The sequence below is a fragment of the Brevundimonas sp. NPDC058933 genome (genome assembly GCF_049315965.1).
Classification (GTDB): Bacteria; Pseudomonadota; Alphaproteobacteria; order Caulobacterales; family Caulobacteraceae; genus Brevundimonas.
Genome location: NZ_JBMOSL010000001.1, coordinates 620,633 through 675,820, shown reverse-complemented (window position 1 = coordinate 675,820; position 55,188 = coordinate 620,633). Strand labels below are relative to the sequence as shown.

Sequence of the window (55,188 nt, the reverse complement as noted above, 5' to 3'; positions counted from 1 at the left end):
ATGGCCAGGGTCTCGCCCGCCTTCCACATCGGGCTGTCCTTGAGCCAGCCGGGCGTCAGGGCCTTGGACCAGATGGCGCTGTCGCCGAAGACGTTGCGGCCGCCGGATTGATTGACCTCGCGCCACAACTTGTCGAGGGCTGCGCGGCCGCCCCTGGCGCCGTCCTGTTCCAGTCCGGTGATCAGGGCCGCGGCGTTCATCGCGCCCGCAGAGGCGGCGGTGACAGCGCGGATGTCGAGGATGTCGGCCTCCAGCAGCCGATCCAGCACGCCCCACTGAAAAGCGCCGTGCGAGCCGCCGCCTTGCAGCGCCAGGCAGATGGGGTGACGTTTCAATCCAGGCACTCAAAACCCTCCGTCATCCCGGCCGAAGCGTAGCGAAGAGCCGGGACCGCAAGAAGCGCCGCCGCCGGAATAGTCGTGTCTTGAGCGGTCCCGGACAACGGCTCCGCTGTTTCCGGGATGACACATGAAAAGCCTTGGCGGCCTACTGCGCGGTCCAGCCGCCATCGACCGAGAAGTGCGCGCCGTTGGCTGAGGCGCCCAGGTCGGACACCAGATAGAGGAAGATGCCCGCCAGTTCGTCGGTCGTGACGAAGCGCTTGGTTGGTTGCGAGCCGAGGATGACGTTCTTCATCACGTCGTCCGGCGTCATGCCGCGGGTACGAGCCTGATCCTCGATCTGTTTGGTGACGATGGGGGTCTCGACGAAGCCGGGGCAGATGGCGTTGCAGGTGATGTTCTGCTGGGCCAGTTCCAGAGCCACCGTCTTGGTGAAGCCGATCACCCCGTGCTTGGCGGCGACATAGGCCGACTTGAACGGGCTGGCGACCAGGCCGTGGGCTGAGGCGATGTTGACGATGCGGCCGCGTCCTTGCGCCTTCATGATCGGGATCGCCGCCTTGGTGGCGTAGAAGGTCGAGGACAGGTTGATGGAAATGATCGTTTCCCACTGGTCGGCGGGGAAGCTCTCGACAGCCTCGACGTGCTGGATGCCTGCGTTGTTGACCAGGATGTCGAGGCGACCCAGCTCGCGATGGGCCGTGGCGACCATATCGGCGATCTGATCCGGCTGGGTCATGTCGGCCGGATGGTATAGGACGCGCACGCCGGTCTCGGCCGCCAGATCAGCGCGGGTCTGTTCGATGACAGCCGGATCACCCAGGCCGTTCAGCACCACGTCGCCGCCGCATTGCGCGACTGCGCGGGCCAGCGCCAGGCCTATGCCGGAGGTCGAGCCGGAGACGACGGCGACCTGGCCCTGGAGATCGTTCATGGCGAACATGCGGTGACAACCTGTGGAATAGCTATGCTGCAACGCACCCTAACCGCAGTCGTTCAATCTGGCGATCAGGAATTTCCTTCTCTGATGAATATCCAGTCGGCCTCGGTCGAAAGCGCCTTGTCGAAGCGGTAGCCGTCGCGGTCGAAGGCCTTGAGATCAGCAGCCTTTTCAATGCGGTTCTCAATGGCGTAGCGGGCCATGGCGCCGCGCGCCTTCTTGGCGAAGAAGGAGATGATGCGGGCCTCGCCGTCCTTGCGCTCCTTGAAGTGGGGCGTGACGACCGGCAGCTTCAGCGCCTTGGCGTCGACGGCGCCGAAGTATTCCTGGCTGGCCAGGTTGACCAGGGTGCGGTCGGACAGCGGCTCGGCGTCCGCGTTCAGGCGCTGCGAAATGCGCTCGCCCCAGAAGTCATAGAGGGTAGCGCCGCGCTTGGTCTTCAGTCGCGTGCCCATCTCCAGCCGGTAGGGCTGGATGGCGTCCAGCGGCCGCAGCAGGCCGTAGAAGCCCGACAGGATGCGCAGGTGATCCTGCGCCCAGGCCAGATCGGCCGGGGCCAGCGAGCGGGCTTCCAGCCCGTCATAGACGTCGCCGGCGAAGGCGAAGACGGCCTGAAGCGCGCCCTCGGTCGCCTCGTTGTCGAAGGATTGGAAGCGTTCGTAGTTGAGGTCGGCCAGAGCGTCCGAGATCGACATCAGGCGGCGGAGATCGGCGCGGCTCAGCTTCTTTGTGACCTTGGCCAGTTCGGCGGTCTCGTCGGCGCAGCGGCGCGGCGTCGTGGCTACGTCGAGGGCAGGGGGCGTGAAGTCCAGCCGTTTGGCCGGGGACAGGACGATCAGCAAGGCGACATAGACTCCGAAACATCGGGAAGCGGGCCTCATAGGCCCCTTCCGTGACGATTTGAACCGTCGGCGGCGTCACATGCGGTCGTGAGGCCTAGAAGAGGACCGCCGGGTTCATGATCCGCTGTGGGTCTATGGCCCGCCGAACGGCCTGCATGGTGGCGATCTCCAGCGGCGACTTGTAGCGACGGGCTTCATCGGTTTTCAGCCGTCCGAGGCCATGTTCCGCCGAGATGGAGCCGTTGTAGCGGGCGACGACGTCATGGACGATTTCGGACCCTTCCATCCAGCGGGCGATGAAGGCGGGGACGTCCTCGCCGACGCCGGGGATCACGTCATAGTGAAGGTTGCCGTCACCGACGTGGCCGAAGACCGAGACGCGGCAGCCGGGATGGAACCTCTCGACGGCCGCCGTGGCCTCGTCGATGAAGTCGGCGATCTGGGACACCGGGACCGAGACGTCGTGCTTCCAACCGCCGCCCTCGGGCTTGAGGCCCGCCGAGTGTTCTTCGCGCAGACGCCAGAAGGCGGCCTTCTGGGCGTCGTTCTGGGCGATGGCGGCGTCGATGATCAGGCCCTCCTCGAAGGCGCCGGTCAGCAGTCGCTCCATGGCCGAATCGGCGCCGTCGGGCTCGCCCGAGGTCAGCTCGATCAGGACGTACCAGGGCGGGGTCGATTCCAGCGGCTCGCGCGTGTCGGGAATGTTCTTGAGCACCAGGGCCATGCCGAGGCGCTTCATCAGCTCGAAGGCCTCGACCCCGCCGCCGGTCTCGGCCTTGGCGCGGGCCAGAAGGGCGACGGCGGCGTGGTGGCTTTCCAGCCCGACGATGGCCGTCGCGCGGCTGCGCATGATGGGGAAGAGCTTGAGCGTCGCCGCCGTGACCACGCCAAGCGTGCCCTCGGCGCCGATGAACAGCTGCTTCAGGTCATAGCCGGTGTTGTCCTTGCGCAGGCGCTTCAGGCCATCGAACACCTGACCGTCGGGCATGACGGCCTCGATGCCCAGCACCAGGTCGCGCATCATGCCGTAGCGCAGGACGGCGGTGCCGCCGGCGTTGGTCGAGATGACGCCGCCGATGGTGGCCGAGCCCTCGGCCGCAAGGCTGAGCGGGAAGAAGCGGTCCTTTTCCTTGGCCAGCTGCTGGGCCTCCAGCAGGGTGACGCCGGCCTCCAGCGTCATGGCGTCGTCGAGCGGCGTCACGTCGCGAACGGCGCGCAGCTTGCGGGTGGACAAAAGGACTTCGCCGAACGGGATCTGGCCGCCGACCAGGCCCGTGCCGCCGCCCTGGGTGACGACGGCGACGCCGTGGCGGGCGCAAATTTCGATGGCCCTGGCGACTTCCTCGGTCGTGCGCGGTTGCAGCAGGATCGGCGTTTCGCCCGTCCAGCGCCCGCGCCATTCGGTCAGCCAGGGCGCCATGTCGTCGGCGTCCGTGGTCCAGGCGCCGGGCAGGGCGGCTTTCAACTCTTCGAGGGCGGCGGGCGTGGGGAGGGTCATATCCGCCTTGTGGCAAAAGGCGTGGCGTGGTGGAAGCGCAAAACCCTGCCTCCAGGCGGTCAATTTGCGGAGAAAACATGATTCCGGTCCCGGCCGTCGGCGTGGTCTGCCTGAAAGGCGACGAGGTCCTACTGATCCGGCGCGGCACGCCGCCGCGTCAGGGCGAATGGAGCCTGCCGGGCGGTCGGATCGAGCCGGGCGAACGGCTGGCCGCCGCCGCTCTGCGCGAACTGCGCGAGGAGACGGGCGTGGAGGCCGAACTGATCGGCCTCATCGACGTGGTCGATGGCCTGTTTCCCGAGGCGGGGCGGCACTACGTCCTGATCGACTACGCCGCGCTCTGGACCGGCGGCGAAGCGGTGGCGGGCGACGACGCGGCCGAGGCGGTCTTTGTGCCGTTCGAGGAAGCGTTGCGGCGAGTGGACTGGTCCGAGACGCGCCGGGTCATCCGGCAAGCTCGCGCCATGGCGGCGGATCGCCGCGCTGACGGCCTTGTCATCGTCGGTGAACCGGATTCGGTGGCGCAGGAGCAGGGCGACCGTTAAGCTGCGCCTCAACCGGAGGGGCTTATGGATTTTTCGATTATCTTTGTGGTGATGTTCGCGGCCTTCGCGATCATCTTCCTGTTCAGCGTCATCAAGATCGTGCCGCAAGGCCGTGAGTTCACGGTGGAACGGTTCGGCAAATACACCAAGACGCTGAAGCCGGGCATCAGCATTCTGACCCCCTTCGTCGAGCGGGTGGGTCACCGCATGAACATGATGGAGCAGGTCCTGGACGTGCCCCAGCAGGAGGTCATCACCAAGGACAACGCCATGGTGAAGGTCGACGCCATCGTCTTTATCCAGGTGATGGAGGCTTCGGCAGCCGCCTATCGGATCGAGAACCTGCCCTATGCCATCACCCAGCTGTGCTCGACCAATCTGCGCACCGTGGTCGGCTCGATGGAGCTGGACGAGGTCCTGTTCCAGCGCGACAGCATCAACTCGCGCCTGCTGACCGTCATCGACGCCGCGACCGAGCCGTGGGGCGTCAAGGTCAACCGGATCGAGATCAAGGACCTGACCCCGCCGGCCGACATCACCAACGCCATGGCGCGTCAGATGAAGGCCGAGCGCGAACGCCGCGCCGTCATCACCGAGGCGGACGGCGAGAAGCAGGCCGCCATAGCCCGCGCCGAGGGCGCCAAGCAGGCCGCGATTCTGGAAGCCGAGGGCCGCCGCGAGGCCGCCTTCCGCGACGCCGAAGCGCGCGAGCGTGAAGCCGAGGCCGAGGCTAAAGCTACGGCCATGGTGTCGGAAGCCATCGCCCGCGGCGACGTCAACGCCATCAACTACTTCGTGGCTCAGAAATACGTCGAAGCCTTCGCCGAACTGGCGCGCAACCCGACGGCCAAGACGGTTATCGTCCCGGCCGAGATGAGCGGTCTGGTCGGCACCATCGCCGGTCTGGGCGAACTGGTTGGTCTGGCCAGGGAACAGCAGCAAGGGCGCACCGACACGCGGGCTGTGGCTCGGCCGGCATCGGCTTCCGCGCCGCCCGCCCGCGCCGCCACGCCGCGTCGCCCCGGCGGCGCTGTGCCTACCACGGAGTAAACCATGGACTGGATCCTGAACCTCTATGCCGCCCAGCCCTTCTGGCTGTGGTTGGCGGTGGGCGTGGTGCTGCTGGGAATAGAGGCGGCGGCCTCGACGGAGTGGTTGCTGTGGCCCGCCGTTTCGGCGGGGTTGGTTGCGCTGATCTCGGCGCTGGCGCCCAATCTGGGATTGCCGGTCGAGATCGGCGTCTTCGCCGCCCTTACGGTGGCCGCTACGGTTCTGTCGCGCCGCCTGATCAAGCGGGTCAATCCGCAGGATGAGCCGGACATCAACGATCGCGACCTGCGTCTGGTCGGCGAACGGGCGCGGGTGGTCGAGGCCTTTGTGGACGGTCGCGGCCGGGTCTTCGTCTCGGGGGCCGAATGGCCGGCCGAGATCGAGGGCGCTGCGCCTCTGGCCGGAGAAAGCGTGGTGGTCGAATCGGTCAACGGGCCTCGCCTGCGGGTCCGTCCCGTCTGAGGCTAGCGGCGTCGCATCTCGTCGACGCCGCGATTCGCCAGGCCGTCGGCCCGCTCGTTCAGCACGTGGCCGGCATGACCCTTGACCCAGTGCCATTTGACCTCATGGCGGCTGCGGGCCTCGTCCAGGCGGCGCCAGAGGTCATCGTTCTTGACCGGCTTCTTGTCGGCGGTCTTCCAGCCACGGGCCTTCCAGCCCCTGATCCACTCGGTGATGCCCTGCATGACGTATTTGCTGTCGGTGTGCAGATCGACGCGGCAAGGACGTTTCAGGGCCTCCAGCGCGGCGATGGCGCCCATCAACTCCATGCGGTTGTTGGTCGTGCTGGGTTCTCCGCCCCACAATTCCTTCTCGTGACCGCCGCCGGTCTGAAGAACAGCACCCCAGCCGCCCGGGCCGGGATTGCCCTTGCAGGCGCCGTCGGTATGGATGATGACGTGATCAACGAGACTCATGGCCGCGTCCCTACAGCGTCCCTTGGCGCGCCGCCATCAGTCAGCCTATATGACGCACAACAATCAGTCGGACGGGACCGCTTTCGTGGTCCCCTTGAGGAGGTAACGCCATGGGCTCCATGAGCATCTGGCACTGGGCCATCGTCATCGTCGTGATCGCGCTTCTGTTCGGCGGACGCGGCAAGCTCTCCGGCATCATGGGAGACGCCGCCAAGGGCATCCGCGCCTTCAAGGACGGCCTGAAAGACGACAGCGACTCCAAAGGGCCGAAGGAAGGCGTCAGTTCGCTGCCGCGCACCGAGGCCGAAAAAGAAGACCTGAACCGCTGATCGCGTTCGCGGAAAGACGCTGAATCATGGGTGGTCTTGGCCCCGGAATCGGCGGGTTCGAAATCCTTGTCATCGGTCTGGTGGCCCTGCTGGTCGTGGGGCCCAAGGATTTGCCGATGCTGATGCGCAGGGTTGGGCAGTTCGTCGCCAAGGCGCGCGGCATGGCCAACGAATTCCGCGCGAGTTTTGACGAAATGGCGCGGCAGTCCGAGCTGGACGACCTGCGCAAGGAGGTCGAGGCGCTGCGGACGGGGCAGGGCATGCACCCGCTCGGCGCCGACGCCGAAGCAGCCTTCAAGGACATCCGCAAGGATCTTGAGGCCCCGCTGGACGCCCCTGCTCTGGCTGCACCTGCCGTGGCTGCTCCCGCGACGGTCGCCACCGGCGTCGACGAATGGCCGGACGAGTTCCAGCCCGTGGCTGAACCGATCGTCGAGATGGTCGTCGCCGAACCCAAGGCCAAGGCGGCTGCAAAGCCCAAGACGGCGCGTGCTCCAGCCAAAAAGGCCGCCAAGCCGACCGCGAAAGCGGCCAAGGCCGTCGCTGAAACTGCAGCGCCCAAACCCAAAGCCGTGCGTAAGAAGAAGGTCGATCAATGACGTCGCTCGACCGGGATGAGGACGAGATCGAGGCCTCGCGGGCCCCGCTGATGGATCACCTGATCGAGCTGCGCGGGCGGCTGCTGATCTGCGTCGTGGCCTTCATCGTCGCCTTCATCGGCTGTTTCGCCTTTTCCGAAAAACTCTACCTGTTCCTGGTCCAGCCCTATGTGGTGTCGGCCGCCTTCCACCAGACGGTGGGGGCGCACGGCCATGTGTCGCCCTTTGACCTGATCCTGGGCACGGCGCGCCTGATCCCGGTGCCCGATGTGGACCACCAGAGCGTCAAGCTGATCTATACGGCGCCGCTGGAGATCCTGTTCACCAAGATGAAGCTGGCCGGTCTGGGCGCGGTGATCGTCGCCTTCCCGGTTCTGGCCTGGCAGCTGTATCGCTTCGTCGCGCCGGGTCTCTATCGCAATGAGAAGGGCGCCTTCCTGCCCTTCCTGGTGGCGGCGCCTTTGCTGTTCCTGCTGGGTGCAGCCCTCGTCTATTTCGTCATGCTGCCCTTCGTCATGTGGTTCTCCTTGAGCCAGCAGATCATCGGGCAGGGGGTCTCAGCCGAACTGCTGCCCAAGGTGTCCGACTATCTGAACCTGGTGACAGCCCTGATCCTGGCCTTTGGCCTGTGCTTCCAGCTTCCGGTCGTCATGACCCTTCTGGGCCTGGCGGGCATGATCAGCTCGCAGGTCATGGCCAAGGGGCGTCGCTACGCCATTGTCGCCGTGGTCGTGATCGCCGCCGTAGTGACGCCGCCGGACCCGATCAGCCAGCTGATGCTCGCCGTGCCCATGGTGCTGCTCTACGAGGTCTCGATCTGGTGCGTCCGCATCATCGAACTGCGCCGCAAGAAGGCCGATGCGGCTGACGGGTTGGCGGACTGAAACCCAGCTCGGGTTTACCCGTCATGTTCTGTGCCCCGACGCCCGTGAAATCCTCATGTGGCGGGCGTAAGGCCTGTCCGCGCCATCGGCCTGTCTGATATTCGGCGCCAGTTTATGGGCGGCCCAGAGGCCGCGCGTCTGTATGCCGGGCCGCGGATGTTCATGCGCAGCATCGAGCATGAAAAAGGCGCCGGACGTTTCCGCCCGGCGCCTTGATCGTCAGGCTGATCCGGGGATCAGCAGCTGTAGTACATGTCGAACTCGACCGGGTGCGGGTGCAGTTGCAGGCGCGCGACCTCTTCCGATTTCAGCGTGATGTAGCTGTCGATGAAGTCGTCATCCATGACGCCGCCCTTCTTGAGGAAGGCGCGATCGGCGTCCAGGGCGTCGAGGGCTTCCTTCAGCGAGCCGGCGACCTCGGGGATCGAGCCGCGCTCTTCCGGCGGCAGGTCGTAAAGGTTCTTGTCGGCGGCCGCGCCCGGATCGATGCGGTTCTCGATGCCGTCCAGACCCGCCATCAGCAGGGCCACGAAGGTCAGGTAGGGGTTGCCCATGGGGTCGGGGAAGCGGGCTTCCAGACGCTTGGCCTTGGGCGATGAGACGTGCGGGATGCGGATCGAGGCCGAACGGTTGCTGGCCGAGTAGGCCAGCTTCACGGGCGCTTCATAGCCGGGCACCAGGCGCTTGTAGGAGTTGGTGGTCGAGTTGGCGAAGGCGTTGATGGCCTTGGCGTGCTTGATGATGCCGCCGATGTACCACAGACACTCCTGCGACAGGCCGGCATACTTGTCGCCGGCGAACTGAGGCTTGCCGTCCTTCCAGATCGACATGTGGACGTGCATGCCCGAGCCGTTGTCGGCGAACATGGGCTTGGCCATGAACGTCGCCGATTTGCCGTAGGCCGCGGCCACGTTGTGGATCACGTATTTGTAGAGCTGCAGGCGGTCGGCCATGGTCAGCAGGTCGCTGAACTTCAGGCCCAGTTCGTGCTGCGCCGGGGCGACCTCGTGGTGATGCTTCTCCGGATCCATGCCCAGGTCCTTCATCACGCCCAGCATTTCGCCGCGCAGGTCCTGCGCGGAATCGACCGGGTTGACCGGGAAGTAGCCGCCCTTGTGACCCGGGCGGTGGCCCAGGTTGCCCTCGGCGTATTCAGCGCCGGTGTTGGACGGCAGCTCGATCGAATCGAAGCTGTAGCCGGTGTTGTGCGGGGCGGTGCTCCAGCGCACGTCGTCGAAGATGAAAAACTCGGCTTCCGGGCCGAAATAGACCACGTCGCCCACGCCCGAGGACTGGACATAGGCCAGGGCCTTCTTGGCCATAGAACGGCTGTCGCGGTTGTAGGGCTCGCCCGTATCGGGGCTGAGCACGTCGCAGAACAGGAAGAGGGTGGTCTGCTGGTAGAAGGGATCGATGTAGGCGCGCGTCAGGTCCGGCTTCAGCAGCATGTCGGACTCGTTGATGGCCTTCCAGCCCGCGATCGACGAACCGTCGAACATGGTGCCTTCTTCCAGGAAGTCCTCATCGACCATGCCGATGTCGAAGGTCACGTGCTGCAGCTTGCCGCGCGTGTCGGTGAAACGGATGTCGACGTACTGGACGTCCTTTTCCTTGATCTCTTGAAGGATCTTTTGGGCGGCGCTCATCTCGAGGTCCTGTCAGTTCGGGGAGGAGGAACGAAAAGCGGCCGCCCTTGCGAGGCGGCCGTGGTGGTGGGTCAGATAGCCTGGGCGCCGGTTTCGCCGGTGCGGATGCGGATCACGTCTTCAAGCGAGGAAACGAAGATCTTGCCGTCGCCGATCTTGCCGGTCCGGGCTGCGGTCTGGATGGCGTCGACGACGGCCGGGGCCAGATCGTCGGCCACAACGACCTCGATCTTGATCTTGGGCAGAAAGTCGATGACGTACTCGGCGCCGCGATAAAGCTCGGAATGACCCTTCTGGCGGCCGTATCCCTTGGCCTCCAGCACAGTCATGCCCTGCACCCCGATATCCTGGAGAGCATCTTTCACTTCATCCAGCTTGAATGGCTTGATGACGGCTTCAATCTTCTTCATGGCGAGTCCCGAGCCGGCTCCCTGGTTGGTCCGACGCTCGGGGGGTAAAGGGACATTGCATCGCACAATAAGGCAAGCAATTTTCGTGCGTAGAGGCCATCCGTGAACGGAATTCGATCATGAGCCCGATTAACGACCCCGCAAAATGGCAAAGCCTGCTGCCCTGGCCGGCGGCCGATACACACAAGCATGTGCGGGGACGTCTCGGCGTGGTGTCAGGCGGCGCGCTTTCGACGGGCGCCGCGAGACTGGCGGCGCGGTCAGGCCTGAGAATCGGAGCAGGATTGGTGAAGGTCTTCTGTCCTCCCGATGCAGCGTCGGTCCTGGCGCCGACGCTGGAGGCGGTAATGCTGACCAGCTTTGCGACGGCTGACCAGTTGACGACGTTGGCCCAGCCGATGGACGCGGTTGTCATGGGGCCTGCGGCAGGTCTGACCGAGGCGACGGCAGCCAATGTCGCAGCCCTGGCGCGGACGGGGGCGGCTTTGGTCGTCGATGCTGACGCCCTGACGTTGTTTCGGGATCGAGCCGGAGACCTGTTCAACTACCTCGACCGCGATGACGTCCTGACGCCTCACGAGGGCGAGTTCGAGCGGCTCTTTCCGGGGCTTTTGATCAAGGGGCGTGAGGTTGCGGCTCTGGAGGCTGCCGGCCGCGCGGGCTGCGTGGTGGTGCTGAAGGGCGCCGCCACCGTCGTCGCCGCGCCTGACGGGCGCTGTATCATCAACGGCAATGGTTCGCCCTGGCTGGCGACGGCGGGCAGCGGCGATGTGCTGGCGGGGATGATCGGCGGGCTGTTGGCCCAGCATATGGACAGCTTTGACGCAGCCTGTGCCGCAGTCTGGATACATGCGGACGCTGCGAAACGTTTTGGACCCGGCCTGCTCGCCGAGGACCTTCCCGACCTGATTCCGGCGGTTCTGAGAGATCTGTATCCAAGCTGAAGCCTGTGGTGCGGATGAGAGGACTCGAACCTCCACGCCTCTCGGCGCCAGAACCTAAATCTGGTGCGTCTACCAGTTCCGCCACATCCGCATAGGTAGGCCGCAGCGTTTAGGCGAGGGGGAGAGAACAGGCAACCGACAAGGGTGGTCAGACAGAAAAAAGGCCCCGGAGAAATCCGGGGCCTTTTCCCTCAATCGTGGCCTACCGCGCTCTCGCGCTGCTTAAGGCCGGAGCTGATCCGGGGATCAGTCCTTCTTGTTGTCGACGCCGTGGCCGAGGGCGTCCACGGCCGTTTCCAGCGTGGAATCCTCGGTGATGTCGATGCCCTTGGCCAGCTTGGAGTTCCAGAAGCCGTAGGCTGCGTAGATGATGGCGCCGATGACGGCGTAGCCGCCCAGCAGCATCAGCGGCAGGGGATTGTCCTCGGCGGCGTGCTGGAACATCGGGATCAGGTTCTGGCTGGCCAGGAACAGGCAGGCGCAGATACCCAGGAAGGCCGTCACGACACCACCCGGAACGCGGAACGGACGGTGCATTTCAGGGTGCTTGATCCGCAGAACGATGACCGAGAGACAGACGATCGAGAAGGCCGTGGCGGTGCCCAGCGAGACCAGGTCACCCAGGATCGAGATGGGCAGGAAGGCCGCAGCAATGGCGATCAGGATGCCCAGGACGATGGTGCCGATCCAGGGCGTGCGGAACTTGGGGTGAACCGCAGCGAAAGCCTTCGGCAGCAGACCGTCGCGGGCCATGGTGTAGAAGACGCGCGTCTGGCCGTAGCAGAGCACCAGCATGACCGAAGACAGGCCCGTGACGGCGCCGATCTTGATCAGGAAGGCGATCAGGTTCAGTTGGCCGCTAGGCGCGGCCGCCAGCGGCACATTGGCCCATTCCAGACCCATGCGGTCGATGGCGACGGCGATCGGAGCCGGCGATGCCAGCTCGAGATAGGGCACGACGCCGGTCATGACGGCGGCCACAGCCATGTAGATCAGGGTGCAGACGAACAGGGCGCCGAGAATGCCGATGGGCACGTCCTTGGACGGGTTCTTGGCTTCAGCCGCCGCCGTCGAGACGGCTTCAAAGCCGACATAGGCGAAGAAGATGATGGCTGCGCCCCGGAAGATGCCGCCGACGCCGAACTGACCGGCCTGACCCGTGGGTTCGGGGATGAAGGGCACCCAGTTATCGGGGTTAACGTACTGAATGCCCACCGCGATGAACGTGAGCAGGACGATGATCTTGATGACCACGATGGCGTTGTTGATGTTCGCCGATTCCGACACGCCCAGCACCAGCAGGCCGCAAACTGCGGCGATGCCGACGGCTGCGACCAGATTGAAGGTGCCGGTCATCGGGAAGGAAGTCGCGCCCGCGTCCTGGACCAGTTGAACCAGGGGAGTCGCCCATTGGGGGCCTTCGCCGCCCGCATACTGTATGGCCGGGAATATCTGCTGACTTATCCCAAAGTCGCTGAGGATCGACACGACATAGCCGGACCAGCCGACGGCCACGGTTGAGGCTGCGACGCCGTACTCCAGCACCAGCAACCAGCCCATGATCCAGGCGAAGACCTCGCCCAGGGTGCCGTAGGCATAGGTATAGGCCGAGCCGGAAACCGGCATGGTCGACGCCAGTTCGGCGTAGCAAAGGCCAGCCAGACCGCAGGCGATGCCGGCGACCACGAAGGACAGCATGATGGCAGGGCCGGCGTTGGCCGAGGCAACCTGGCCGGTCAGAACAAAGATGCCGGCGCCGATGATGGCGCCGATGCCCAGGCTCATCAGATTGATGGGCCCCAGGGTCCGTTTCAGCTCACTCTTGGCGGCTTCTTTCTGGATCTGAGCAATGGATTTTTTAAGGAATAGCCGGTTGCCGGCTGGCTTTACGCCGTCTGCGGACATGAAGTCGCGCCCCCAATTACACAACGACCCCTCCCGGGTCGTCTTCTTGGAGGCGGACGCTAACCATCCCAAGGGTCATGCGCAACGCGGTTTCGCTTGGATGAAGCGCAGACGACGCTTTCGTGACCGGGGGCGTTGCGGCTAGAGCGCAGGATGATGTTGCCGATTCACGCTGTACTTGAGCCGCTGAAAGCGGCGCTGAGCGCGACCAACGCGGTCGTTCTGGCCGCCCCGCCGGGGGCGGGCAAGACCACGGTCGTGCCTCTGGCCCTGCTGGATCAGCCCTGGCTGGGCGACCAAAGGGTGCTGGTGCTGGAACCGCGCAGGCTGGCGGCGCGGGCGGCGGCGGACCGGATGGCGGCGAGCCTGGGTCAGAAGGCCGGCGGAACCGTCGGCTATCGCACCCGGCTGCAAAGCCGCATCGGGCTGGAGACGCGGATTGAAGTCATCACAGAGGGTGTCTTCACACGAATGATTCTGGACGATCCGGGACTGGACGGCGTCGGCGCCGTCCTGTTCGACGAGTTCCACGAGCGCAGTCTGGACGCTGATCTGGGTCTGGCCTTGGCGCGCGAAAGCCAGTCGGTGCTGCGGGAGGATCTGCGGCTGCTTGTCATGTCTGCCACGCTGGACATCGCGGGGGTGTCGAAACTTCTCGACGGGGCGCCGGTGATCGAAGCCGAGGGGCGGATGTTCCCGGTCGAGACCCTCTATCTGGGCCGCAATGTCGCCGAGCGATTCGAGGATGCTGTCGCGCGCGCCGTCATGCTGGCTCTGGGCGATCAGACCGGCTCGGTGCTGATCTTCCTGCCCGGGCAGGGCGAGATTCACCGGACGGTCCAGCGCCTGAAAGAGCGACTGCGCGATCCGACCGTCGATGTGGTCGCCCTCTATGGCGCGCTGGACAAGGACGAGCAGGACCGCGCCATCGAACCGGCGCCGCCCGGTCGTCGCAAGGTGGTGCTGGCGACCTCGGTGGCGGAAACCAGCCTGACCATCGAGGGCGTGCGGGTGGTGATCGACGGCGGCCTGTCGCGCGTGCCTCGGTTCGAGCCGTCCAGCGGCCTGACTCGGCTGGCGACGGTCAAGGTCAGCCGGTCTTCGGCCGAACAAAGGCGGGGCCGCGCCGGGCGTGTCGAGCCGGGCGTCTGCTACCGTCTGTGGGACGAGGAGCAGTCGCGGGGTCTGGTCGCGCATCAGCGACCGGAAATTCAGGAAGCCGACCTGACCTGCTTCGCGCTCGATCTGGCGCGCTGGGGGGCGAAGTCGGTCGAGGGGTTGGCCCTGTTGGACCCGCCGCCCGCCGGGGCGCTGGCCGAGGCGAGGAAGGTGCTGATCCGACTGGGCGCGCTGGACGCCAAGGGCGATCTGACTTCGCACGGGCGACGTCTGACCCGGATACCGCTGCCGCCGCGACTGGCGCACATGGTCGCTGTGGCCTCGGATCAGGACGACGCTTTGGGCGGGGCCAAGATCGCCGCGGTGCTGAGCGAGCCGGGGCTGGGCGGCAACGCCGTTGATCTGCATGACCGACTGAAGGGGCTGGAGCGGGATCGCTCGCCACGGGCGCGGGACGCCATGAAGCTGGCCGGGCGGTGGGCGCGGGCGGCGGGCGGCGGAACTGGCGGCGAGGCGGATGCCGGCCTGCTGCTGGCCGAGGCCTTCTCCGAGCGGATCGCACGGGCGCGCGGCAAGCCGGGCGAGGTGTTGCTGGCGTCCGGGCGGGGGGCCTTCCTCGATCCGGCGGAACATATGGCGCGCGAACCTTGGCTGGCGGTGGCGGAACTGGGCGGCGGCGAGGCGCGCGACCGCATCCGGCTGGCGGCGGCGCTGGACGTTACGACGCTGGAGGCCGATCTGGCGCACCGGATCGAGGTCGAGGACCGGCTGGTGCGTGAACCCTCGGGCAAGCCGGTGATCCGCCGCATTCGCCGGATCGGCGCCTTGGTCCTGGACGAGAAGGTCGTCGGCGCACCGGATCGCGCGACCATGACGGCGGCGCTGAAATCCGAGGTCGAGGCGGGCGGGCCGAAGGCCCTGAAGTGGGGCGAGCAGGCGGGCGCTCTGCGGGCGCGGCTGGCCTTCCTTCATGGGCTGGATGCGACCTGGCCAGATGTATCGGACGAAGGTCTGCTGGCCCTGCGTGAGGACTGGCTGTGGCCGCTGCTGGACGGGGCGCGGTCGCTGGGCGACATCGGCGACGGCAAGTTGGCGGAGGCTCTGCGCGGCCTGATGCCGTGGGATTTGCAGCGCAAGCTGGACGACCTGGCCCCGCCGCGCCTGACCACGCCGCTGGGCAGCGCCGCCATCGACTACGCCGCCGAGGGCGGACCGCGCGTCGAAATCCGGGTTCAGGAGCTGTTCGGGGTGAAGATCCATCCGACGGTCGGCGGCGGGCGGGTTCCGCTGACGCTGTCCCTGCTGTCGCCAGCACGGCGGCCAGTGCAGGTGACCAAGGACCTGCCGGGGTTCTGGACCGGGTCCTGGGCGGCGGTGCGCAGCGAGATGCGCGGTCGCTATCCCCGCCATCCCTGGCCGGAAGACCCCGCCAACGCCGCGCCCACCAACCGGGTCAAGCCCCGCGGAACCTGACGCTCCGCTTGACGATGGACGGCGGCGCACCGCAATGAGCTTGCATCAATGCAAGGATTTCGCGTGGCCGACGCTGCACCCTCACCGCCTGTCGCCTCCAAACGGAGAATTCTGTTCGCCAGCCTGATCGGCACGACGATCGAGTTCTTCGACTTCTACATCTACGCCACGGCCGCGGTGCTGGTGTTTCCGGCCCTGTTCTTCCCCGGCGAGGACGCGACGACGGCCATGCTGTCGTCCTTCGCCACCTTCTCCATCGCCTTCTTCGCGCGGCCCGTGGGCGCTGTCGTCTTCGGCCATTTCGGCGACAAGGTGGGGCGCAAGGCGACTCTGGTCGCGGCCCTGATGACCATGGGGCTGTCGACGGTGGCCATCGGCCTGCTGCCGACCTGGCATTCGGTCGGCGTGATCGCGCCTCTGTTGCTGGCCCTGTGCCGGTTCGGGCAGGGCCTGGGTCTGGGTGGCGAGTGGGGCGGGGCGGTGCTGCTGGCGACCGAAAACGCGCCGCCGGGCAAGAAGGCCTGGTTCGGCATGTTCCCGCAGCTGGGCGCGCCGATCGGCTTCATCCTGTCGACCCTGAGCTTCATCATCCTGACGGCGACGCTGAGCAATGAGCAGTTCCTGACCTGGGGCTGGCGCATTCCCTTCATCGCCAGTTCGTTGCTGGTCTTCGTTGGCCTGTGGGTGCGGCTGCGCATCACCGAGACGCCGGAATTCAAGACCGCCATCGACAAGGCCGAGCGGGTCGATACGCCGATCCTGACCCTGCTGGCGCGGCACAAGTTCGCCCTGCTGACCGGGACGCTGGCGGGGATGGCCACCTTTGTCCTGTTCTATCTGATGACGGTCTTCGCCCTGGGTTGGGGGACGACGGCGATGGGCTATACCCGCGAGCAGTTCCTGCCGATCCAACTGCTGGGCGTCTGCTTCTTCGGCCTGTTCATTCCGCTGTCGGCCCTGGCGGCGGATCGCTGGGGGCAGGGGCGGACCCTGCTGGTCACGTCGGTCGCCATCGCTCTATTCGGCCTGGTGCTGGCCCCGCTGTTCGGCAGCGGCGGGCTGGCGGGCGTGGTGGCTTTCTTCATCATAGGTTTCAGCCTGATGGGCTGCACCTATGGGCCGCTAGCCGCAGCCTTGGCGCGGCCCTTCCCGACGACGGTGCGCTATACCGGCGCGTCGATGACTTTCAATCTGGCGGGGATTCTGGGGGCGTCGCTGGCGCCGTTCGCGGCGACCTGGCTGGCCGGTCGCTACGGCTTGCAGGCCGTGGGCGCCTATCTGGCCGTGGCCGCCGTCCTGACCATTCTGGCCCTGCTGGGCATGAACCGGATCAAGACGGAGGGCGAGGTTTAGGCCTTAGATGTCAGTGCCGTAGGCTGCGTCGGTCACGGCATAGACCATGATGCCGGTGGCGATGGCCAGGTTCAGGCTGTCGGCCCGGCCGCGCATGGGGATCTTGACGTTCAGGTCGCAGGCGGCGGCCAGGTCGTCGGTCAGGCCGGCCTGTTCATTGCCCATCATGATCAGGGCCGGGTGGAGCACGGGGCTGTCGCGATAGCCGTGCTGGGCGTCCAGACGGGTGCCGATGACGCTGCCGGGCCACTGAGCGCGCCAGGCCAGGAATTCCTCGCGCGAGGCCTTACTGATGGTGACGGCGAAGACCGAGCCCATGGTGGCGCGCACGGCCTCGACCGAGAAGGGATCGACGCAGTCGCCGATCAGGATGACGCCGCCGCAACCGGCGGAATCCGCCGTGCGGATGATGGTGCCCAGATTGCCCGGATCACGCACCTGCTCCAGCGCCACCCAGCAGGGCTTGGCGTCCGGCTTGATGGCGTCCAGCGGGGTATAGACCTGCTCGAACACGCCCAGCACCGTCTGGGGATTGTCGCGACGGCTGATCTTTTCGAGGATGGCGTGCGTCACGACGATGATCTGGCCGCCGGCCCTGATTGTCTCGGCCTTGGCGCGGTCCAGCAAGGGATGAGGTCGGGCCTCTTCGCCGACCAGCAGCATGACCGGGGCGCGGCCCTGATCCAGGGCTTCGCCGATGAATTTCAGACCCTCGGCCAGGAAACGGCCGGTCAGGTCGCGTTCCTTGCGCATGTGCAGGGCGCGAACCGACTTGATGGTGTCGTTGGTCAGGGAGGTGATGACGCGCTCAAACATCAGGCGCTCCATCTGGCGAAGAAGCTGAGGCCGATGGCGCGGGCGTCGGGACCGTCCTCCGACAAGGCCAGTTCGCCCCAGTCGATGCGTCCGCCGCGATCATGCGTGGCTTCCGCCATCGCGTGCGCCAGAGACAGGCCTGAAATCCGGGCGGCATAGGCGTTCAGCAACAGGAAAGAGGCGTCGTCGGACAGAAGCGCGGCGCAGTCTTTCAGCAGTTCAGGCATGTCCTCGAACAGGCGCCAGACCTCGCCGTTGGCGCCGCGACCGTACTTGGGCGGGTCCAGAATGATGCCGTCGTACTTCGAGCCGCGACGCACCTCACGGGCGACGAACTTGCGGGCGTCTTCGACGATCCAGCGGATGGGGTGGTCGGATAGGCCCGACTGCTCGGCGTTCTCGCGGGCATAGGCGACGGACTTCTTGGAGGCGTCCACGTGGGTCACATGCGCGCCCGCCGCCGCAGCGGCCAGGCTGGCGACGCCGGTATAGCCGAACAGGTTCAGGATCCTCGGCTGGTTCAGGGTGCGGACGCGGGCGTCCATCCATTCCCAGTTGGCCGCCTGCTCGGGGAAGAAGGCCAGGTGGCGGAAGGGGGTGAAGCGGCCGGTGAAGCGCACGTCGCGCCATTTCAGCGGGAAGGCGTCGATGGGGCCGTGGGCGTCGAAGCGCCAGCGACCGGCGTCTTCTTCTTCCTGCTGCGGATCGAAGACGGCGGTGGCGCGCTCGAAGGCCGCCGGATCGCGCGGCGCCCAGAAGCACTGGGGCTCGGGCCGGACCACGGTGTAGCGGCCGTAACGCTCCAGCTTGCGACCGTGTCCGCTGTCGAGCAGCGCATAGTCGGACCAGCCTCGCGTGACGAGGGTTTCGGGCGTGGGGGAGAGAACGGGAGCCATCTGCGGCTGATAGGCGCTCAGGCGGCTGCTCGTCCAGACTCGGCGACCGCCGACTCGGGCATCGGCGGGAAATCCTGGGGCGCGACATCCGGCTTGTGAGCGGTCTTGTCCCAGCGATGAGGCTCCGCGATCAGCCTGATCAAGGCGTGGATGAAGGCGAGACTCAGCAGCGACCAATAGCCCGGGGCCGCCAGGACATCCCAGGCGTTGAAGGGCGTATGAGCGCGACGGGCGCCGATCAGGGTTGTCATGGCGGCTGCGGCTGTGCCGCTCAACAGGATGCCGAGGCCCATCCATGGCGTCGCAGGCAGGTCTCGCGCCAGCAGCGCCAGCAGGAAAAATGTCGCAATCCATGCAACGGAGAGGGCGTGAAGCGCAGCCGAGGCCAATGCGGCTCCGAGCGTCAGGGCCAGGGCGCTCCAGCCTCGCCACCCCATGCCGGACACCGATCGTGTGTGCACTAGCAGGGTCTGCATATAGCCTTTTAGCCAACGCGTTCGTTGGGGAAGCCAGTGAAGCAGCCGGCCGGGCGGCGTTTCGTAGGTCGGACGTGTCAGAACGCCGAGGCGCCATCCGCGACGCCATATGCGAAAGCCCAAATCCGCATCTTCGGTTACATTCCATGCGTCCCAGCCGTCGAGCGCTCGCAAGGCGGACGTGCGGAAGTGATTGCTGGTGCCACCCAGGGGAAACGGCATTCCCATGCGGGCCATCGCGGGAAGTGTGATCTCGAACAGGGCGGCGTATTCCGCAGCAAAATGGCGATCGAGAAAGGGCGAGTCCTCATACCCTCGGTGAATGCGACGGATACGCAGCGGCGCCTGAAGGCAGACGAGGTCGTCATCCTCGTTCGCAAAACGCGCCGCAGCCTCCTTCAACTGTAGCGGGTCGGGATCGTCCTCGGCGTCATAGACGGTCAGGAACTCGCCCTTGGCCACGGCCAGGGCGTGGTTGAGGGCGCGGGGTTTGGTTGTCGGAACACCCGATGGAACCACAAGAACCTGAAGCCAAGCCGGGCGTTTCATGGCCAAAGCGGCGGAAATGGTGGCTTGGTCGTGCGCCTCCAGAACCAGATAGCCGTCGAGCAAGTGTCCGGGATAATCCAGACGGGACAAGCGTTCGACGAGATAGGGCAGGATCGCGGCTTCGTCATAAAGCGCCACCACAACCGAATAACGCGGCAAGGCCGCCGGTGCGGGCGGCGATGGCGGACTAGGTTGCTGACTGACGATCACTGTCAGAAAACGCCACAGAACGATGACGAGGAAGCCTGCCTGGACCAGGATCAGCAGAGCTGCGCCGACATGCGGCCAGACGAGGGCGGACGCCGTTCCGCCGACGAGCAATATCGCCCCCGTCATGAGTTGCTTGGGTGTCGTCGTGACCCGGGCCGCGCGAGCGCCGATGCTGGGCTGCAAGGCCCTTTGAGTTCCGTGCATCAGCCTCCCCCGAACCGCGTTATCCATTACTATTAACGTCAGTGTTTGCTTGGTGGCAAGCGATTGGCGATTCGCGCGGGGGCGGCTATGCAGGTCTCTTCCCATCATGGAGTTGTGGATTGTCCGGCGACTTGACCACTACGCCGCGCTCCGCCCGCAAGCCCAAGGGCGAAGGCCATGCGCGGCGCGCAGAAATCCTGACCGCCGCAGAGCGCATCTTCGTCGAGCATGGCTATGAGGGCGCGACGATTCGAAAGATCGCCGACGAGGTGGGTCTTTCATCAACGGCGCTCTACATGCACTTCTCCGACAAGAGCGAGATGCTGCATGAAATCTGCCGAGGTGCCTTCGAAGCGCTGATTGCGTCCCACCAGCAGATTCTGGTTCAGGACGAGCCGCCTGAGGCGCGGCTGCGGCGAATGATCGAGGCCTATATCAAGTTCGGTTTTGATAATCCCAACGCCTACCGCCTGACCTATCTGACACGTCCGGTGGAGGCGCGAGAGGGCGCCCAGACGGTGGCGCAGGAAACAGGATCGGAACTGTTTCGCGCCTTCGTTGCGGTGGTTGAACAGGCTGTGGCCGCGGGACGGATGCGGGGAGATCCCGCCATGCTGGCCCAGGCTATCTGGGCTTGCGGGCACGGCATCGTCTCGCTGCGGATCACAAAGCCCTATTTTGAATGGGCGGACCGGGAGGAACTGACCCGGACGATGCTGGACGCCTTGTTCGCCGGCCTTTTGAAGCCGTGAGGCCTTGGCGCGGCGCTTTTCTGGCGCTCCTTGTCCTGACGCCGGCCGTAGCCGAGGCGCGGCCGTTGCGGGTGCTGTCGCTGGATCAGTGCGCGGACCAGTATGTCCTGGCCCTGGCGCCCGAGGCCGAACTGGCTCTGTCGTCGCGGGCGGACGATCCGGATTCCTGGATGCGTGAGGCGGCGCGGGGGCGGCCTAGGGTTCGGCCGACGCTGGAGGCGGCTATCGGGTTTCAGCCGGACGTCGTGGTTCGCTACTGGGGCGGGGAGCCGCGCCTGTTGGCCGCCTTGGACAAGCGCGGGACGCGAGTGCTGGCCGTCAATGACGCGACCGACATGCGCGGGGTCCGCGAGAATCTGAGGGCCGTGTCGCAGGGGCTGGGCCAGGAGGCGCGGGGCGCGGCCCTGATCGCCCACATGGACCGGCGGCTGGCCCAGGCGGCAGGCGGGGGACGCGGGCGGGAAGCCGTCTACGTCACGCCGGGCGGCTATACGACCGGGGCGGGGTCGCTGATCGATTCCATTCTGAAGGCGGCGGGGTTCCGCAACGGCGTGACCGGGTCGGGCTATCAGCCGCTGGGGATCGAGAAGATCGCGCTGAGCCCGCCGGCTCTGTTCGTGCGGGGCTTCTTCCAGCAGTGGCGGGCGGACTGGCGCGGGCCGGGGCGGCATCCGGTGGTGGCGCGCGCCGCGCAGGGGCGGACGGTGGCGGATCTGCCGGCCGCGACGCTGAGCTGTCCCGCCTGGTTCGCGGCTGACGCGGCGGTCCTGTTGGCGGACGCGGCGCGATGAACAGACATTTGAGCCTGCAGCTCGGGCTAGCGGCGGCGATTCTGCTGGCCCTGGTCGGGGCAGTGCTGTTCGGGGAGACGGCCCTGTCGGCGGCCCAGTATGGGCAGGCCCTGGCTGATCCGGCGTCGGGGCCGGGCGAGGTGCTGTGGCAGGTGCGGGCGCCGCGCGCGGTCTGCGCCCTCATGGTCGGGGCGGCGCTGGGGCTGGCGGGAGCTGTGCTGCAAGGTCTGCTGAGGAACCCGCTGGCCGATCCCGGCGTGCTGGGCGTGTCGGCCACGGCGGCGCTGGGTGCGGCGGGAGCCATTGTGCTGGGAGCGGCGGCCATTCCCGGCCTGGTGGAGAGTGCGGCTCTGGTTGGGGCGGCGCTGGCGGGACTGTTGCTGGTGGTCATCGCGGCTCGCGTGCGAGCGCCCGAGGCGTTGATCCTGTTCGGGGTGGCGCTGTCGAGCTTTGCCGGGGCGCTGACGGCCCTGATCTTCAACCTGTCGCCGTCGCCCATCGCCTCGGCTGAGGTGATGAACTGGCTGCTGGGCTCGGTGCAGAACCGCAGCTGGATCGACGTGGCCTGGGTGGCGCCGGCGCTGGCGGTCGCTGCCGTCTTCGCGGCAGGGGCGTCGCCGGGCTTGCGGATGCTGACGCTGGGCGAGGAAGCCGCGCGGGCGTCGGGTCTGTCGATGGGGCGGATGCGGGTGCTCGCCTTGATCGCCTCGGCGGTCGCGGCGGGAGCGGCGGTGGCGGTGGCCGGGGTGATCGGCTTTGTCGGTCTGGCCGCGCCGCATCTGGTGCGCGCCGCCGTGCGCGGCGATCCGGGGCGGCTGCTGCTGCCCTCGGCGCTGGCCGGCGGGCTGATGCTGGTGCTGGCCGATCTGGCGGCGCGACTGATGGCGACGGATCAGGAACTGAAGCTGGGCGTGTTCACGGCCCTGGTCGGCGCGCCGCTGTTCGCCCTGATCGCCTGGCGCGCGGCGCGGGAGTGGCGGCTGTGAGCGCCTTGCTGGAGCTGGACAGCGTCGTGGCGCGCATGGGCGCGTCGACGGTGCTCGACGGGGTCAGCGTGTCAGTTGGGGCCGGGGAACTGGTCGCCCTGTGTGGGCCGAATGGTGCGGGCAAGTCGAGCGCCATCCGCGCGGCTTTGGGTCTGACGCCTCTGCAAAGCGGCGCGGCCAAGCTGGGCGGCGAGGATGTGCGCCGTTTGTCCGAGCGTGAGCGTGGAACGCGGGCGGCCTATCTGCCGCAGGAACGGCATATCGCTTGGAACCTGCCGGCCATCGAGGCAGCGGCGCTGGGCGCGCCCTTCCTGACGGGGGATGCGGCGTTGCAACGGGCGCGGGCGGCGCTGGACGAGGTCGGGGCAGGGCATCTGGCCGAGCGCGGCGTGGCCGAGATGTCGGGCGGCGAGCGGGCGCGGGTGCTGTTGGCGCGGGCGCTTGTGGTTCAGGCGCCGCTATTGCTGGCGGATGAACCGATCGCCGGGCTGGACCCGGACGCGCAGTTGCTGGTGCTGGAGCGGCTGAGGGCGCGGGCCGACGCGGGCGGCGGCGTGCTGGTCAGCCTCCACGACCTGACGCTGGCGGCGCGGATCGCGGATCGGGTGGTCGTGCTTGACGCTGGCCGCGTGGTTGCGGATGCGGCGCCCGTCGAGGCCCTGTCGTCGGATGTGCTGCGTTCGGTCTTCGGTCTGGATGGGGTTTGGGTCGAGGCGTCGGATGGGCCGCTGCTGGCGGCGCGGAGACTCCTCCAAGTCTGATTGGCGGACCGCTGCGATAGTGGCCCGCCATCCTTGTCTCAGGGTTGATAGGAACGCGGGCCGCTGTTGGGGGGCGTGCCGCGCGCCAGGTCTGCGGATGGCGTCAGCGGGGCCGAGCCGCCGTTCAGGCGGGCGCGATAGACCTGCATGTTTTCCATGACCCGCATCATGTAGTTGCGCGTTTCGGTGAAGGGCGCGCATTCGATGAAGTCGATGGGGTCGACCTGATTGCTGCGCGGGTCGCCGCAGCGGGCCACCCATTGCGGCGGACGGGCGGGACCGGCGTTGTAGCCGACCGTCGCCAGCAGCGGCGATCCACCGAAATTGCTGGTCAACTCCGCCAGATGGTAGCTGCCCAGACGCATGTTGACGTCGGGGTCCCACAGTTGATCCGGCGAGAAGGGGATGCCCATGCGGCGGGCCACGCCCTGCGCCGTGGCGGGCAGGAACTGCATCATGCCGCGCGCGTCGGCGCCGGAGCGCGCCATGGGATCGAAGCTGGACTCCTGGCGCGTGATGGCCAGGGTGAACTCCAGCGGCGCGGCGCCCGAGGTCTGGGGCGGGATGCGTACCGGATACATGCGTTCAGGCATGACGAAGCCGCGCTGGCTGGCGGCGCGACCGACCATCATCGAGCCGAACTGGTCGCCATAGCCCTGCATCAGGTCGAACAGCTGCGACAGGTCGTAGGGTGAGGGCAGGGTGTCGTCGAGGTGGTAGGCGAAGACCCGCATCAGGGTCTTTTCACCCGCCGCGCCCAGGATACGGGTGGCGCGGACCACCTCATTGCCCTCGAAACGGTTGACGTCCTCGGGCGTCGGGGCGGGTTCGCCGGGCAGGGTCAGGGTGGTGATCCCGGCTTTTTCGGCGGCCAGTTGGCCGTAGAAGGTCTGCCAGTGCTCCGCGCCCGCCTGATACCAGCGCTGGGCCCCCTGTCGGTCGCCGCGCGCCTCGGCGGCGCGGCCCAGCCAGTAGAGGGCGCGGCCCTGGGTGATGGGGGTGGAGGAGCTGTTGCGTAGAACCTCGAAGTGTTGGGCGGCGGTGGCGGGATCGTTCAGCTTGGTCAGGGCGACCCAGCCGGCGAAGAACTCGGCGTCCACCTTGCGCTCGCCCGAGGGAAAGCCGTGGCCGTTCATGGCGGCGTAGGCGGCGCGGGGGTCGCCCTGTTGCAGGGCGTCCAGGAAGTAGTTGCGGCGCTCGCTCCAAAGCGTGTCCTGGCCCTCCTTGTGCGAGGGGGCGGGGGGCAGGGCGGATAGCAGGGGGAAGGCCTCGGACTGGCGACCGGCCGAGCGCAGCAGGCGCGCGCGCTCCAGCACGACGGCCGGGTCGTTGGCGACGGCGGGGCTGAGGCCGGCCACGAGGGCGTCGGGCGAATAGGCGGTGCGCAGGGCCATGACGGCGTTGGCGACGGCCTGACGGTCGGCGGGGACCATAGAGACCATGGCGCGGGTCGCCGGTCCGTGCGGGCCGAGCAGCAGCATGTTCAGGCGCGTGACATGATCGTCGGCGTTCAGCCATCCGCCCCAGCGGTTGGCGATCGTGGACTGCTGCGCTTCTTCGAACGAACGGTTGCGCCACCAGTCGCGGATCAGGTCCTGGGCTTCGCGGCGCTGGCCTTTTTGCTCCAGGGCGCCGGCCAGGGCGATGGCGCCCTCGGCGGTCGTCGGGGCCGCGCCATTGAAGAAGGCGACGACGGTGTCGGGCGAGGCGTTGGCCATGGCGAGGGCGCGCTCGCCAGCGGCCCGACGCGAATCACCGCGCGGCCAGTTGGCGAGGTCGGTCTGGGCGCGGGCCAGATCTGCGTAGGACAGTTGCCTGTCGGAGGTGTCCACCAGGGCCCATTCGACCAACTTTTTCGCCGTGGGGTCGGAGATCTGACCCATGATCGACTGGGTGCCGACGACATCGCGGGCGCGGGCAGAGGCCAGGCCTTGCTGGAACAGGGCCATGTCCTGGCCGCTGATGACGCCGTTCTGGCTGGAGGCATAGGGCGCAGGCGTGCTGTTCAGCACGTCCTGGGCTGGCGGAGTCAGAATCGCCAGGGCGGCGGCCACGGTCGTCGCGATCATCAGATGTCCGATCCTCATTCATCACTGGTTGCGGCCGAGCGGCGAGCAACCTACGCTCCCTGCCTCTTCAAAAGGGCGGCAAGCCGCCCGAAACACCGCGCAGGTATCTTGTTCCTATGACCGCCCCCTTGTTCAAGGGCGTGATCACCGCCTTGATCACACCTCTTCGTGACGGAAACGTGGACGAAGGGGCATTTGAAAAACTTCTGGAACGCCAGATCGCCGCAGGCGTCCATGGCGTCGTCCCTGTTGGAACGACCGGGGAAAGCGCCACGCTGCGAATGGACGAGCACAAGCGCGTCATCGAGCAGTGCGTGAACATTGCGGCGGGCCGCGTGCGCGTGATCGCCGGGGCCGGTTCGAACGCCACGCATGAGGCCATCGAACTGTCGGCCTTCGCCAAGGAGGTCGGCGCCGACGCGACCCTGGTGGTGACGCCCTATTACAACAAGCCTTCTCAAGAAGGCATGATCGCCCACTTCGAGGCGATTTCCGACGCCGTGCAGATTCCGATGCTGCTCTACAACGTGCCGGGCCGGTGCGGCGTCGATCTGTGCAATGAGGCGGTGGCGCATCTGGCGCGCAACCCCAACATCGTCGGCATCAAGGACGCGACCAGCGACATCTCGCGCGTCAGCTGGATGCGCAGCCACATCAGCGAGCCCTTCGATCTGATCAGCGGCGATGACGCCACATGGCTGGGCTATGCCGCCAGCGGCGGCGTGGGTGTGATCTCGGTCACCTCGAACGTCGCGCCGGAAGCCATGGTCGCCATGTATGACGCGGTCGCCGCCGGCGACTACGCCACGGCGCGGGCTTGGCAGGACCGACTGATCGACCTGCACAAGGGGTTGTTCCTCGACAATTCGCCGTCGCCGGCCAAGTACGCCCTGGCCCGGCTGGGGCTGTGCAGCGAGGAGGTTCGCCTGCCGCTGTCCCTGACCCGTGACGCCGTCAAACCTCAGATCGACCAGGCCATGGCGGAAGCCGGGGTCATCTGATGTCGACGGAAACGCCCAGGAAGGTGATCGCCGAGAACCGGCGTGCGCGCTTCGACTATTTCCTTGAGGACTATATCGAGGCCGGGATCCAGTTGCTGGGGACCGAGATCAAGGCGCTGCGCGACGGACGGGCCAATATCGCCGAAAGCTACGCGGCGGTGGAGGGGCGAGAGATCGTCCTGATCAACTCTGACATCCCGCCCTACAAGCAGGCCAACCGCTTCAATCACGAGCCGCGCCGTCACCGGAAACTGCTGCTGCACCGCAAGCAGATCGACAAGCTGATCGGCGCCGTCCAGCGCGACGGGCGGACCATCATTCCGGTGCGCCTGTACCTGAACGAAAGAGGCAAGGCCAAGCTCGAGATCGCTCTGGCCAAGGGCAAGAAGCTGCACGACAAGCGCGAGGCCTCGGCCGAGCGCGACTGGCAGCGCGACAAGGCCCGTTTGCTGCGCGACAAGGGTTGAGTTTGCGGTTCCGCTTTGCGGCGCGGGCGACGCGCGATAAACGACAATTCCTGGGGCGCGTCTTGCGGAGTTCACGGTGAAGATAGCCGAACGCTGGTTCGTTATGGCAGGCGTCGCCTTGCTGGGCGGCATCGCTGTGGCCGGGCTGGTCGTGGCTATCTATGCGGCCTGGGTCCTGCACGACATGCCGGATGCGTCCGAGCTGGCGGACTATCGTCCGGCGACGGCGACGCGCGTCTTCGCCGGCGACGGCACCCTGATCGGGGAGTTCTCAGACGAACGACGCATCTACGTCACCTATGACCAGGTGCCGGAGCAGGTGGTCCACGCCTTCCTGGCCGCCGAAGACAGTCATTTCTTCCAGCACGGCGGCATCGACGTGTCCGGCATCGGCCGGGCCATGTTCAAGAACGTGTTCAACGTCCTGTCGGGACGGCGGCTTGAGGGCGGGTCTACTATCACCCAGCAGGTGGCCAAGAATGTCCTGCTGACCAACGAATCCAGCCTGAACCGCAAGCTGAAGGAGGCCATCCTTTCCAGCCGTCTGGAAGCGACCCTGACCAAGGAACAGATCCTCGAACTGTATCTGAACGAGATCTACCTGGGCTATCGCTCCTACGGCGTGGCCTCGGCGGCCTACAACTATTTCGGCAAGTCGCTGAACCAGCTGACCCCGGACGAGGCGGCCTTCCTGGCAGCCCTGCCCAAGGGGCCGAACAACTACAATCCGAAACGCCATCCGGGCGCCGCCAAGGGGCGTCGCGACTGGGTTCTGGGCGAGATGGCCGATAACAAATGGCTGACGCAGGAGGAGCTTGCGACGGCTCTGGCCCGTCCGCTGAACACCCGCGCCGCCCCGCGGCGGGCCGAATACGCCGACGCCGACTTCTTCGTCGAGGAAGCCCGCCGTCGCGCCATTGGCCTGTTCGGTCAGGAAGAGGTCAACCGCGGCGGCTACTACATGCGCACAACGCTGGATCCGAAACTCCAGTCGGCCGCGCGGGACGCCCTGATGAACGGGCTGGAGCGCTATGACCGCCGTCACGGCTGGCGCGGCGCCTGGGGCACGACCGATTTCGCTGAGGGCTGGCAGGCCGATGCACTGAAGAAGAACACGCCGCCCGAGCGCCGCACCTGGCAGCCTGCCGCCGTTGAAAGCGTCAGCGGAAATAATGTGCGTATCCGCACAGCTCGCGATGATCGCACCGGCTCACTGATCGTGTCCGACGCGGCCTGGGCCAACGCCAATCGTCCTCTGAAGCGGGGCGATCTGATCTTCGTGGAGCCGCAGGGCGGCCAGTTCGGCCTGAAACAGGTCCCCGCCGTGAACGGCGCTCTGGTGGCCATCGAACCCCAGTCAGGGCGCGTCCTGGCCATGGTAGGCGGCTATTCCTACGCCCTGTCCAGCTTCAACCGCGCAACCCAGGCCAAGCGCCAGCCGGGCTCGGCCTACAAGCCTTTCGTCTATGCGGCGGCGTTGGAAGGCGATTTCAACCCGGCCAGCATCGTTCTGGATGCGCCGATCAGCTTCCCCGGCGGGGCCAATGGCGGCCGCTGGACGCCTGAAAACTATAGTCGCCAGTACTACGGTCCCCAGACCCTGCGTCGTGGGCTGGAGCTGTCGCGCAACGTCATGACTGTGCGTCTGGCCCAGGCGGTCGGCATGAAGAATGTGGTGGATCTGTCCAGGAAGATGGGCGTGGTCGATGATATGTCGCCGAACCTGGCCATGTCGCTGGGGGCGGGGGAAACTACTCCCTATCGCATCACCGCCGCCTACGCCGCCTTCGTCAATGGCGGTCGCAGGGTCGATCCCTATCTGATCGAGATGGTTCAGGACCGGAACGGCCAGACCATTCACCGGGCCGACCGACGACAGTGCCGGGACTGCACGCGTGGTTTCAGCGGCCAGGAATCGCCGCGCCTTCAAGATCGCGGGACCCAGGTCATTGACCCGATCACCGCCTATCAGATGAGTTCGATGCTGGAAGGCGTCATCCAGCGCGGCACCGGAGCCAGCGCTCGCGGTCTGGGTCGCTGGGTCGGCGGCAAGACCGGCACCACCAATGAGTATCGTTCGGCCTGGTTCGTCGGATTCTCCAGCGACATCGTGGTCGGCGTCTTCGTCGGCTTTGACGACAACCGGTCGCTGGGCGGGGGCGAGGCCGGGGCGGCGACCGCCGTGCCGATCTTCACCGACTTCATGACGGTCGCGCTGAAGGAACGCCCGGCGCGACCCTTTGTAAGACCCAAGAACGCTGTCTTCCGGACGGTCAACGGCATCGAGGAAGCCTTCCGTCCCGGCACCGAGCGTCAGATCCGCGAGGAGGCGCCGCGTCCTGTCCAGCCTGTCGGGCCCCAGAACTATAACGACGTGATCCGTCGCGAGCAGGAGGCGGCGCAGGCCCCGGCTGCGGCCCCGCCCGCCGCCGTAGCGCCGCCGCCGCCGAAGAAGCAGCCGGCCGAGGACTTGAGCGGACTCTACTGAGGCTCTAGGTAGACCCACCAACCGGCGCGCCTGTCCGCAGGCGCGCCGGTTTTTCATCTTGCTTTCCCTATCGGCCCGCACGCGGTGCGGACCTGCTTGAGGGAAGGTGTTTGTTCGCAGGAGATTGCGATGAGACCGGATGTCGAGGCCATGAAGGCTGACATCGAGCAGAGCGCCGCTCTGCTCAGGAGGCGTCTTTGACTGGGATGTCTCGCTTCGAAAACTGGATGAGCTGAACGCTCGGGTCGAAGATCCGACCCTTTGGGACAACCCGGAACAGGCCCAGGCCGTCAGCCGTGACCGTTCGCGTCTGGAAGCCCAGATCAACAGCGTCCGCGAACTGGAAAGTGCGCTGGAAGAAGGCGTGATGTTGGCCGAGATGGCCGACGAGGAGGGCGACGAGGCCACCCTCGAAGAGGCTCGTGAACAGCTGCGCGCCGTCAAGGAACGCGCCGCGCGCGCCGAACTGGAAGCCCTGCTGTCCGGCGAGGCCGACGGCAACGACGCCTATCTGGAAGTGAACTCCGGCGCCGGCGGCACCGAGTCCAACGACTGGGCCGGCATGTTGCTGCGGATGTACTCGCGCTGGGCCAAGGCCCACGGCTACGAGGTCACGATCGAGGCCCACGAAGAGGGCGAGCAGGCCGGGGTCAAGTCGGCCACCATCCTGATCGAGGGACCGAACGCCTATGGCTGGCTGAAGTCGGAATCGGGCGTGCACCGACTGGTCCGAATCAGCCCCTATGACGCGGCGGCCAAGCGGCACACTTCGTTCGCCTCCATCGGCGTTTCGCCGGTTGTCGATGACACGATCGAGATCGACATCAACCCGTCCGACGTGCGGACCGACACCTATCGCGCTTCGGGCGCGGGCGGTCAGCACATCAACAAGACGGACTCGGCCGTGCGCCTGACCCACATGCCGACCAATACCGTGGTCGCGTGTCAGGCCGGTCGTTCGCAGCACCAGAACCGCGATATGGCGTGGAAGATGCTGCGTGCGCGCCTTTACGAACTGGAACTGCAGAAGCGTGAGGCGGCGGCTCAGGCTCTTGCGGACGCCAAGACGGATATCGGTTGGGGTCACCAGATCCGATCCTACGTCCTGCAGCCGTATCAGATGGTCAAGGACCTTCGCACCGAAGTCGAAACCTCGGATACGCAAGGGGTTCTGGACGGCGATCTGGACGCCTTCATGGGCGCGGCGCTGGCGGCACGCGTGGGTGAGACCCGCGACGGGAACTAAAAAAGGGGCGGCCTGCGGGCCGCCCCTTTTCATTTTGCGTGCGCCGCCAATCAGGCGGCGGGCTTGGCTTCCGCCTTGTCGGCCTTGGGCGCGGCGAGAGCGGCGGGTTTTTCCGGAGCGTCGAGCATGGAGGCGCCGGGTGTGTCGCGCTTGGCCTGAGTGCAGCGGCCTTGGAACCAGGCGCCCTGTTCGATCGACAGCTGTTCCTGAGTTATGTCGCCTTCGATGCGGGCGGTGGCGAACAGCTTGACCTGCTTGGCGACGATGGCGCCTGAGACGCGGCCGCGCACGTCCAGAACATCGGCGTGAACCGTGCCCTCGACCGAGCCGCCTTCACCGATGGTGACGCGGACGACGCGGATGTCGCCCTTCAGTGACCCATCGACCTGAAGTTCTCCGGCGCCCGAGATATTGCCCTCGTATTTCACACCGGCCGACAACGTCGACAGGCTGGTCGAACGCGAGGCGGCCGCCGGGCGCGCGGCTTCCGGCGCGCGCGACGAAACAGAAGGCGCCGCCGAAGGCGTCGAGGCGGGGGTCGGCTCCGGCGCAGGCGGGATGCTCATTCCGCCGGATGGGCCGTTGGAAGGACCGTTGTCGAACGGCTTGCTCTTGTTGAACATGGTGCTCTCCGCATCTCGCCAGCAAGGCCGGCCTAATCCTACTAATAGCCCCTTGGGCAGCAGTTAGGGTCAGGTCGGCGACAGAGGCAAGCTTGGCCTGAGAAGCATTACGCCTAACGCTGATCAGAGGGATCGAGCGGCGTCCAGCACCTGTTCGGCGTGTCCCTTGACCTTGACACTGCGCCAGGCGCGGCGGACCACGCCTGCGCCGTCGATCAGGAAGGTGGCGCGTTCGACGCCCATGTACTCGCGGCCATAGAGCTTCTTCATGACCCAGGTTCCGTAGGCCTCGCAGACCACGCCGTCCTCGTCGGAGCCGAGGATGACCTTGAGGTCGTGCTTGGCCTTGAAGCGGTCCAGCTTCTTCGCCGCGTCGCGCGAGACGCCGATGACGACGGTGTTGGCGGCGGCGAACTGATCGGCCAAGGCCGAGAAATCCAGACCCTCGGTCGTGCAGCCGGGGGTGTCGGCCTTGGGATAGAAGTAGAGAACGACCGACTTGCCCTTGAGGTCGGCCAGCGTGACGCGGCCGTCGCCGTCGGTGGCGAGATCGAACGCGGGGGCGGCTTGGTTTTCGGTGATCTCGACCATCTTAATCTCCGCTCATCCCGGCGGACGCCGGGACTCAGTGAGAGCCGCGGCGTCGCCGGTTGAGTGATTTGCAGTGAACCAACCGCTGCGGTTGAAGCCAAAGCACTGGATCCCGGCGTCCGCCGGGATGAGCGAGTTAGATGGGACGCACCAGGACGATTTTCTTCTTGCCGGCGGCCAGCTTGAACACGCCGTCAGCATTGACGTCGGTGTCTTCGATCAGGCGCGCGCCGTCAGCGACAGCTTCGTCGTTCAGACGCAGGCCGCCGCCCTGGGCCAGGCGACGAGCCTCGCCGTTGGAGGTGCTGAGGCCGGCCTTGGTGACCACGGCGGCGATCATGGCGCCGACCACTTCGTCGCGCGGCAGCTCGACAGTGGGCAGGTCGGCCGAGAGCTGGCCCTTCTCGAAGGCGGCCTCGGCGGCGGCGCGAGCGGCGTGGGCGGCCTCCGATCCGTGCAGCATGGAGGTCGCGGCGTCGGCCAGGGCCTTCTTGGCCTCGTTGATGCCGGCGCCTTCCATGGCTTCGTAGAGCGCGATCTGGTCCAGCGGCAGGTCGGTGAACAGGCGCATGAAGCGACCGACGTCGGCGTCCTCGGCGTTGCGCCAGAACTGCCAGTAGTCGTAGGGGCTGAGCTGCTCGGCGTTCAGCCAGATCGCGCCCTGGGCCGTCTTGCCCATCTTGCCGCCCGAGGCTGTGGTCAGAAGGGGGGTGGTCAGGCCGAAGGAGGCCTTCTGATCCACGCGGCGCACCAGATCGACGCCCGAGGTGATGTTGCCCCACTGGTCCGAGCCGCCCATTTGCAGCGTCACGTTCAGCGAGCGGTTCAGCTCCAGGAAGTCCACCGACTGCATCAGCATGTAGTTGAACTCGAGGAAGGTCATCGGCTGCTCGCGCTCAAGGCGCAGCTTGACCGAGTCGAAGCTCAGCATGCGGTTGATGGTGAAATGCGTGCCGTAGTCGCGCAGGAACTCGACGTAGCCGAACTTGGACAGCCAGTCGTTGTTGTCGACCATGACGGCGTCGGACGGGCCGTCGCCGAAGGTCAGGAACTTCTCGAACACGGTCTTGATCGAGGCGATGTTGGCCTGGATCGTCTCGTCGGTCAGTTGCGGGCGCGAGGCGTCCTTGCCGGTGGGGTCGCCGACCTTGGTCGTGCCGCCGCCCATGAGGACGACGGGCTTGTGCCCGGCCTGCTGCAGACGGCGCAGCATCATGATCTGGATCAGGCTGCCGACGTGAAGGGAAGGGGCCGTGGCGTCGAAGCCGATGTAGGCCGTCACGATCCCGCTCGAGGCGGCCTCGTCCAGCTCCGCCGGGTGGGTCACCTGGTGGATATAGCCGCGCGATTGCAGGGTCTTGAGAAAGTCGGACTTGAAGGCTTGGTCGGTCATGGACGGCTCCGTAGCAGGGATGCCGGCGGCCGTCTTCCTTACCGAGGAAGTCGCACCGCCAGCGAAGGCGGCACGAGATCGCGGCCGCTCGCTAGCTCAGCGAACGGTAATACAGGCCGGAAAGGGCGCGGGCGGCGATCATTCCCCTAGCTACGGCGTGCCTCACATGGCAGTCAACCCGGCATGACGACCTCCTCGACAAAGACCCTCCGCGTGCTCGGTTTCATGACCGGCACCTCGCTCGACGCCGTGGACATGGCGGTGATCGAAACCGACGGCGAAAACATCGTCAGCTTCGGCCCGGCGGGCGAGATGAAGCTGGACGCCGAGACGCGCGCCATCGTCGAGGACGCCATTGAGGACGCCCTGGACTGGGAGCGTGACGAGGAAGAGCCCGACAGTTTCGAGGACGCCCGCATGGCGGTGGCCGACGCCCATCTGGCGGCAGCGCTCAGCTTCATGGCGGTCAATGGGGTGAAGGCCAGCGGGCTTGATATTGTCGGGGTGCACGGTCAGACGGTCTTGCACGAGGCGCCGACGCCGGACCTGCCTGGCCGGACGGTGCAACTGATCGACGCCTTAAGCGTGGCTGAGGGCCTGGGCGTGCGCACGGCCTATGATTTCCGCAGCGCGGACGTGGCTGCGGGCGGGCAGGGGGCGCCGCTGGCCCCGGTCTATCACGCGGCCCTGGTACGCAAGGCGGGCCTCAGCGGGCCGGTCGCCGTGCTGAACCTGGGCGGAGTGGGGAACATCACATTGGTCCGCGCGGATGGCGGGCTGGAGGCCTTCGACACCGGTCCGGCCAACGGCATGGTTGACCTGCTGGTCCAGTCGCGCGGCAAGAGGCGCATGGACGAGGGCGGCAAGCTGGCGGCGGCGGGGACCGTCGATCAGGCCGTGCTGGCTGCCTATCTGGCGCATCCCTATTTTGCGGCGACGGGGCCGAAGTCGCTGGATCGGTTTGATTTCTCGCTGGACCCGGTGGCGGGCCTGTCGCTGGAAGACGCGGCGGCGACGCTGACGGCCTTTGCCGCTGAGGCGGCGGCGCTGGGCGTGGCGCGCTGTTCGGAACGGCCGACCAAGGTCGTGGCCTGCGGCGGCGGACGGCATAATCCGGTCCTGCTGGCGGCGATCCGCGAGCGCGCGGGCGTGCCGGTGACGACCGCCGAGAACGAGGGCTGGCGCGGCGACAGCATTGAGGCCGAAGCCTTCGCCTTCCTGGCGGCGCGCTGCCTGCTGGGCCTGCCGATCAGCTTCCCCGGCACGACGGGCGTGGCCGAACCCCTGACCGGCGGCCGCATCGTGGAGCCGGGCGAACAGTGAGCCTGCTGCAATCCCAGCGCTTCTGGGGTGTCGCCAGCGGCTGCGCGGCCGGAGCCATGTGGGGGCTGGTCTTCCTGGCGCCCAAGATCGCGCCCGAAGCCTCGCCGTTGATGCTCACGGCAGGGCGCTACCTTGCTTATGGACTGATTGCAGCCCTGCTGATCGCCCCGCGTTGGCGGCGGGTCACGGCGGCGTTGGACTGGAAGGCCTGGCGGGCGCTGGCCTGGCTGAGCCTGGCCGGGAACATCATCTATTTCGTCTTCCTGGTGGTCAGCGTGCATTTTGCGGGCGTCGGGGCGTCGGCTCTGATCGTCGGCATGGTGCCGGTCGTGGTGGCGCTGTGGGGCATGAAGGACAAGGACGCGCCGCCGCTGTCGCGCGTGGCGCCGCCGATCGCGGTGGCCGCCCTGGCGGTCGGCCTGATCGGCTGGGAATCCATGAGCCAGGGCGGCGGGGTGGGCCACGACGGGGCTCAGATCCTGATGGGTCTGGGCTGTGCTCTGGCGGCTCTGCTGTCGTGGTCCGCCTTTGCCGTGGGCAACAGCCGATGGATGGGCCGTCTGCCCGATGTGTCGCCCCATGACTGGTCGCTGCTGACCGGGGTGGTGACAGGCGGGTTCGCCCTGTTGCTGGCGGTCCCGGCGGTGCTGACCATGGGCGTCTGGCCGAGCGAGGCCTGGGTGCGGCTGATCGGGGTCAGCCTCGCCGTCGCCGTCTTCGCCTCCATTATCGGCAACGCCTTCTGGAACCAGGCCAGTCGCCTCCTGCCCCTGACCATGCTGGGCCAGATGATTGTGTCCGAGACCCTGTTCGCCTTCCTCTACGGCTTCCTGTGGGAGGGGCGCGGGCCGACTGTGATCGAGATCGTCGCCATGAGCCTGATGGTCGTCAGCGTCGTCTGGTGCGTTCGCGCACACCGATCCTCAGCCTTCGCGGCGGCGGAAGGCGAACATTAGGTCGCAGTTGAGGCGCTGAACGCCCTCGCCGGTTTGGCGTTGTTCCCTCAGCGGACCGGGCCCCTCTGGCGGCGCAGGTCGTGATGTCGGGCCGCGCCGGTTGTCCGTTCGGGCGTCGGCGACACATAGGGTCCAGAGGCGCGAATGGAGTTCCTGGCGGTCGAGTGGATGGGCAAGCCCGCCTGGATGTGGGCGGGCTTTCTGGCGGTCGTGGTGGGCTTGCTGGCCTTCGATCTGGGCGTCCTGCATCGCAAGGCGCATGAGATCGAGGTACGGGAAAGCCTGCTGCTGTCCGGCTTCTATATCGCTGTGGCCCTGCTGTTCGGAGCCTGGGTCTGGGTGCGGCTGGGGTCGGACAGCGGCTTGGACTACCTGACGGGATTCGCCATCGAGAAGAGCCTGGCGATGGACAACGTCTTCGTGATCGCCATGATCTTCAGCGCCTTCGGCATTCCGCGCCTGCATCAGCACCGAGTTCTGTTCTGGGGCGTTCTGGGCGTTATCGTTCTGCGAGCCGTGATGATTGCAGCGGGGGCGGCCCTGGTCAGTCGCTATGAGTGGGCCCTGTATGTCTTTGCCGCCTTCCTGATCTTCACCGGAGGCCGGATGATCGCAACCAGCCCCAAGGAGGAGGCGGCGACGGGACAAGGTCTCGTCAAATGGCTGAGGCGGCATGTGCCCGTGACAGAGGACCTGCACGGGGCGCAGTTCTTCGTGCGGGAGCCCAATGCGGCGGGGCGATGGGTCTGGCACGCCACGCCACTGTTCCTGGCCCTGGTGACGATCGAGTTCGCCGATGTGATCTTCGCCGTGGATTCGGTGCCGGCCATCTTCGCCATCACGACCGACCCCTACATCGTCTACACGTCCAACATCTTCGCCATTCTCGGGCTGAGGGCGCTGTATTTCGCGCTGGCGGCGGTGATCCACCGCTTCGCCTATCTGAAACAGGCGCTGGCGATCCTGCTGGTCTTCATCGGGGGGAAGGTCATCGCCGCGCCGCTGATGGGGCTGGAGAAGTTTCCGCCGGCGATCTCGCTCGGCGTGACGGCCGCCATCCTGGCCGCGGGCATCCTGTGGTCGATGTGGAAGACCCGGGCCGAAACCCGGGTCGACACATGAGGCCTTAGGCCGGGTTTTCTTCCAGACGCTTGTCCAGATAGGCCCCGACGCGACGCTCGACCGCGCCGATATGGTCCTGCCAGAAGTGGCTCGCGCCCTCTTCCAGTTCGTAGTCGATGACGATGCCCTTCTGGGTGCGCAGCTTGTTGACCACGCGTTCGACCTCGACCGGCGGCACCACGGTGTCGTTGGTGCCGTGCAGGAACAGGCCGGAGGCCGGGCAGGGGGCCAGGAAGCTGAAGTCGTACATGTTCGAGGGCGGCGACACCGAGATGAAGCCGTCCGTCTCGGGGCGGCGCATCAGCAGTTGCATACCGATATAGGCGCCGAACTGATAGCCGGCGACCCAGGTCTGGGTGGCGGCGGGGTTGTTGGACTGCAGCCAGTCGAGAGCGGTGGCGGCGTCGGCCAGCTCGCCGATGCCGCTGTCGAACTCGCCCTGCGACTTGCCGACGCCGCGCGAGTTGTAGCGCAGGGTGGCGAACCCACGCTGGACGAACAACTGGTGCAGGGTCACCGCCACCGGGTTGTTCATGTGCCCCCCCGCCTTGGGGTGCGGATGCAGGATCAGGGCGATCGGCGCGTTCGGGCGCTTGCCGGGCGAATAGCGGCCTTCGATGCGGCCCGAGGCGCCGGGAAGAATGACTTCAGGCATGGATCAGCGGAATCCTGTCTTCAACTGTCGTTTCGCGGGCGGACAATACTTGACCAACGCAGTAGGACTTTCTAAGTCCGCCCTGCGCGGCGCACTTGTCTGCGAGGGCGCGGGTTCTAACACATGAGCCCCGAAAAGCGTGATATTTTTGAGGGCTTTTGATGCGCCTGTCGACAAAGGGACGATACGCCGTAATGGCGATGGCCGATCTGGCGCGCAACGGCGCGGACCGGGCGGTGTCGCTGGCCGAGATCGCGACGCGTCAGGAAATCTCTCTCAGCTATCTGGAACAGCTATTTGCGCGGCTGCGCAAAAGTGGTCTGGTCAAGAGCGTGCGCGGTCCCGGCGGCGGCTATCGTCTGGCGCGCGAGGCGCATGAGACGGCCGTGGCCGAGATTGTTCTGGCGGTAGACGAACCCATCCGCGCCACCCGTTGCGTCGGCGCTGGTTCGCCCAAGGGCTGCATGATCAAGGGCGAACGCTGCATCACCCACCACCTGTGGGAAGATCTGGGCCAGGAAATCCATCGCTATCTCGCCAGCGTCAGTCTGGAAGACGTGATCCAGAACCGCACAGGTCAGGCGCGCATGGGGGCTGTGTCGGCTGCGGCGGGCATGGAGGCGGCGGCGTGAGCATCTACCTCGACTACAACGCCTCGGGTCTGGTGCGTCCCGAAGTGCAGGAAATCATGGCCAGGGCTCTGGCCGACAACGGCAATCCGTCGGCGGTTCACGCCGCCGGTCGCCGGGCGCGGGCGCGGGTCGAGACGGCGCGAGCTCAGGTGGCCGAACTGGTCGGAGCCGATCCGACCGCCGTGGTCTTTTCCTCGGGCGGGACGGAATCCAATGCTCAGGCCGTTGTCAGCGCTCTGGCGGGGGGCTGTGAGCGGCTGATCGTCGGCGCAACCGAGCATCCTTGCGTGGCCGAGGCGGCGTCGGCGTCGGGTGCGCCGGTTGAGGTGCTGCCTGTCGATACGCACGGCGTGGTCGATCTGGCCTGTCTGGCCGAGGCGCTGGCGCGCCCGGGCCGGGCCGTGGTCGCCATCCACCATGCGAACAACGAAAGCGGCGTCATCCAGCCCATCGCCGAAGCGGCGGCTCTGGTGCGCGCGGCGGGCGGCTGGCTGCACGTCGACGCCATCCAGTCGGCGGGCAAGGTGCCGGTCGACATGCGGGCGCTGGATGCGGACAGCCTGACCCTGTCGGCGCACAAGCTGGGCGGACCGCAGGGCGTGGGCGCTCTGGTGCTCAAGGAAGGCGTCGCCGCCGTGCGTATCCTGCATGGCGCGGGTCAGGAGCGCGGCCTGCGCGCCGGGACCGAGAACGTGCCGGGCATCACCGGATTTGGAGCCGCGGCGGATTGCGCCGCGCGCGATCTGGATGCGGCCATGGCGCACGCCGTCTGGCGCGATGCGGCCGAGGCCAAGGTCAAGGCGGCGGGCGCGACCATCATCGGCGGCGCGGCTCCGCGTCTGCCCAACACCCTGTTCATGGCCGTCGAGGGCTGGGACAGCCCGCAGCAGCTGATCACGCTGGATCTGGTCGGGGTCATGGTCTCGGCCGGCTCGGCCTGTTCGTCGGGCAAGGTGAAGCCGTCGAAGGCGATCAGCGCCATGGGCCTGGACCATCTGGCGACCGGGGGCGTGCGCGTTTCCGGCGGCTGGGGCACGACGCAAGGCGACTGGGATCGGTTCGCCGAGGCCTGGGTCACGGCCTGGAACAAGCATCAAGCGCGCCTGTCTGAGCGTGTGAAGGAAGTCGCGTAAGTCATGGCTGCTGTTAAGGAAACTGTCGATGCTGTCGCCGCGCTCGAGAAATACGAGCATGGCTTCACCTCGGACATCGAAACGGAATATGCGCCGCGCGGCCTGAACGCCGACATCATCCGCTTCATCTCCGAGAAGAAGGGCGAGCCGGAATGGATGCTGGAATGGCGCCTGGCCGCCTATGAGCGCTGGCTGGCGATGGAAGAGCCGACCTGGGCCTCGGTGAAGTATGAGCCGGTCGACTATCAGGACCTGTTCTACTACGCGGCGCCCAAGCAGAAGGAGGGGCCGAAGTCGCTGGACGAGGTCGATCCCGAACTGTTGGCCGTCTATGCCAAGCTGGGCATTCCTCTGGGCGAGCAGGCGGTCCTGGCCGGGGTCGAGGGCGCGCCGCGCTATGCGGTGGACGCCGTGTTCGACAGCGTCAGCGTGGTCACGACCTTCAAGGCCGAACTGGCCAAGGTCGGCGTGATTTTTATGCCGATTTCCGAGGCCTTGCGCGAATATCCTGATCTAGTGCGTCAGTATCTGGGATCGGTCGTGCCGGTGTCGGACAACTATTTCGCGGCCCTGAACAGCGCGGTCTTTTCGGACGGGTCCTTCGTCTACATCCCGCCGGGCGTGCGCTGCCCGATGGAGCTGTCGACCTATTTCCGCATCAACGCCAGCCAGACCGGACAGTTCGAGCGGACCCTGATCATCGCCGACAAGGGCTCATACGTCTCCTATCTGGAAGGCTGCACCGCGCCGATGCGCGACGAGAACCAGTTGCACGCGGCGGTCGTGGAGATCGTGGCCCTGGACGACGCCGAGGTGAAATACTCGACGGTTCAGAACTGGTACCCCGGCGATGCCGAGGGCAAGGGCGGCATCTACAACTTCGTCACCAAGCGCGCGGACTGCCGCGGCGACCGCTCGAAGGTGTCGTGGACCCAGGTCGAGACCGGCTCGGCCGTCACCTGGAAATACCCGTCCTGCATCCTGAAGGGCGAGGAAAGCTCGGGCGAGTTCTACTCTATCGCCATCACCAACGGGCATCAGCAGGCCGACACCGGCACCAAGATGATCCACCTGGGTAAGAACTCGAAGAGCCGGATCATCGCCAAGGCGGTGTCGGCGGGCAAGTCGGACTCGACCTATCGCGGCCTGGTCTCGGTGCACCCCAAGGCGACGGGCGTGCGCAACTTCACCCAGTGCGACAGCCTGCTGATCGGGAAAGAATGCGGCTCGCACACCATCCCCTATATCGAGGCCCGCAACGGTTCGGCCCAGCTGGAGCACGAGGCGACGACGACCCGCCTGTCGGAAGACCAGCTCTTCTACGCCCAGCAGCGCGGTCTGTCGGAGGAAGAGGCCGTGGCCCTGCTGGTCAACGGCTTCGTCCGCGACGTGATGCAGAAGCTGCCGATGGAGTTCGCCGTCGAGGCGCAGAAGCTGGTGGCGATCAGCCTTGAGGGGAGCGTGGGGTGAGGGGGCGTCCGTTTCTTGCGGCGTTGGTGGGCCTCTGGTTGGCTTCATGTGCCGCTCAACCAGCACCTCTCACAACATTGCAGTGCACTCCTGATCGTGGCGGAGATCCGTTGCTCTTCCGGTTTGGTTCTGACGGTGGCCTAGCCCATTTTCTTAGTGCTGATGGAAATCCGGAAGGTAGGGCGGTTGTCTCGGATGACGATTATCAGCTCCGATTTCCGCAATCGGACAATCGCCGTGAATGTCGAGCGAGCATCAATCGCCATACCGGAAGCGCGGAATGGGAATGCGGCGAAGAGCCATTTGGCAGCCTGACTTCCAAGAACATTTTTATTCTTCTGCGGTGCGAACTCGCAGAACCAAGTTCGAAAATTTGACCATGCTGAAGATCAACAACCTCCACGTCTCGGTCGCTGACAAGCCGATCCTCAGGGGCCTGACGCTCGAAGTGCCGGCGGGCGAAGTCCATGCCGTCATGGGGCCGAACGGGGCCGGCAAGTCGACGCTGGGCTATAGCCTGTCGGGTCGTCCCGGCTATGAGGTGACGGACGGTTCCGCCTCGTGGAACGATCAGGACCTGCTGGACCTGGACCCGGCCGAGCGCGCGGCCAAGGGCGTCTTCCTGTCCTTCCAGTATCCGATGGAGATTCCCGGCGTGCCGGCCATGACCTTCATCCGCACGGCGCTGAACGCCCAGAAGCGCGCGCGCGGCGAGGAAGAAGTCTCGGCCCCCGCCTTCCTGAAACAGGTCAAGGCGGCGTCGCAGGCGCTGAAGATGGACTTTGACATGCTCAAACGTCCGCTCAACGTCGGCTTCTCGGGCGGTGAGAAGAAGCGGATGGAGATCCTGCAGATGGCCCTGCTGGAGCCGTCGCTGCTGATCCTGGACGAGACGGACTCGGGCCTCGACATCGACGCCCTGCGCATCGTGTCGGAGGGGGTGAACGCCCTGCGTCGCGCTGATCGTTCCATGCTGGTCATCACTCACTATCAGCGCCTGCTGGACTACATCAAACCGGACAAGGTGCACGTGCTGGCCGCCGGCCGCATCGTCGCCTCGGGCGGGCCTGAACTGGCGCTGGAGCTGGAGGCGGAAGGGTACGACAAGTTCCTTCCGACCGCGGCATGAGCGCGGCGCCGCAGATCGACCTGACCAACGCCGAGACCTTTCCCTCGCGGCGCGCGGAAGCGTGGAAATACAGCGACCTGAAGCGCTGGCTTCGCGAAGCGCCTGAGCCGTCCGGCACGGCGCTGGTCGGGGCGCCGGGGCCGTTCTACGACTTGGGCGGAGAGGCTATCGTCTTCGCCAACGGGCGCCCGGTCGGCGTCACCGATTTCATCGCCTCGGGCGTGCAGACCCTGCGTCTGCGCTTCATTTCCGACGCGGTCGGCACCGGCCACACGGCGGCGGCCCGCATCGTCGCTCGCCCCGGCGCGCGCCTGCTGCTGCTTGAGACGCACGAGGGCAAGGGCTCGGCCTATGTCGCTCACAACAAGGTCGAGATCGACGTGGCCCGCGACGCCGAGGTCACGCGCATCGTCCTGATCGAGGAGCCTGAGGACGCCATTTCGGTGACCAACGCCGAGGTGCGGCTGGAGGCGGGCGGTCGCTATCGCCAGACCGTGGTCACGACCGGCGCCAAGCTGCAACGCATCGAGACGCAACTGAGCCACGGCGCCGAAGGCGCTGACGCGCGTCTGGACGGTCTCTATCTGTTGAAGGGTTCGCGCCATGCGGATCTGACGACCGTGGTCGATCATCGGGCCGCTGACGGCACGACCAGCCAACTGACCAAGGGCGTCGTTCACGACACGGCGCGCGGCGTGTTTCAGGGCAAGATCATCGTCGAGCGCGGGGCCGACGGCACCGACGCCCGCATGGCCCACAACGCCCTGATCGCGTCCGCGCGCGGCGAGATCGACGCCAAGCCCGAGCTGATCATCTATGCCGACGACGTGCAGTGCGCCCACGGCAATACGGTCGGGACGCTGGACGAGAGCGCGCTCTTCTACATCCAGCAGCGCGGCATTCCGGCCGAGGAGGCCCGCGCCCTGCTGGTCCAGGCCTTCCTGTTCGAGGTCATCGACCGCATCGAGGATGAGGCGGCGAAGGAGGTTGTGCGCGCATGGCTGACGGCTCGCTTGTGAGAACCTTCGACCCCTACGCCGCACGGGCGCAGTTCCCGATCCTGTCGCGACAGGTGAACGGCAAGCCGCTGGTCTATCTGGACAACGCCGCCTCGGCGCAGAAGCCGCGTGCGGTGATCGACGCCCTGGTGGCGTCGATGGAGGGCAGCTACGCCAACGTCCACCGGGGTCTGCACACCCTGTCGAACGAGGCGACTGAGGCGTTCGAGGCGGCCCGCGAGATCGTCGCCCGCTTCCTGAACGCGCCCTCGGCTGAGAACATCGTCTGGACCAAGGGCGGGACCGAGGCGATCAATCTGGTCGCCAACGGCATCGGTCTGAGCATCGAACCGGGCGACGAGATCATCGTCAGCGAGATGGAGCACCACTCCAATATCGTGCCCTGGCACCTGCTGCGCGAGCGCAAGGGCGCGGTGCTGAAATGGGCGCCGATCAAGGACGACGGCTCGCTGGACATGGAAGCCTTCGCCGACCTGCTGGGGCCGAGGACCAAGATCGTCGCCGTCACCCATATGTCGAATGTGCTGGGCACCATCAACCCGATCACTGAGATCACCCGTCTGGCCCACGCGGTCGGGGCGCGGGTGCTAATCGACGGCTGCCAGGGCGCGGTCCATGCGACGCCGGACGTTCAGGCGGTCGGCTGCGACTGGTACGTCATCACCGGCCACAAGCTGTTCGGGCCAACCGGCGTCGGCGCCCTGTACGGCACGACCGAGGCTCTGGAAAGCCTGCCGCCCTATCAGGGCGGGGGCGAGATGATCGAGACGGTCGAGAAGGACCGAGTGACCTACGCCCGGCCGCCGCATCGGTTCGAGGCCGGTACGCCGCCGATCCTGGAGGCCATAGGTCTGGGCGCGGCGCTGGAATGGTTGTCGGGCTTTGACCGGCAAGCCGTCGCCGCGCATGAGATGGCGCTCTATGACCACGCTCGGGCGCGGCTGGCCGACGCCGGCTGGCTGCGGGTGCTGGGCGAGGCCGAAGGCAAGGGGGCGTTGCTGACCTTCGCCGTCGAGGGCGCCCACGCCCATGACGTGGCCCAGATCATGGATCGTTACGGCGTGGCCGTGCGGGCCGGCCTGCACTGCGCCGAACCGTTGGCGAAAAGACTGGGCGTGACCTCGAGCACGCGCGCCTCCTTCGCCCTATATAACACCGTGGAGGATACAGACGCCTTCGTGGATGCGCTGATCAAGGCGCGGAACTTCTTCGTGTGATGAGTATGGACGCCAAGACCGACAACGCCATCAGCGACAGCGACGCCTTCGCCGCGACCTGGGACGAGCCGCAGAAGAGCGCCTTGTCGCAGGCTGAGCTGGACAAGCTGACCGACGACCTGATCGAGGCGCTGAAGACGGTGTACGACCCGGAAATCCCGGTCGACATCTATGAGCTGGGCCTGATCTACAAGGTCGATGTCTCCGACGACCGCGACGTCCTGATCGAGATGACGTTGACGGCGCCGGGCTGTCCCGTGGCCGGCGAAATGCCGGGCTGGGTCGAGGATGCGGTGAAGAAGGTCGAGGGGGTAAAGTCCGCGCGGGCCAACCTGGTGTTCGACCCGCCGTGGGACTCCTCCAAGATGAGCGACGAGGCCAAGCTGGCCCTGAATATGTTCTAGGGATGCGTCGATGACCGAGCTTCAGACCGCCGCCCGACCTCGCCGGCCCCGGCCCAAGGCCGTGACCCTGACCGACGCCGCCGCCGCGCGCGTGCGCGAGATCATGGCCAATGCCGAGAAGGACTACGTCGGCTTGCGGGTCGGCGTGAAGAACGGCGGCTGCGCCGGTCAGGAATACACCTTCGCCTATGCTGAGCAGATCGAGCCGCGGGACGAGGTGGTCGAGGACAAGGGCGTCACCATCCTGATCGAGCCCAAGGCCGTGCTGTTCCTGATCGGCTCCGAGATCGACTACGAGACGACCAAGCTGGCGTCCAAGTTCGTGTTCCGCAATCCGAACGAGACCGACGCCTGCGGCTGCGGCGAGAGCGTGACCATCATCCCCGCCGCCGCCCTGGACGCCGACTAGAATGATCCGACTGGAGGGTGTGACCCGGCGCTACCGCAGCGCGGCGGGTGAGCGCACGGCGCTGGACGCCGTCGATCTGACCATCGGGCGCGGCGAGGTGTTCGGCGTGGTCGGGCGCTCGGGCGCCGGCAAGTCGACCCTGATCCGCGCCATCAACCGGCTGGAGACGCCCGACGCGGGGCGTATCTTTGTCGATGACCAGGAAATCACGGCGCTGAAGCCCGCCGAGTTGCGCGCCGCGCGGCGCCGGATCGGCATGATCTTCCAGCATTTCAACCTGCTGAACGCCAAGACCATCGAGGACAATGTCGCCTTTCCCTTGAGGCTGGAGGGACGGCCCGAGGCCGAGGTGAAGGCGCGGACGGCGGAACTGCTGGAACAGCTGGGTCTGGCCGAGCACGCGCAGAAGCACCCGGCTCAGCTGTCGGGCGGACAGAAGCAGCGCGTCGGCATCGCCCGCGCTCTGGCCTGTGGTCCCAGCGTCCTGTTGTGCGACGAGGCGACCAGCGCCCTGGACCCGGAGACGACCGAGGACATCCTGACCCTGCTGGACGGGCTGAACCGCGATCTGGGTCTGACCATCGTCCTGATCACCCACCAGATGGAGGTGGTGCGCCGCGTCTGCGATCGGGTGGCGGTGCTGGAGGACGGAAAGATCGTGGAGCAGGGCGCGACGGCCGACGTCTTCCTTCACCCGCAGCATCCCGTGACCCGCGCCATGCTGGCTGAGGGTGAAGAGGCGTTCGACGCCTCGGTCGTGCCCGCCGGCGCGCGTCTGGCCAGGCTGACCTTCCGCGGCGGCTCGACCTATGAGCCCGAACTGAGCCGCGTCGCGCGGACGGTGGGCGTGGACTATTCCATCCTGTCAGGCCGCATCAGCCGCATTCGGGGCGAGCCCTATGGCCAGCTGGTCGTGGCCTTCACCGGCGGCGACGCCGAGGCGGCGGTGGCGCAACTGACGGCGCGCGGCGTCATGGTGGAGGCGGCCTGATGTTCGACAATGTCGATTGGGCCGAGATCGGCCGCGCGACCGTGGACACCCTGCTGATGCTGGGTGGGTCGCTGGTGCTGACCGTCATTCTGGGCGTGCCGTTGGGCGTGCTGCTCTATCTGTCGGGCAAGGGACGGCTGGCGGCCAATCCGGTGCTGAACGCCGTGCTGTCGTTGATCGTCAACGTGCTGCGCTCGGTGCCCTTCATCATTCTGCTGATCGTCATGCTGCCGGTGACGGTGCTGCTGGTCGGCACCTCGCTGGGCGTGGCCGGGGCCATTCCGCCGCTGGTCGTGGGCGCTGCGCCCTTCTATGCGCGACTGGTCGAGACGGCCCTGCGCGAGGTCGACAAGGGCGTGGTCGAGGCGACCCAAGCCATGGGCGGTTCGACGTTCCAGATCGTGACGCGGGCCCTCTTGCCCGAGGCCATGCCGGGCATCATCGCCGGGGCCACTGTTACGGCGATCGCCCTGGTCAGCTATACCGCCATGGCGGGCGTGGTCGGCGCGGGCGGTCTGGGCGACCTGGCCGTGCGCTTCGGCTATCAGCGCTTCCAGACCGACGTCATGGTCGTGACCGTAGTTTTGCTGCTGATCCTCGTACAAATTCTGCAGATGATCGGCGACCGTCTGGTCGCTAAGGTCTCGCACCGTTGAGTTGAGAAGGCCCGCCATGATCCGCCGTTCGCTTCTGCTGTCCGCCGCCGCCGTTCTGATGCTCGCCGCGTGCGGGCAGGGCGGAGATAAGAAGGCGGGCGCCGGCCCGCTGCTGGTCGGCGCCACCGCCGTACCGCACGCCGAAATCCTGGAGGTGGTGAAGCCGATCCTGGCCGCCGAGGGCGTGCCGATCGAGATCAAGGTCTTCAACGACTACGTTCAGCCGAACGTGCAACTGGCTGAAAAACGGCTGGATGTGAACTATTTCCAGACCAAGCCCTATCTGGACGAATTCAATATCGCGCGTGGCGCTGACCTCGTGATCGTGGCTGGCGTTCACGTCGAGCCGCTGGGCATATATTCCAAGAAGCACACGGCGCTGACGGCGATCCCCAACGGGGCGCAGGTGGTGCTGCCGAACGACGCTTCGAACACCGGGCGCTCGCTGCTGTTATTGCAGGCGGCGGGCCTGATCACCCTTCGTGATCCGACCAATCCGCTGCAGACCGTGCGCGACATCGCGACCAACCCCAAGGGCCTGAAGTTCCAGGAGGTCGAGGCCGCCACCATCCCGCGCATCCTGCCTCAGGTCGATGCGGCGGTGATCAACACCAACTATGCGCTGGACGCCGGGCTGAAGCCCAAGACGGACGCTCTGTCTCTGGAAGGCGCCGACAGCCCCTATGTCAACTATCTGGTGGCGCGTCCCGATAACCAGAACGACCCGCGCGTTCGGGCCCTGGCCACCGCTCTACGCAGCCAGGCGGTCAAGGATTTCATCGCCGGGAAATACGACGGCGCGGTGATCCCGGCGGCTTGATAAGCAGATATACCCTAACGGCGTTTTTCCAGTATGCTTTGATCTCCAGTTGGGAGAAGACGTCGTGCTGTCCATGAAACGCCACATCATTCTGCTTTCCGCGACCGTCGGGGCCGCTGTTGGTCCGCTTGTCGTGTTGAGAGATGCGCTGGTCAGTTCCGAGACTGACTGGAGCGGTCAATGGTGGATCGTCGCCGCCCTGACCGCAGCAGCCGTGTGCGGATTGATGGGAGCGATGGCTGGCGCGCTGCTGAAGCTGCTCATGGCTCGACTCCAGCCTCGGTAAGCTATCTCAAGCAGCGGCGGCTTGCTGCGGCTCGGTCATTCTGGCCATTTCGCTCGGCGTCGGAACCTGAACGGCCGCTATGACCGGGCCGCCTGTGGCCTCGGCGATCAGTTCGGCGGTCTTGCCTTCTATGGCGGCTTCCAGTCGGGCCAGAAAATCCTCCTTCGGCAGACCGGTCGGGATGGGGTCGAGGAATTCCAATGTGGCCGTCCCTGGCGTCTTGCGCGACGATTCCTGAGGCCAGAACAGGCCCAGGTTCGTAGCTAGAGGCACAACCGGCATGTTGAAGTCGCGGTACATGTGCCAGACGCCTGAGCGATAGCGGAACTTCTCGCCGACCTTGGCCAGATGGCCCTCGGGGTAGATCAGGATCTTGCGGCCTTCCTTATGGGCGTCGGCGGCGCGTTCCTTGAGCGCGGCGCGGGCCGTGTGGCCGCCGCAGCTGTTGACCACGATGGCGCCGAGCTTCCTCAGCACCGTTCCGAGTAGTGGAAACTTTTCGAGGTGGTCGCCCGTGACAAAGGCCAGGTCGTCAAACTGGTCATAGGTGGCGAAGCCGTCGCCCCAGCTCTGATGCTTGGAGGCGACGATGAAACCGCCCTTGGGCAGACGCTCCTTGCCGCGCACCTGCAGCCTAATGCCTGCGAAGACGGCCATGGCTTGGACCATGCGGCGCACGTAGCGGCGAATGATCCACGATGTAGCGCGCCGGCCGGGCAGGAGCGCAGCGAAGGCCGCTGCGAGGCAATACACAATTGAAAGGGCCCAGTAGGCGAAATTGAAAGCGAAGCTTCTCATCCCTGCGTTATGACACGACGCGGGGGCTGGTCAGCAAGGCCTTTAACGTGGCCTGCTCAGGCTGCGGCCTGGGTCATGAGCTCGGCGTTGGTGACGCAGTTGCGTCCGCCACGTTTGGACGCGTAGAGGGCTTCGTCGGCGCGTTCCAGCACGCTCAGTGCGGTTTCGCCGACGCGCCGCTCGGCAAAGCCGACTGAAATGGTCACGGCGCCCAGATCATCGTTGGTCGAGCGACGACGCAGCGAGCGCGAGCCGATCTCTTCACGAATCGCGTTCAGCGCGGCTTCGACCGTCCCGGGCGTTTCTCCGGGGAAGATGACCGCGAATTCCTCGCCGCCATAACGGGCCGCGATGCGGGGATTCCGCGCGATTCTGCCCAGAACGCTGGCGACGTAGCGCAGCACCTGATCACCCGTCTGATGGCCCCAAGTGTCGTTGAAGCGCTTGAAATGGTCAATATCGACGATGGCCAGGGTCAGACCCTTGCTTTCGGCTTCGGCCTCTTCGCAGAGACGCGCCAGTTGTTCATCAAACGTCTTGCGGTTCGCCAGGTTGGTCAAAGCGTCCGTCATGGCGTCGCGGCGCACCTGTTCGAGGTGTTCGCGCAGGCGGACGACTTCGCGGTTCGAGGATTCCAGTCTTTTTTCCAAGGCGGAGGTATGGCGCTGGACCTTGCGGGTGGCGGTGGACAGCGTGCTGACAATCTCCGTCAGATCCGTCGATCCTGCGGTTTCCTGCATCCTGGCCGAGGCATGGCTCAGGGTCTCGCCATAAGCTGTCTGCGTCTTGCGCGCGTTGTCGATGGCCTCCGCCACGGCGGCGAGTTCGCGGTTCAGAACGGCGCCGACATCGCGAATTTCTTCGGAAAGACGGCCGCGCGGCAGGAATTCTGCAGCCAGCATTTCGGCGGTGGCGTCCGTGAAAGGCGCATCGCTGGCCAGCAGCCGTTGGAGCTCCCGCCCCAGCGCCCCTTCAGGATCGCTGACGTAATGCAGCCATAGCTCAAAGTTCAGCGGCGTTGGCCATATGGAGGCCTGTTGCATGGCGTCCACGATGCGGTGCGCCAGCTCATATGCCTCCGGACCCCGAAGGGCGGTTTCCACCTGCGCCGTCATTCTTCTTCTCGCGCCCCTAATTCTTAGTTGGGGGACACTAGAACGCCGATCCGTAATGACCAGTTAAGCTGGCGGTACGGAAGCTGTTTGCCCCTAGTCCTGGAAGACCACGGGGCGGCGCAGGAAGGCCGGAATGTCGTCGCCAAAACCGCCGCTGGCGGCGCGAAGGGGTTGATCCTTTTGCGTTTCGGACTTGCGGGCATCTCGCGGCGCTTGATCACGGTTACGATCGCGACGCTGAGGGGCGGGCTTGGCCGAACCGGCGTTGGTTTCAACGACCGCTTCCGGGGCCGCCGCGACGACAGCGTCGAGGGTCTCGGGTGCGGCTTCAGGCTTGGTCGAGCGACGACTGCGTGAGCGGCGCGGCGCTTCGTCGCGAGCATCCTCGGCCTTCTCAACCTTGGGCAGTGGCGCCGTGATCGGCTCCATGGAGGCGACGTTGTCGCTCTTGGGGACCGGACGCGGGCGGTCGCTGCGGCTGCGGCTGCGGCCCTTGGCGTCGTCGGTGCGGGGGCGGTCCTTGATGGAGGTGAAGTCGATGCCTTCCAGCGTCAACTCCTGCGGGTCCATCTTGATCAGCTTCAGCACCTTATCCAGCGACTTGTCGTCGGACGGGGTGACGATCATGAAGGCCTGACCCAGCTTGCCGGCGCGGCCGGTGCGCCCGATGCGGTGGACGTAATCGTCGGCGTGGTGGGAAACGTCGTAGTTGAAGACGTGGCTGACGTCGGGGATGTCCAGACCGCGCGCGGCGACGTCGGAGGCCACCAGGATTTTCAGCGCGCCCGAGCGGAAGTCGGCCAGGGTCTTGGTGCGCAGCGACTGGTCGAGGTCGCCGTGGATCGGCGCGGCGTCGAAGCCGTGCGTCTTCAGCGACTTGGCGACGATATCGACTTCCGACTTGCGGTTGCAGAAGACGATGCCGTTCTTCACGTCCTCGCGGCCGACCAGGGCGCGCAGCGCGGTGCGCTTGGCCTTGGGATCCGAGGTCGGAATGCGGACGATATACTGGGTGATGGTGTCGGCGGTCATGGCCGGACGCGAGGCCTCGACCCGGGTCGGATCCTTGAGGAACTGCGTGGTCAGTCGCGTGATCTCGGGCGGCATGGTCGCCGAGAAGAACAGGGTCTGGCGCTTGGGCGGCGTCAGTTTGAAGATGCGCTCGATGTCGGGGATGAAGCCCATGTCGAGCATGCGGTCGGCTTCGTCGATGACCATCATCTCGACGCCGGTCAGCAGGATCTTGCCGCGTTCGAACAGGTCCAGCAGACGGCCGGGCGTGGCGATCAGGACATCGACGCCCTTGTTCAGCATGGCTACCTGATCGCCCATGGACACGCCGCCGATCAGCAGGACCCAGGTCAGCTTGGTGCCCTTGGCGTATTTGGCGAAGCTCTCGGCGACCTGGTCGGCCAGTTCGCGGGTCGGGGCCAGGACAAGGGCGCGCGGCATGCGAGCCCGTGCGCGTCCCGAGCCCAGACGGTCGATCATCGGCAGGGTGAAGGCGGCGGTCTTGCCCGTGCCGGTCTGGGCGATGCCCAGAACGTCGCGGCCAGCGAGGGCCACGGGGATGGCGGCGGCCTGAATGGGCGTCGCCACGGTATAGCCTGTATCGGCGACCGCTTGCAGGGTCGTGGCCGAAAGGCCCAGCTTGGTGAATTCTGTCATGCAACCTTGAGGACGGAGGAAACGTCGTAACGTCTTCAGCTTACGGAACCGCCCCTGGTGGGCGAGTGGGCGGCGCGCATCGCCAGTCCTATCCCGAGCCTGCGGCGGTATATGGAAACCCCTACGTCTCAGTCAAGTATTTCCGTTCGGGAACCAGGCGCTTGGCAAAGCCTTACAGGTCTGTAATCTCACCTTGGGGTAGGGAAGGGTTGTCGTATGCGATTGAAAACGCTTGCGTTCGCCTTGGCCGCTTGCTGCGCGACGGCGCTGCCGGCCGAGGCGGAGATGGAATCGGCCTTCGGAAATACTGTGGTGTCGCACTACCCGGATGGGAGCTGGGTCAAACATCTGTTTGATCGCGACGGCAGTTATCGAGCGGTCTTTTCCGACGGACGCCGGCTGACGGCGCGCTGGGCTGTCGAGGGCGAGCGCGTCTGCCTGAACGGGATCAGGCCAAGGATGCTGCTGTCGCGGTTCTGCACGACCTTGGTTGAGGCGTCTGTGGGTCAGACCTGGCCGGCCCGTGATCCCCTGGGGCGGCGCGTTCGCAACGAACTGGTGGCGGGGCGCTAGAGGTCTCCCGGTCCGCGGAGCGAACCGGGAGAGTTTTTGCGATCTACTCGACGTCGGCCGCCTTCTTGGGCGCGGCCTTCTTTGCCGCCGGCTTCTTGGCGGCGGGTTTCTTGGCCGCTGGCGGCTTCTTCTCAGCAGCAGTCTTGGCCGGAGCCTTCTTCGCCGCAGGCTTCTTGGCCGCAGCCGCCTTCTTCTTCGGCGCCGCGCCGGCCTTGGCGGCCAGCAGGGGCAGGGCGTCTTCCAGCGTCAGGTCTTCGGGCGCCATGCCCTTGGGCAGGGTGGCGTTGACCTTGCCCCATTTGACGTAGGGGCCGAAGCGCCCAGCCATGACCTGAACGGGGGCTTCGTCTTCAGGGTGGGCGCCCAGTTCCTTGAGCGGGGCCGTGGCCGAGCCGCGACCGGGACGACCGGCGCGCTTTTCAGCCAGCAGGGCGACGGCGCGGTTGATGCCGACCTCGAACACCTCGTCGATGTCCGAGACATTGGCGTAGGTGCCGGCGTGCAGGACGAACGGGCCGTAGCGGCCCAGACCTGCCGTGATCATCTTGCCGTCCTCGGGGTGAGGACCTACTTCGCGCGGCAGGGCCAGTAGGCGCAGGGCCTGCTCCAGCGTCAGGGACGCGGGGCTCCAGCCCTTGGGCAGGGACGAGCGCTTGGGCTTTTCCTCTCCGGGCGGCGTGGTTTCGACATAGGGACCAAAGCGGCCGATCTTGAGCTGCACCGGCTGACCGGTCGCCGGATCGACGCCCAGTTCGCGGTCGCCGCCGTCCGCGCCGCCTTCGGCTCCGTCAGGCGAGGCGACCGGGCGGGTGTATTTGCAGTCCGGATAGCGCGAGCAGCCGATGAAGGCGCCGAAGCGGCTGGTCTTCAAGCTGAGCTGGCCCTGATGGCAGAGCGGGCATTCGCGCGGGTCCGAACCATCGCCCTTGTCCGGGAAGATGTGGGCGCCCAGGGCGTCGTTCAGGTGATCCAGGATGGCCGTGGTGCGCAGCTCCCCGGCGGCTTGCGTCGCGGCGTGGAAGTCGGTCCAGAAGCTGCGCAGCAGCGCCTTCCAGTCCAGTTCGCCGGCGGAGACCTCGTCGAGCTGCGTCTCGAGCGCGGCGGTGAAGTCGTATTCGACCCAGCGGCTGAAGAACTGCTCCAGGAAGGCCGTGACCAGCCGTCCCTTGTCCTCGGGATAGAAGCGGTTCTTGTCCATGCGGACGTATTCGCGGTCGCGCAGGGTCGTCAGGATCGAGGCGTAGGTCGAGGGACGGCCGATGCCCAGCTCTTCCAGCTTCTTGACCAGGGTGGCTTCCGAAAAGCGCGGCGGCGGCTCGGTGAAGTGCTGGTCGGTGCGGATGGCCTCGACCTTGGCCCTGGCGCCTTCCTTCAGTGCAGGCAGGCGGCCGCCGTCGTCGTCGTCTTCGTTTTCGGAACCCTTCTGCTTTTCGTCGCGGCCTTCTTCATAGGCGGCGATGAAGCCGTCGAAGGCGACGACCTGTCCCGTGGCGCGCAGGCCGGTCTGGCCGTCCGGCGTCTCGATCTCGACCGTGGTGCGGTCCAGACGGGCGCTCTCCATCTGCGAGGCGATCATCCGCTTCCAGATCAGCTCGTAGAGGCGTTGCAGGTCGGAATCGATGCGTAGGCTGTCAGGATGGCGCGTCAGATTGGTCGGGCGGATGGCTTCGTGCGCTTCCTGGGCGTTCTTGGCCTTGGTTTTGTAGTAGCGCGGCTCGGCCGGGACATAGGCGGGGCCGAAGCGGTCGGCGATGACCTCGCGCGCCTGGGCGATGCCTTCGGGGCTGACGAACAGGCCGTCGGTACGCATGTAGGTGATCAGGCCGCCGGTGTCGTCGACGCCCTCATACAGCTTCTGCGCCGCCTGCATGGTGCGCTGGGCGGTGAAGCCCAGCTTGCGCGAGGCTTCCTGTTGCAGGGTCGAGGTGGTGAAGGGCGGGGCGGGCGAACGCTTGGCGGGCTTCTTCTCGACCGACTTGATGGTGAAGTCGCCGGCCTTGATGGCGTCGCGAGCGGCGAAGGCCATTTCCTCGGTCGGGATGTCCAGACGCTGGATGCGCTTGCCGGCGTGCTTGACCAGGCGGGTGGTGAAGGGCGGGCTGTCGGCCACCAGATCGGCCTCGACCGACCAGTATTCTTGGGCCTTGAACTTCTCGATCTCCATCTCGCGATCGACGACGATGCGCAGGGCGACCGATTGCACCCGGCCCGCCGAACGGGCGCCGGGCAGCTTGCGCCACAGGACGGGCGACAGGTTGAAGCCCACCAGATAGTCCAGCGCGCGGCGGGCCAGATAGGCCTCGACCAGCTCCATATCCAGCTGACGCGGATTGGCCATGGCCTCGAGCACGGCGGCCTTGGTGATGGCGTTGAAGGTGACGCGCTGGACCTCGGTGTCCTTCAGCGCCTTCTTCTTGTTCAGGACTTCCAGCACGTGCCAGCTGATCGCCTCTCCCTCGCGGTCCGGGTCGGTCGCGAGGATGACGCGGTCGGCGCGCTTGGCCGCCTCCGCGATCTCGGACAAGCGCTTGGACGCCTTGACGTCGACCTCCCAGACCATGGCGAAATCATCGTCGGGAAGGACGGAACCGTCCTTGGACGGCAGGTCGCGGATATGGCCGTAGGAGGCCAGAACCTCATAGTCCGAACCCAGGTATTTATTGATGGTCTTGGCCTTGGCGGGGCTCTCGACGATGACGAGATTCATGGCGCTCTTATTCGGGAAATCGGGGCGCGAACGTGGTTGCCGCGGACGGGGAAGTCAATCGGGTCGTTGAGTGACGCACGCTTTCCGCGTTTCTATTCTTGCGATCCAACTAAAAGTTGTGTCTTACTTGTTGGCGCGATGAGGAGGGTTGAGCGTGGCGGAACCAGCTAGGAGACACGAACTTCGGTCTGGAAGGCAGGAGCTCCGGCCGCCTCCACCAGATCTGGCCGATTATCCCGTGCGGGAATACGTCGCGGCCATGGCCGTGGAATTGGCCCGGATGGCGCGCTGGGACGGTGATGAAAAACTGGCGTCGGCTCTTGAATCGGCTGCAGAACAGGCGCGCCGGGAGGCTCCAACGGCCCGCTCAGATGGAGGCCAGGCCGCCGGGCAGTAGGCTCGCTCGGCCCACAAGGCTAAGTTCCAGCAGGGCGGAAGCGACCACGCCTATTGGCAAGCTGAGCGCCCGCGCCAGTTCATCTCGTGGCGTGGGCGTCGGCGAGAGCAGGGCCGCCACCCGTTCAATCACCGCCTGGTCGATCTCACCGGGTGCGTCGGAGAAGGGAGAGGGCGTTGATGGTTCGCGCAGGGTTCGAAGGGCGTTGAAGGCGCGCTCGACGTCTTCAACCCCTTCGCACAGGATCGCCCCCTGACGCAGCAGTTCATTGGGGCCTTTAGAGCGGGGGTCCAGGGGCGAGCCGGGGACGGCGAAGACGTCGCGGCCCTGTTCATTGGCAAGGCGGGCAGTGATCAGGGATCCTGACCGGATTTCCGCCTCGACCACGATCACCCCGCGCGACAGGCCCGAGATGATGCGGTTGCGGCGGGGGAAGTCGCGGGCCTGGGCGCGGGCGCCGACGGGGCTTTCGGAGACGATGCAGCCCTGCTCGACGATCTGGCGATAGAGGTCAGCGTTCTCCGACGGATAGATGTCGTCCACGCCGCCGCCGAGCACCGCCGCTGTGCCTGTTGGAAGCGCGCCCAGATGGGC

General features: G+C 66.3%; 54 protein-coding genes and 1 tRNA gene (2 of these 55 only partly in view). 33 read left to right on the top strand and 22 right to left on the bottom strand.

Features of this window, described 5'->3' with window-relative positions:
- The 4 genes from ACOZBP_RS03200 to ACOZBP_RS03185 all read right to left on the bottom strand — a co-directional run.
- Nucleotides 1–344: the 5' portion of a patatin-like phospholipase family protein gene (locus ACOZBP_RS03200; RefSeq protein WP_422675008.1), read on the bottom strand. Its footprint begins 685 nt before the window's first position; the window shows 344 of its 1,029 coding nt (coding positions 1–344); the start codon lies at nt 342–344; its stop codon lies off the left edge, out of view.
- 142 nt (nt 345–486) lie between these two features.
- Nucleotides 487–1,284 (bottom strand): 3-hydroxybutyrate dehydrogenase, encoded by a 798-nt coding sequence (locus tag ACOZBP_RS03195; RefSeq protein WP_422675007.1) that lies wholly within the window; start codon nt 1,282–1,284, stop codon nt 487–489.
- 65 nt (nt 1,285–1,349) lie between these two features.
- Nucleotides 1,350–2,123: a peroxide stress protein YaaA gene (gene yaaA, locus ACOZBP_RS03190; RefSeq protein WP_422675482.1), complete on the bottom strand. Its 774-nt coding sequence runs from the start codon at nt 2,121–2,123 to the stop codon at nt 1,350–1,352.
- A 94-nt stretch (nt 2,124–2,217) separates the two neighbouring features.
- The gene (locus tag ACOZBP_RS03185; RefSeq protein WP_422675006.1) at nt 2,218–3,621 is read right to left on the bottom strand and encodes an FAD-binding oxidoreductase; all 1,404 of its coding nucleotides are present in this window, start codon (nt 3,619–3,621) and stop codon (nt 2,218–2,220) included.
- Between the two features lie 77 nt (nt 3,622–3,698).
- Between ACOZBP_RS03185 and ACOZBP_RS03180 the strand changes: the two genes are divergently transcribed.
- From ACOZBP_RS03180 to ACOZBP_RS03170, 3 genes are read left to right on the top strand one after another with little or no spacing between them, the layout of a single operon-like run.
- Complete coding sequence (locus ACOZBP_RS03180; RefSeq protein ID WP_422675005.1) at nt 3,699–4,166, top strand: NUDIX hydrolase; 468 nt, start codon at nt 3,699–3,701, stop codon at nt 4,164–4,166.
- Between the two features lie 24 nt (nt 4,167–4,190).
- A complete protein-coding gene (locus ACOZBP_RS03175) occupies nt 4,191–5,216 on the top strand; it encodes an SPFH domain-containing protein (protein WP_422675004.1) in 1,026 nt (341 codons plus the stop codon).
- 3 nt (nt 5,217–5,219) lie between these two features.
- Nucleotides 5,220–5,678 carry an NfeD family protein gene (locus ACOZBP_RS03170; RefSeq protein WP_422675003.1) on the top strand — a complete coding sequence of 153 codons (459 nt, stop codon included), beginning with the start codon at nt 5,220–5,222 and terminating at the stop codon, nt 5,676–5,678.
- A 2-nt stretch (nt 5,679–5,680) separates the two neighbouring features.
- Here ACOZBP_RS03170 and rnhA read toward each other — a convergent pair whose 3' ends face one another.
- Entirely contained in the window at nt 5,681–6,133 is a 453-nt protein-coding gene (rnhA, locus tag ACOZBP_RS03165) for a ribonuclease HI (RefSeq protein WP_422675002.1), read from the bottom strand.
- Nucleotides 6,134–6,243: 110 nt separating this feature from the next.
- On the opposite strand from rnhA, the gene ACOZBP_RS03160 reads away from it, so the two are divergent.
- From ACOZBP_RS03160 to tatC, 3 genes are read left to right on the top strand one after another with little or no spacing between them, the layout of a single operon-like run.
- Nucleotides 6,244–6,462 (top strand): twin-arginine translocase TatA/TatE family subunit, encoded by a 219-nt coding sequence (locus ACOZBP_RS03160; protein WP_422675001.1) that lies wholly within the window; start codon nt 6,244–6,246, stop codon nt 6,460–6,462.
- A gap of 26 nt (nt 6,463–6,488) precedes the next feature.
- Entirely contained in the window at nt 6,489–7,061 is a 573-nt protein-coding gene (gene tatB, locus ACOZBP_RS03155) for a Sec-independent protein translocase protein TatB (protein WP_422675000.1), read from the top strand.
- Nucleotides 7,058–7,945, top strand: coding sequence for a twin-arginine translocase subunit TatC (tatC, locus tag ACOZBP_RS03150; RefSeq protein ID WP_422674999.1), 888 nt, complete (start codon nt 7,058–7,060; stop codon nt 7,943–7,945). Before tatB ends, tatC begins: the two co-directional genes overlap by 4 nt.
- Nucleotides 7,946–8,181: 236 nt before the next feature.
- On the opposite strand, the gene glnA is transcribed toward tatC, so the two are convergent.
- On the bottom strand, nt 8,182–9,591 hold the full coding sequence (glnA, locus tag ACOZBP_RS03145) for a type I glutamate--ammonia ligase (protein WP_422674998.1): 1,410 nt from the start codon (nt 9,589–9,591) through the stop codon (nt 8,182–8,184).
- A 71-nt stretch (nt 9,592–9,662) separates the two neighbouring features.
- Nucleotides 9,663–10,001, bottom strand: coding sequence for a P-II family nitrogen regulator (locus ACOZBP_RS03140; RefSeq protein ID WP_292037543.1), 339 nt, complete (start codon nt 9,999–10,001; stop codon nt 9,663–9,665).
- Nucleotides 10,002–10,120: 119 nt separating this feature from the next.
- On the opposite strand from ACOZBP_RS03140, the gene ACOZBP_RS03135 reads away from it, so the two are divergent.
- On the top strand, nt 10,121–10,945 hold the full coding sequence (locus ACOZBP_RS03135) for an NAD(P)H-hydrate dehydratase (protein WP_422674997.1): 825 nt from the start codon (nt 10,121–10,123) through the stop codon (nt 10,943–10,945).
- Nucleotides 10,946–10,951: 6 nt separating this feature from the next.
- Here ACOZBP_RS03135 and ACOZBP_RS03130 read toward each other — a convergent pair.
- Nucleotides 10,952–11,036: transfer RNA gene (locus ACOZBP_RS03130), tRNA-Leu, on the bottom strand.
- A 155-nt stretch (nt 11,037–11,191) separates the two neighbouring features.
- Nucleotides 11,192–12,850 carry an amino acid permease gene (locus ACOZBP_RS03125; RefSeq protein WP_422674996.1) on the bottom strand — a complete coding sequence of 553 codons (1,659 nt, stop codon included), beginning with the start codon at nt 12,848–12,850 and terminating at the stop codon, nt 11,192–11,194.
- Between the two features lie 156 nt (nt 12,851–13,006).
- On the opposite strand from ACOZBP_RS03125, the gene hrpB reads away from it, so the two are divergent.
- Both hrpB and ACOZBP_RS03115 read left to right on the top strand, forming a co-directional pair.
- Nucleotides 13,007–15,442 carry an ATP-dependent helicase HrpB gene (hrpB, locus tag ACOZBP_RS03120; RefSeq protein WP_422675481.1) on the top strand — a complete coding sequence of 812 codons (2,436 nt, stop codon included), beginning with the start codon at nt 13,007–13,009 and terminating at the stop codon, nt 15,440–15,442.
- Between the two features lie 63 nt (nt 15,443–15,505).
- Nucleotides 15,506–16,795, top strand: a complete 1,290-nt coding sequence (locus ACOZBP_RS03115) for an MFS transporter (protein WP_422674995.1) — start codon at nt 15,506–15,508, stop codon at nt 16,793–16,795.
- 3 nt (nt 16,796–16,798) lie between these two features.
- Here ACOZBP_RS03115 and ACOZBP_RS03110 read toward each other — a convergent pair whose 3' ends face one another.
- Genes ACOZBP_RS03110 through ACOZBP_RS03100 form a run of 3 tightly spaced genes read right to left on the bottom strand, consistent with a single transcriptional unit; the run spans nt 16,799 to nt 20,054 of the window.
- On the bottom strand, nt 16,799–17,611 hold the full coding sequence (locus ACOZBP_RS03110) for a TrmH family RNA methyltransferase (protein WP_422674994.1): 813 nt from the start codon (nt 17,609–17,611) through the stop codon (nt 16,799–16,801).
- Nucleotides 17,611–18,507: a class I SAM-dependent methyltransferase gene (locus tag ACOZBP_RS03105; RefSeq protein WP_422674993.1), complete on the bottom strand. Its 897-nt coding sequence runs from the start codon at nt 18,505–18,507 to the stop codon at nt 17,611–17,613. The genes ACOZBP_RS03110 and ACOZBP_RS03105 overlap by 1 nt, the downstream gene beginning before the upstream one ends.
- A 17-nt stretch (nt 18,508–18,524) precedes the next feature.
- A complete protein-coding gene (locus tag ACOZBP_RS03100) occupies nt 18,525–20,054 on the bottom strand; it encodes a glycosyltransferase family 2 protein (protein WP_422674992.1) in 1,530 nt (509 codons plus the stop codon).
- Between the two features lie 11 nt (nt 20,055–20,065).
- On the opposite strand from ACOZBP_RS03100, the gene ACOZBP_RS03095 reads away from it, so the two are divergent.
- Genes ACOZBP_RS03095 through ACOZBP_RS03080 form a run of 4 tightly spaced genes read left to right on the top strand, consistent with a single transcriptional unit; the run spans nt 20,066 to nt 23,236 of the window.
- Nucleotides 20,066–20,698 (top strand): TetR/AcrR family transcriptional regulator, encoded by a 633-nt coding sequence (locus ACOZBP_RS03095; protein ID WP_422674991.1) that lies wholly within the window; start codon nt 20,066–20,068, stop codon nt 20,696–20,698.
- On the top strand, nt 20,695–21,489 hold the full coding sequence (locus tag ACOZBP_RS03090) for an ABC transporter substrate-binding protein (protein WP_422674990.1): 795 nt from the start codon (nt 20,695–20,697) through the stop codon (nt 21,487–21,489). Before ACOZBP_RS03095 ends, ACOZBP_RS03090 begins: the two co-directional genes overlap by 4 nt.
- Nucleotides 21,486–22,475 (top strand): FecCD family ABC transporter permease, encoded by a 990-nt coding sequence (locus ACOZBP_RS03085; RefSeq protein ID WP_422674989.1) that lies wholly within the window; start codon nt 21,486–21,488, stop codon nt 22,473–22,475. The genes ACOZBP_RS03090 and ACOZBP_RS03085 overlap by 4 nt, the downstream gene beginning before the upstream one ends.
- Nucleotides 22,472–23,236: an ABC transporter ATP-binding protein gene (locus tag ACOZBP_RS03080; protein WP_422674988.1), complete on the top strand. Its 765-nt coding sequence runs from the start codon at nt 22,472–22,474 to the stop codon at nt 23,234–23,236. The genes ACOZBP_RS03085 and ACOZBP_RS03080 overlap by 4 nt, the downstream gene beginning before the upstream one ends.
- A gap of 38 nt (nt 23,237–23,274) precedes the next feature.
- Here the strand turns inward: ACOZBP_RS03080 and ACOZBP_RS03075 are convergent, their stop codons facing one another.
- On the bottom strand, nt 23,275–25,305 hold the full coding sequence (locus tag ACOZBP_RS03075; RefSeq protein ID WP_422674987.1) for a transglycosylase SLT domain-containing protein: 2,031 nt from the start codon (nt 25,303–25,305) through the stop codon (nt 23,275–23,277).
- A gap of 116 nt (nt 25,306–25,421) precedes the next feature.
- On the opposite strand from ACOZBP_RS03075, the gene dapA reads away from it, so the two are divergent.
- The 4 genes from dapA (at nt 25,422) to prfB (ending at nt 30,507) form a co-directional block, all read left to right on the top strand.
- On the top strand, nt 25,422–26,306 hold the full coding sequence (dapA, locus tag ACOZBP_RS03070) for a 4-hydroxy-tetrahydrodipicolinate synthase (protein ID WP_422674986.1): 885 nt from the start codon (nt 25,422–25,424) through the stop codon (nt 26,304–26,306).
- On the top strand, nt 26,306–26,773 hold the full coding sequence (smpB, locus tag ACOZBP_RS03065; protein ID WP_422674985.1) for an SsrA-binding protein SmpB: 468 nt from the start codon (nt 26,306–26,308) through the stop codon (nt 26,771–26,773). The genes dapA and smpB overlap by 1 nt, the downstream gene beginning before the upstream one ends.
- A 103-nt stretch (nt 26,774–26,876) precedes the next feature.
- Nucleotides 26,877–29,261 (top strand): penicillin-binding protein 1A, encoded by a 2,385-nt coding sequence (locus tag ACOZBP_RS03060; protein ID WP_422675480.1) that lies wholly within the window; start codon nt 26,877–26,879, stop codon nt 29,259–29,261.
- 129 nt (nt 29,262–29,390) lie between these two features.
- A protein-coding gene (gene prfB, locus ACOZBP_RS03055; protein ID WP_422674984.1) for a peptide chain release factor 2 occupies nt 29,391–30,507 on the top strand; the annotation gives its coding sequence in 2 pieces (ribosomal slippage) (nt 29,391–29,459 and nt 29,461–30,507; 1,116 coding nt in all).
- 50 nt (nt 30,508–30,557) lie between these two features.
- On the opposite strand, the gene ACOZBP_RS03050 is transcribed toward prfB, so the two are convergent.
- The 3 genes from ACOZBP_RS03050 to tyrS all read right to left on the bottom strand — a co-directional run bounded on the left by ACOZBP_RS03050 (nt 30,558) and on the right by tyrS (nt 33,114).
- Nucleotides 30,558–31,130: a bactofilin family protein gene (locus ACOZBP_RS03050; RefSeq protein WP_422674983.1), complete on the bottom strand. Its 573-nt coding sequence runs from the start codon at nt 31,128–31,130 to the stop codon at nt 30,558–30,560.
- Nucleotides 31,131–31,253: 123 nt separating this feature from the next.
- Complete coding sequence (locus tag ACOZBP_RS03045) at nt 31,254–31,721, bottom strand: peroxiredoxin (RefSeq protein WP_422674982.1); 468 nt, start codon at nt 31,719–31,721, stop codon at nt 31,254–31,256.
- 136 nt (nt 31,722–31,857) lie between these two features.
- Nucleotides 31,858–33,114: a tyrosine--tRNA ligase gene (gene tyrS, locus ACOZBP_RS03040; protein ID WP_422674981.1), complete on the bottom strand. Its 1,257-nt coding sequence runs from the start codon at nt 33,112–33,114 to the stop codon at nt 31,858–31,860.
- A 183-nt stretch (nt 33,115–33,297) separates the two neighbouring features.
- Here tyrS and ACOZBP_RS03035 point away from each other — a divergent pair, with 183 nt between their 5' ends.
- The 3 genes from ACOZBP_RS03035 (at nt 33,298) to ACOZBP_RS03025 (ending at nt 36,515) form a co-directional block, all read left to right on the top strand.
- The gene (locus ACOZBP_RS03035) at nt 33,298–34,437 is read left to right on the top strand and encodes an anhydro-N-acetylmuramic acid kinase (protein ID WP_422674980.1); all 1,140 of its coding nucleotides are present in this window, start codon (nt 33,298–33,300) and stop codon (nt 34,435–34,437) included.
- Entirely contained in the window at nt 34,434–35,393 is a 960-nt protein-coding gene (locus tag ACOZBP_RS03030; RefSeq protein ID WP_422674979.1) for a DMT family transporter, read from the top strand. Before ACOZBP_RS03035 ends, ACOZBP_RS03030 begins: the two co-directional genes overlap by 4 nt.
- Before the next feature lie 144 nt (nt 35,394–35,537).
- The gene (locus tag ACOZBP_RS03025; RefSeq protein WP_422674978.1) at nt 35,538–36,515 is read left to right on the top strand and encodes a TerC family protein; all 978 of its coding nucleotides are present in this window, start codon (nt 35,538–35,540) and stop codon (nt 36,513–36,515) included.
- 4 nt (nt 36,516–36,519) lie between these two features.
- On the opposite strand, the gene ACOZBP_RS03020 is transcribed toward ACOZBP_RS03025, so the two are convergent.
- Complete coding sequence (locus ACOZBP_RS03020; RefSeq protein ID WP_422674977.1) at nt 36,520–37,170, bottom strand: alpha/beta hydrolase; 651 nt, start codon at nt 37,168–37,170, stop codon at nt 36,520–36,522.
- 161 nt (nt 37,171–37,331) lie between these two features.
- Between ACOZBP_RS03020 and ACOZBP_RS03015 the strand changes: the two genes are divergently transcribed.
- From ACOZBP_RS03015 to ACOZBP_RS02960, 12 genes are all read left to right on the top strand, one after another.
- Nucleotides 37,332–37,802 carry an Rrf2 family transcriptional regulator gene (locus ACOZBP_RS03015; protein WP_422674976.1) on the top strand — a complete coding sequence of 157 codons (471 nt, stop codon included), beginning with the start codon at nt 37,332–37,334 and terminating at the stop codon, nt 37,800–37,802.
- The gene (locus ACOZBP_RS03010; RefSeq protein ID WP_422674975.1) at nt 37,799–38,935 is read left to right on the top strand and encodes a cysteine desulfurase family protein; all 1,137 of its coding nucleotides are present in this window, start codon (nt 37,799–37,801) and stop codon (nt 38,933–38,935) included. The genes ACOZBP_RS03015 and ACOZBP_RS03010 overlap by 4 nt, the downstream gene beginning before the upstream one ends.
- Before the next feature lie 3 nt (nt 38,936–38,938).
- A complete protein-coding gene (gene sufB, locus ACOZBP_RS03005; protein ID WP_114816509.1) occupies nt 38,939–40,405 on the top strand; it encodes a Fe-S cluster assembly protein SufB in 1,467 nt (488 codons plus the stop codon).
- 379 nt (nt 40,406–40,784) lie between these two features.
- On the top strand, nt 40,785–41,534 hold the full coding sequence (sufC, locus tag ACOZBP_RS03000; protein ID WP_422674974.1) for a Fe-S cluster assembly ATPase SufC: 750 nt from the start codon (nt 40,785–40,787) through the stop codon (nt 41,532–41,534).
- A complete protein-coding gene (sufD, locus tag ACOZBP_RS02995; protein ID WP_422674973.1) occupies nt 41,531–42,553 on the top strand; it encodes a Fe-S cluster assembly protein SufD in 1,023 nt (340 codons plus the stop codon). Before sufC ends, sufD begins: the two co-directional genes overlap by 4 nt.
- Nucleotides 42,532–43,770, top strand: coding sequence for an aminotransferase class V-fold PLP-dependent enzyme (locus ACOZBP_RS02990; RefSeq protein ID WP_422674972.1), 1,239 nt, complete (start codon nt 42,532–42,534; stop codon nt 43,768–43,770). Before sufD ends, ACOZBP_RS02990 begins: the two co-directional genes overlap by 22 nt.
- A gap of 5 nt (nt 43,771–43,775) precedes the next feature.
- Entirely contained in the window at nt 43,776–44,174 is a 399-nt protein-coding gene (locus ACOZBP_RS02985) for an SUF system Fe-S cluster assembly protein (protein ID WP_114816506.1), read from the top strand.
- 10 nt (nt 44,175–44,184) lie between these two features.
- Nucleotides 44,185–44,583 (top strand): HesB/IscA family protein, encoded by a 399-nt coding sequence (locus tag ACOZBP_RS02980; RefSeq protein WP_422674971.1) that lies wholly within the window; start codon nt 44,185–44,187, stop codon nt 44,581–44,583.
- A gap of 1 nt (nt 44,584) precedes the next feature.
- Nucleotides 44,585–45,574, top strand: a complete 990-nt coding sequence (locus ACOZBP_RS02975) for a methionine ABC transporter ATP-binding protein (RefSeq protein WP_422674970.1) — start codon at nt 44,585–44,587, stop codon at nt 45,572–45,574.
- Nucleotides 45,574–46,230 carry a methionine ABC transporter permease gene (locus ACOZBP_RS02970; RefSeq protein WP_422674969.1) on the top strand — a complete coding sequence of 219 codons (657 nt, stop codon included), beginning with the start codon at nt 45,574–45,576 and terminating at the stop codon, nt 46,228–46,230. Before ACOZBP_RS02975 ends, ACOZBP_RS02970 begins: the two co-directional genes overlap by 1 nt.
- A 16-nt stretch (nt 46,231–46,246) precedes the next feature.
- The gene (locus ACOZBP_RS02965; RefSeq protein ID WP_422674968.1) at nt 46,247–47,050 is read left to right on the top strand and encodes a MetQ/NlpA family ABC transporter substrate-binding protein; all 804 of its coding nucleotides are present in this window, start codon (nt 46,247–46,249) and stop codon (nt 47,048–47,050) included.
- A gap of 73 nt (nt 47,051–47,123) precedes the next feature.
- A complete protein-coding gene (locus ACOZBP_RS02960; protein ID WP_422674967.1) occupies nt 47,124–47,336 on the top strand; it encodes a hypothetical protein in 213 nt (70 codons plus the stop codon).
- A 6-nt stretch (nt 47,337–47,342) separates the two neighbouring features.
- Here the strand turns inward: ACOZBP_RS02960 and ACOZBP_RS02955 are convergent, their stop codons facing one another.
- The 3 genes from ACOZBP_RS02955 to ACOZBP_RS02945 all read right to left on the bottom strand — a co-directional run bounded on the left by ACOZBP_RS02955 (nt 47,343) and on the right by ACOZBP_RS02945 (nt 50,917).
- The gene (locus tag ACOZBP_RS02955; RefSeq protein ID WP_422674966.1) at nt 47,343–48,134 is read right to left on the bottom strand and encodes a lysophospholipid acyltransferase family protein; all 792 of its coding nucleotides are present in this window, start codon (nt 48,132–48,134) and stop codon (nt 47,343–47,345) included.
- A 56-nt stretch (nt 48,135–48,190) separates the two neighbouring features.
- Nucleotides 48,191–49,249 carry a GGDEF domain-containing protein gene (locus tag ACOZBP_RS02950; protein WP_422674965.1) on the bottom strand — a complete coding sequence of 353 codons (1,059 nt, stop codon included), beginning with the start codon at nt 49,247–49,249 and terminating at the stop codon, nt 48,191–48,193.
- Between the two features lie 93 nt (nt 49,250–49,342).
- A complete protein-coding gene (locus tag ACOZBP_RS02945; protein WP_422674964.1) occupies nt 49,343–50,917 on the bottom strand; it encodes a DEAD/DEAH box helicase in 1,575 nt (524 codons plus the stop codon).
- 285 nt (nt 50,918–51,202) lie between these two features.
- Between ACOZBP_RS02945 and ACOZBP_RS02940 the strand changes: the two genes are divergently transcribed.
- On the top strand, nt 51,203–51,490 hold the full coding sequence (locus ACOZBP_RS02940) for a hypothetical protein (protein WP_422674963.1): 288 nt from the start codon (nt 51,203–51,205) through the stop codon (nt 51,488–51,490).
- Nucleotides 51,491–51,533: 43 nt separating this feature from the next.
- Here the strand turns inward: ACOZBP_RS02940 and topA are convergent, their stop codons facing one another.
- On the bottom strand, nt 51,534–54,197 hold the full coding sequence (gene topA / locus ACOZBP_RS02935) for a type I DNA topoisomerase (protein WP_422674962.1): 2,664 nt from the start codon (nt 54,195–54,197) through the stop codon (nt 51,534–51,536).
- Between the two features lie 367 nt (nt 54,198–54,564).
- Nucleotides 54,565–55,188, bottom strand: the 3' portion of a protein-coding gene (gene dprA, locus ACOZBP_RS02930) for a DNA-processing protein DprA (RefSeq protein WP_422674961.1). 462 nt of this gene lie beyond the right edge of the window; the window shows 624 of its 1,086 coding nt (coding positions 463–1,086); its start codon lies off the right edge, out of view; its stop codon occupies nt 54,565–54,567.

Coding starts and splice junctions, on each gene's coding strand:
- ACOZBP_RS03195 (WP_422675007.1), bottom strand. CDS start 1,284: ATGTTCGCCATGAACGATCTCCAGGGCCAGGTCGCCGTCGTCTCCGGC.
- ACOZBP_RS03185 (WP_422675006.1), bottom strand. CDS start 3,621: ATGACCCTCCCCACGCCCGCCGCCCTCGAAGAGTTGAAAGCCGCCCTG.
- ACOZBP_RS03180 (WP_422675005.1), top strand. CDS start 3,699: ATGATTCCGGTCCCGGCCGTCGGCGTGGTCTGCCTGAAAGGCGACGAG.
- ACOZBP_RS03175 (WP_422675004.1), top strand. CDS start 4,191: ATGGATTTTTCGATTATCTTTGTGGTGATGTTCGCGGCCTTCGCGATC.
- ACOZBP_RS03170 (WP_422675003.1), top strand. CDS start 5,220: ATGGACTGGATCCTGAACCTCTATGCCGCCCAGCCCTTCTGGCTGTGG.
- rnhA (WP_422675002.1), bottom strand. CDS start 6,133: ATGAGTCTCGTTGATCACGTCATCATCCATACCGACGGCGCCTGCAAG.
- ACOZBP_RS03160 (WP_422675001.1), top strand. CDS start 6,244: ATGGGCTCCATGAGCATCTGGCACTGGGCCATCGTCATCGTCGTGATC.
- tatB (WP_422675000.1), top strand. CDS start 6,489: ATGGGTGGTCTTGGCCCCGGAATCGGCGGGTTCGAAATCCTTGTCATC.
- tatC (WP_422674999.1), top strand. CDS start 7,058: ATGACGTCGCTCGACCGGGATGAGGACGAGATCGAGGCCTCGCGGGCC.
- glnA (WP_422674998.1), bottom strand. CDS start 9,591: ATGAGCGCCGCCCAAAAGATCCTTCAAGAGATCAAGGAAAAGGACGTC.
- ACOZBP_RS03140 (WP_292037543.1), bottom strand. CDS start 10,001: ATGAAGAAGATTGAAGCCGTCATCAAGCCATTCAAGCTGGATGAAGTG.
- ACOZBP_RS03135 (WP_422674997.1), top strand. CDS start 10,121: ATGAGCCCGATTAACGACCCCGCAAAATGGCAAAGCCTGCTGCCCTGG.
- ACOZBP_RS03125 (WP_422674996.1), bottom strand. CDS start 12,850: ATGTCCGCAGACGGCGTAAAGCCAGCCGGCAACCGGCTATTCCTTAAA.
- hrpB (WP_422675481.1), top strand. CDS start 13,007: ATGTTGCCGATTCACGCTGTACTTGAGCCGCTGAAAGCGGCGCTGAGC.
- ACOZBP_RS03110 (WP_422674994.1), bottom strand. CDS start 17,611: ATGTTTGAGCGCGTCATCACCTCCCTGACCAACGACACCATCAAGTCG.
- ACOZBP_RS03105 (WP_422674993.1), bottom strand. CDS start 18,507: ATGGCTCCCGTTCTCTCCCCCACGCCCGAAACCCTCGTCACGCGAGGC.
- ACOZBP_RS03100 (WP_422674992.1), bottom strand. CDS start 20,054: ATGATGGGAAGAGACCTGCATAGCCGCCCCCGCGCGAATCGCCAATCG.
- ACOZBP_RS03085 (WP_422674989.1), top strand. CDS start 21,486: ATGAACAGACATTTGAGCCTGCAGCTCGGGCTAGCGGCGGCGATTCTG.
- ACOZBP_RS03075 (WP_422674987.1), bottom strand. CDS start 25,305: ATGATCGCGACGACCGTGGCCGCCGCCCTGGCGATTCTGACTCCGCCA.
- dapA (WP_422674986.1), top strand. CDS start 25,422: ATGACCGCCCCCTTGTTCAAGGGCGTGATCACCGCCTTGATCACACCT.
- smpB (WP_422674985.1), top strand. CDS start 26,306: ATGTCGACGGAAACGCCCAGGAAGGTGATCGCCGAGAACCGGCGTGCG.
- ACOZBP_RS03060 (WP_422675480.1), top strand. CDS start 26,877: ATGGCAGGCGTCGCCTTGCTGGGCGGCATCGCTGTGGCCGGGCTGGTC.
- ACOZBP_RS03050 (WP_422674983.1), bottom strand. CDS start 31,130: ATGTTCAACAAGAGCAAGCCGTTCGACAACGGTCCTTCCAACGGCCCA.
- ACOZBP_RS03045 (WP_422674982.1), bottom strand. CDS start 31,721: ATGGTCGAGATCACCGAAAACCAAGCCGCCCCCGCGTTCGATCTCGCC.
- tyrS (WP_422674981.1), bottom strand. CDS start 33,114: ATGACCGACCAAGCCTTCAAGTCCGACTTTCTCAAGACCCTGCAATCG.
- ACOZBP_RS03035 (WP_422674980.1), top strand. CDS start 33,298: ATGACGACCTCCTCGACAAAGACCCTCCGCGTGCTCGGTTTCATGACC.
- ACOZBP_RS03025 (WP_422674978.1), top strand. CDS start 35,538: ATGGAGTTCCTGGCGGTCGAGTGGATGGGCAAGCCCGCCTGGATGTGG.
- ACOZBP_RS03020 (WP_422674977.1), bottom strand. CDS start 37,170: ATGCCTGAAGTCATTCTTCCCGGCGCCTCGGGCCGCATCGAAGGCCGC.
- ACOZBP_RS03015 (WP_422674976.1), top strand. CDS start 37,332: ATGCGCCTGTCGACAAAGGGACGATACGCCGTAATGGCGATGGCCGAT.
- sufB (WP_114816509.1), top strand. CDS start 38,939: ATGGCTGCTGTTAAGGAAACTGTCGATGCTGTCGCCGCGCTCGAGAAA.
- sufC (WP_422674974.1), top strand. CDS start 40,785: ATGCTGAAGATCAACAACCTCCACGTCTCGGTCGCTGACAAGCCGATC.
- sufD (WP_422674973.1), top strand. CDS start 41,531: ATGAGCGCGGCGCCGCAGATCGACCTGACCAACGCCGAGACCTTTCCC.
- ACOZBP_RS02990 (WP_422674972.1), top strand. CDS start 42,532: ATGGCTGACGGCTCGCTTGTGAGAACCTTCGACCCCTACGCCGCACGG.
- ACOZBP_RS02985 (WP_114816506.1), top strand. CDS start 43,776: ATGGACGCCAAGACCGACAACGCCATCAGCGACAGCGACGCCTTCGCC.
- ACOZBP_RS02980 (WP_422674971.1), top strand. CDS start 44,185: ATGACCGAGCTTCAGACCGCCGCCCGACCTCGCCGGCCCCGGCCCAAG.
- ACOZBP_RS02975 (WP_422674970.1), top strand. CDS start 44,585: ATGATCCGACTGGAGGGTGTGACCCGGCGCTACCGCAGCGCGGCGGGT.
- ACOZBP_RS02970 (WP_422674969.1), top strand. CDS start 45,574: ATGTTCGACAATGTCGATTGGGCCGAGATCGGCCGCGCGACCGTGGAC.
- ACOZBP_RS02965 (WP_422674968.1), top strand. CDS start 46,247: ATGATCCGCCGTTCGCTTCTGCTGTCCGCCGCCGCCGTTCTGATGCTC.
- ACOZBP_RS02960 (WP_422674967.1), top strand. CDS start 47,124: ATGAAACGCCACATCATTCTGCTTTCCGCGACCGTCGGGGCCGCTGTT.
- ACOZBP_RS02955 (WP_422674966.1), bottom strand. CDS start 48,134: ATGAGAAGCTTCGCTTTCAATTTCGCCTACTGGGCCCTTTCAATTGTG.
- ACOZBP_RS02950 (WP_422674965.1), bottom strand. CDS start 49,249: ATGACGGCGCAGGTGGAAACCGCCCTTCGGGGTCCGGAGGCATATGAG.
- ACOZBP_RS02945 (WP_422674964.1), bottom strand. CDS start 50,917: ATGACAGAATTCACCAAGCTGGGCCTTTCGGCCACGACCCTGCAAGCG.
- ACOZBP_RS02940 (WP_422674963.1), top strand. CDS start 51,203: ATGGAATCGGCCTTCGGAAATACTGTGGTGTCGCACTACCCGGATGGG.
- topA (WP_422674962.1), bottom strand. CDS start 54,197: ATGAATCTCGTCATCGTCGAGAGCCCCGCCAAGGCCAAGACCATCAAT.